General features: G+C 67.2%; 50 protein-coding genes and 2 tRNA genes (2 of these 52 cut by a window edge). 33 read left to right on the forward strand and 19 right to left on the reverse strand.

Translation table 11 applies throughout. The features are described 5' to 3' along the window. The 7 genes from EU513_RS12255 to trxA all read left to right on the forward strand — a co-directional run. A protein-coding gene (locus EU513_RS12255; RefSeq protein ID WP_129626344.1) for an NUDIX hydrolase crosses the window boundary here: on the forward strand, positions 1–3 show its 3' end. 477 nt of this gene lie to the left of the window's left edge; the window shows 3 of its 480 coding nt (coding positions 478–480); its start codon lies off the left edge, out of view; the stop codon is at positions 1–3. Positions 4–31: 28 nt separating this feature from the next. After that, positions 32–2,512 (forward strand): DUF6049 family protein, encoded by a 2,481-nt coding sequence (locus tag EU513_RS12260; RefSeq protein ID WP_255407464.1) that lies wholly within the window; start codon positions 32–34, stop codon positions 2,510–2,512. Next, the gene (gene murJ, locus EU513_RS12265; protein ID WP_129626347.1) at positions 2,502–6,341 is read left to right on the forward strand and encodes a murein biosynthesis integral membrane protein MurJ; all 3,840 of its coding nucleotides are present in this window, start codon (positions 2,502–2,504) and stop codon (positions 6,339–6,341) included. Before EU513_RS12260 ends, murJ begins: the two co-directional genes overlap by 11 nt. Further along, positions 6,338–6,898: an RNA polymerase sigma factor SigM gene (gene sigM, locus EU513_RS12270; protein ID WP_129626349.1), complete on the forward strand. Its 561-nt coding sequence runs from the start codon at positions 6,338–6,340 to the stop codon at positions 6,896–6,898. The genes murJ and sigM overlap by 4 nt, the downstream gene beginning before the upstream one ends. A gap of 398 nt (positions 6,899–7,296) precedes the next feature. After that, positions 7,297–8,439 carry a hypothetical protein gene (locus tag EU513_RS12275; protein WP_129626351.1) on the forward strand — a complete coding sequence of 381 codons (1,143 nt, stop codon included), beginning with the start codon at positions 7,297–7,299 and terminating at the stop codon, positions 8,437–8,439. 105 nt (positions 8,440–8,544) lie between these two features. Further along, positions 8,545–9,489: a thioredoxin-disulfide reductase gene (trxB, locus tag EU513_RS12280; RefSeq protein ID WP_129626353.1), complete on the forward strand. Its 945-nt coding sequence runs from the start codon at positions 8,545–8,547 to the stop codon at positions 9,487–9,489. Positions 9,490–9,549: 60 nt separating this feature from the next. Beyond that, on the forward strand, positions 9,550–9,873 hold the full coding sequence (trxA, locus tag EU513_RS12285; RefSeq protein ID WP_129626355.1) for a thioredoxin: 324 nt from the start codon (positions 9,550–9,552) through the stop codon (positions 9,871–9,873). A gap of 86 nt (positions 9,874–9,959) precedes the next feature. Here trxA and EU513_RS12290 read toward each other — a convergent pair whose 3' ends face one another. The 8 genes from EU513_RS12290 to rpmH form a co-directional block, all read right to left on the reverse strand. Further along, positions 9,960–10,973 carry a ParB/RepB/Spo0J family partition protein gene (locus tag EU513_RS12290; protein WP_129626357.1) on the reverse strand — a complete coding sequence of 338 codons (1,014 nt, stop codon included), beginning with the start codon at positions 10,971–10,973 and terminating at the stop codon, positions 9,960–9,962. A 260-nt stretch (positions 10,974–11,233) separates the two neighbouring features. Then, positions 11,234–12,388 carry a ParA family protein gene (locus EU513_RS12295; protein ID WP_129626359.1) on the reverse strand — a complete coding sequence of 385 codons (1,155 nt, stop codon included), beginning with the start codon at positions 12,386–12,388 and terminating at the stop codon, positions 11,234–11,236. Between the two features lies 1 nt (position 12,389). Further along, positions 12,390–13,127, reverse strand: a complete 738-nt coding sequence (gene rsmG / locus EU513_RS12300; protein ID WP_240796040.1) for a 16S rRNA (guanine(527)-N(7))-methyltransferase RsmG — start codon at positions 13,125–13,127, stop codon at positions 12,390–12,392. Between the two features lie 5 nt (positions 13,128–13,132). Further along, positions 13,133–13,633: a R3H domain-containing nucleic acid-binding protein gene (locus EU513_RS12305; protein WP_129626361.1), complete on the reverse strand. Its 501-nt coding sequence runs from the start codon at positions 13,631–13,633 to the stop codon at positions 13,133–13,135. Between the two features lie 96 nt (positions 13,634–13,729). Then, positions 13,730–14,758, reverse strand: a complete 1,029-nt coding sequence (gene yidC / locus EU513_RS12310) for a membrane protein insertase YidC (RefSeq protein WP_129626363.1) — start codon at positions 14,756–14,758, stop codon at positions 13,730–13,732. A 22-nt stretch (positions 14,759–14,780) separates the two neighbouring features. Beyond that, positions 14,781–15,041, reverse strand: a complete 261-nt coding sequence (yidD, locus tag EU513_RS12315; protein WP_129626365.1) for a membrane protein insertion efficiency factor YidD — start codon at positions 15,039–15,041, stop codon at positions 14,781–14,783. Next, the gene (rnpA, locus tag EU513_RS12320) at positions 15,038–15,412 is read right to left on the reverse strand and encodes a ribonuclease P protein component (protein ID WP_129626367.1); all 375 of its coding nucleotides are present in this window, start codon (positions 15,410–15,412) and stop codon (positions 15,038–15,040) included. Before rnpA ends, yidD begins: the two co-directional genes overlap by 4 nt. A gap of 52 nt (positions 15,413–15,464) precedes the next feature. Further along, entirely contained in the window at positions 15,465–15,602 is a 138-nt protein-coding gene (gene rpmH, locus EU513_RS12325; protein ID WP_129626369.1) for a 50S ribosomal protein L34, read from the reverse strand. A 490-nt stretch (positions 15,603–16,092) separates the two neighbouring features. Here rpmH and dnaA point away from each other — a divergent pair, with 490 nt between their 5' ends. The 4 genes from dnaA (at position 16,093) to recF (ending at position 21,996) form a co-directional block, all read left to right on the forward strand. Then, positions 16,093–17,544 carry a chromosomal replication initiator protein DnaA gene (gene dnaA / locus EU513_RS12330; protein ID WP_205744772.1) on the forward strand — a complete coding sequence of 484 codons (1,452 nt, stop codon included), beginning with the start codon at positions 16,093–16,095 and terminating at the stop codon, positions 17,542–17,544. A gap of 799 nt (positions 17,545–18,343) precedes the next feature. Further along, positions 18,344–19,474, forward strand: coding sequence for a DNA polymerase III subunit beta (dnaN, locus tag EU513_RS12335; protein WP_129626371.1), 1,131 nt, complete (start codon positions 18,344–18,346; stop codon positions 19,472–19,474). Positions 19,475–19,539: 65 nt separating this feature from the next. Next, a complete protein-coding gene (gene gnd / locus EU513_RS12340; RefSeq protein ID WP_129626373.1) occupies positions 19,540–20,535 on the forward strand; it encodes a phosphogluconate dehydrogenase (NAD(+)-dependent, decarboxylating) in 996 nt (331 codons plus the stop codon). A gap of 216 nt (positions 20,536–20,751) precedes the next feature. Beyond that, positions 20,752–21,996 carry a DNA replication/repair protein RecF gene (gene recF / locus EU513_RS12345; protein WP_129626375.1) on the forward strand — a complete coding sequence of 415 codons (1,245 nt, stop codon included), beginning with the start codon at positions 20,752–20,754 and terminating at the stop codon, positions 21,994–21,996. Here the strand turns inward: recF and EU513_RS12350 are convergent. Beyond that, positions 21,901–22,464: a hypothetical protein gene (locus tag EU513_RS12350; RefSeq protein WP_129626377.1), complete on the reverse strand. Its 564-nt coding sequence runs from the start codon at positions 22,462–22,464 to the stop codon at positions 21,901–21,903. The genes recF and EU513_RS12350 overlap by 96 nt on opposite strands. Before the next feature lie 2 nt (positions 22,465–22,466). After that, complete coding sequence (locus EU513_RS12355) at positions 22,467–22,850, reverse strand: hypothetical protein (RefSeq protein WP_129626379.1); 384 nt, start codon at positions 22,848–22,850, stop codon at positions 22,467–22,469. 83 nt (positions 22,851–22,933) lie between these two features. Here EU513_RS12355 and EU513_RS12360 point away from each other — a divergent pair, with 83 nt between their 5' ends. Further along, the gene (locus tag EU513_RS12360) at positions 22,934–23,482 is read left to right on the forward strand and encodes a DUF721 domain-containing protein (protein ID WP_129626381.1); all 549 of its coding nucleotides are present in this window, start codon (positions 22,934–22,936) and stop codon (positions 23,480–23,482) included. Positions 23,483–23,574: 92 nt separating this feature from the next. Beyond that, positions 23,575–24,357 carry a hypothetical protein gene (locus EU513_RS12365; protein WP_129626383.1) on the forward strand — a complete coding sequence of 261 codons (783 nt, stop codon included), beginning with the start codon at positions 23,575–23,577 and terminating at the stop codon, positions 24,355–24,357. Between the two features lie 163 nt (positions 24,358–24,520). On the opposite strand, the gene EU513_RS12370 is transcribed toward EU513_RS12365, so the two are convergent. Both EU513_RS12370 and EU513_RS12375 read right to left on the reverse strand, forming a co-directional pair. Further along, positions 24,521–24,949 carry a heme-binding protein gene (locus tag EU513_RS12370; RefSeq protein WP_129626385.1) on the reverse strand — a complete coding sequence of 143 codons (429 nt, stop codon included), beginning with the start codon at positions 24,947–24,949 and terminating at the stop codon, positions 24,521–24,523. Continuing rightward, the gene (locus EU513_RS12375) at positions 24,946–27,123 is read right to left on the reverse strand and encodes a malate synthase G (protein ID WP_129626387.1); all 2,178 of its coding nucleotides are present in this window, start codon (positions 27,121–27,123) and stop codon (positions 24,946–24,948) included. Before EU513_RS12375 ends, EU513_RS12370 begins: the two co-directional genes overlap by 4 nt. A gap of 612 nt (positions 27,124–27,735) precedes the next feature. Here EU513_RS12375 and gyrB point away from each other — a divergent pair. The 7 genes from gyrB (at position 27,736) to EU513_RS12405 (ending at position 35,256) form a co-directional block, all read left to right on the forward strand. Next, a complete protein-coding gene (gene gyrB, locus EU513_RS12380; protein ID WP_305037036.1) occupies positions 27,736–29,784 on the forward strand; it encodes a DNA topoisomerase (ATP-hydrolyzing) subunit B in 2,049 nt (682 codons plus the stop codon). A 120-nt stretch (positions 29,785–29,904) separates the two neighbouring features. After that, positions 29,905–32,571, forward strand: coding sequence for a DNA gyrase subunit A (gene gyrA / locus EU513_RS12385; protein WP_129626389.1), 2,667 nt, complete (start codon positions 29,905–29,907; stop codon positions 32,569–32,571). Continuing rightward, positions 32,568–33,119 (forward strand): DUF3566 domain-containing protein, encoded by a 552-nt coding sequence (locus EU513_RS12390; RefSeq protein ID WP_240796041.1) that lies wholly within the window; start codon positions 32,568–32,570, stop codon positions 33,117–33,119. Before gyrA ends, EU513_RS12390 begins: the two co-directional genes overlap by 4 nt. Before the next feature lie 80 nt (positions 33,120–33,199). After that, a tRNA-Ile gene (locus EU513_RS12395) sits at positions 33,200–33,276 on the forward strand. 27 nt (positions 33,277–33,303) lie between these two features. Next, entirely contained in the window at positions 33,304–33,456 is a 153-nt protein-coding gene (locus EU513_RS15960) for a DLW-39 family protein (protein ID WP_168990271.1), read from the forward strand. Between the two features lie 43 nt (positions 33,457–33,499). Next, positions 33,500–33,572 (forward strand) — tRNA-Ala (locus EU513_RS12400). A 364-nt stretch (positions 33,573–33,936) separates the two neighbouring features. Next, positions 33,937–35,256 carry a hypothetical protein gene (locus tag EU513_RS12405; RefSeq protein ID WP_129626391.1) on the forward strand — a complete coding sequence of 440 codons (1,320 nt, stop codon included), beginning with the start codon at positions 33,937–33,939 and terminating at the stop codon, positions 35,254–35,256. Between the two features lie 79 nt (positions 35,257–35,335). On the opposite strand, the gene nagB is transcribed toward EU513_RS12405, so the two are convergent. Then, positions 35,336–36,124: a glucosamine-6-phosphate deaminase gene (gene nagB, locus EU513_RS12410; protein WP_129626393.1), complete on the reverse strand. Its 789-nt coding sequence runs from the start codon at positions 36,122–36,124 to the stop codon at positions 35,336–35,338. Between the two features lie 3 nt (positions 36,125–36,127). After that, on the reverse strand, positions 36,128–36,832 hold the full coding sequence (locus EU513_RS12415) for a FadR/GntR family transcriptional regulator (protein WP_129626395.1): 705 nt from the start codon (positions 36,830–36,832) through the stop codon (positions 36,128–36,130). Between the two features lie 132 nt (positions 36,833–36,964). On the opposite strand from EU513_RS12415, the gene EU513_RS12420 reads away from it, so the two are divergent. The 10 genes from EU513_RS12420 (at position 36,965) to ilvA (ending at position 49,817) form a co-directional block, all read left to right on the forward strand. Next, positions 36,965–38,575, forward strand: a complete 1,611-nt coding sequence (locus EU513_RS12420) for an ABC transporter substrate-binding protein (protein ID WP_129626397.1) — start codon at positions 36,965–36,967, stop codon at positions 38,573–38,575. A 58-nt stretch (positions 38,576–38,633) separates the two neighbouring features. Further along, positions 38,634–39,599 (forward strand): ABC transporter permease, encoded by a 966-nt coding sequence (locus tag EU513_RS12425; RefSeq protein ID WP_129626399.1) that lies wholly within the window; start codon positions 38,634–38,636, stop codon positions 39,597–39,599. A gap of 1 nt (position 39,600) precedes the next feature. Next, entirely contained in the window at positions 39,601–41,550 is a 1,950-nt protein-coding gene (locus EU513_RS12430; RefSeq protein ID WP_129626401.1) for a dipeptide/oligopeptide/nickel ABC transporter permease/ATP-binding protein, read from the forward strand. Continuing rightward, positions 41,547–42,413, forward strand: a complete 867-nt coding sequence (locus EU513_RS12435) for an ABC transporter ATP-binding protein (RefSeq protein WP_129626403.1) — start codon at positions 41,547–41,549, stop codon at positions 42,411–42,413. The genes EU513_RS12430 and EU513_RS12435 overlap by 4 nt, the downstream gene beginning before the upstream one ends. Beyond that, positions 42,410–43,339, forward strand: coding sequence for a dihydrodipicolinate synthase family protein (locus tag EU513_RS12440; protein WP_129626405.1), 930 nt, complete (start codon positions 42,410–42,412; stop codon positions 43,337–43,339). The genes EU513_RS12435 and EU513_RS12440 overlap by 4 nt, the downstream gene beginning before the upstream one ends. Further along, on the forward strand, positions 43,339–44,256 hold the full coding sequence (locus EU513_RS12445) for an ROK family protein (RefSeq protein WP_129626407.1): 918 nt from the start codon (positions 43,339–43,341) through the stop codon (positions 44,254–44,256). The genes EU513_RS12440 and EU513_RS12445 overlap by 1 nt, the downstream gene beginning before the upstream one ends. Further along, positions 44,253–44,930, forward strand: coding sequence for an N-acetylmannosamine-6-phosphate 2-epimerase (locus EU513_RS12450; protein ID WP_129626409.1), 678 nt, complete (start codon positions 44,253–44,255; stop codon positions 44,928–44,930). The genes EU513_RS12445 and EU513_RS12450 overlap by 4 nt, the downstream gene beginning before the upstream one ends. 81 nt (positions 44,931–45,011) lie before the next feature. Then, the gene (locus tag EU513_RS12455) at positions 45,012–47,519 is read left to right on the forward strand and encodes an exo-alpha-sialidase (protein ID WP_240796042.1); all 2,508 of its coding nucleotides are present in this window, start codon (positions 45,012–45,014) and stop codon (positions 47,517–47,519) included. A gap of 77 nt (positions 47,520–47,596) precedes the next feature. Beyond that, the gene (locus tag EU513_RS12460; protein ID WP_129626411.1) at positions 47,597–48,439 is read left to right on the forward strand and encodes an Fpg/Nei family DNA glycosylase; all 843 of its coding nucleotides are present in this window, start codon (positions 47,597–47,599) and stop codon (positions 48,437–48,439) included. Positions 48,440–48,572: 133 nt separating this feature from the next. After that, complete coding sequence (gene ilvA, locus EU513_RS12465; RefSeq protein WP_129626413.1) at positions 48,573–49,817, forward strand: threonine ammonia-lyase IlvA; 1,245 nt, start codon at positions 48,573–48,575, stop codon at positions 49,815–49,817. Positions 49,818–49,957: 140 nt separating this feature from the next. Here ilvA and EU513_RS12470 read toward each other — a convergent pair whose 3' ends face one another. The 4 genes from EU513_RS12470 to EU513_RS12485 all read right to left on the reverse strand — a co-directional run bounded on the left by EU513_RS12470 (position 49,958) and on the right by EU513_RS12485 (position 54,279). Next, entirely contained in the window at positions 49,958–51,112 is a 1,155-nt protein-coding gene (locus tag EU513_RS12470) for an alpha/beta hydrolase-fold protein (RefSeq protein WP_129626415.1), read from the reverse strand. Then, entirely contained in the window at positions 51,081–52,046 is a 966-nt protein-coding gene (locus EU513_RS12475) for a hypothetical protein (RefSeq protein WP_129626417.1), read from the reverse strand. The genes EU513_RS12470 and EU513_RS12475 overlap by 32 nt, the downstream gene beginning before the upstream one ends. A gap of 85 nt (positions 52,047–52,131) precedes the next feature. Continuing rightward, the gene (locus EU513_RS12480; protein ID WP_129626419.1) at positions 52,132–53,346 is read right to left on the reverse strand and encodes an acetyl-CoA carboxylase biotin carboxylase subunit family protein; all 1,215 of its coding nucleotides are present in this window, start codon (positions 53,344–53,346) and stop codon (positions 52,132–52,134) included. 120 nt (positions 53,347–53,466) lie between these two features. Further along, a complete protein-coding gene (locus EU513_RS12485) occupies positions 53,467–54,279 on the reverse strand; it encodes a hypothetical protein (protein ID WP_129626421.1) in 813 nt (270 codons plus the stop codon). A gap of 229 nt (positions 54,280–54,508) precedes the next feature. On the opposite strand from EU513_RS12485, the gene EU513_RS12490 reads away from it, so the two are divergent. The 3 genes from EU513_RS12490 to EU513_RS12500 all read left to right on the forward strand — a co-directional run bounded on the left by EU513_RS12490 (position 54,509) and on the right by EU513_RS12500 (position 57,154). After that, positions 54,509–55,699, forward strand: a complete 1,191-nt coding sequence (locus EU513_RS12490) for a MarP family serine protease (protein ID WP_129626423.1) — start codon at positions 54,509–54,511, stop codon at positions 55,697–55,699. A gap of 82 nt (positions 55,700–55,781) precedes the next feature. Beyond that, the gene (locus EU513_RS12495; RefSeq protein WP_129626425.1) at positions 55,782–56,297 is read left to right on the forward strand and encodes a peptidylprolyl isomerase; all 516 of its coding nucleotides are present in this window, start codon (positions 55,782–55,784) and stop codon (positions 56,295–56,297) included. Positions 56,298–56,365: 68 nt separating this feature from the next. Then, positions 56,366–57,154 carry a rhomboid family intramembrane serine protease gene (locus EU513_RS12500; RefSeq protein ID WP_239702756.1) on the forward strand — a complete coding sequence of 263 codons (789 nt, stop codon included), beginning with the start codon at positions 56,366–56,368 and terminating at the stop codon, positions 57,152–57,154. Between the two features lie 77 nt (positions 57,155–57,231). On the opposite strand, the gene EU513_RS12505 is transcribed toward EU513_RS12500, so the two are convergent. Continuing rightward, on the reverse strand, positions 57,232–57,671 hold the 3' portion of the coding sequence (locus EU513_RS12505) for a DUF881 domain-containing protein (RefSeq protein ID WP_129626429.1). The gene runs 286 nt beyond the window's last position; the window shows 440 of its 726 coding nt (coding positions 287–726); the start codon falls outside the window, past its right edge; it ends in the stop codon at positions 57,232–57,234.

The raw sequence follows: 57,671 nt of genomic DNA on the forward strand, positions 1-57,671 counted from the left end.
TGACCGGCCGATCGACCCGCGATCGGAGACCGTGCACCCCTCCTCGTTCCCGCGACGGGCACGGACGTTGTCCCTGCTCGTCATGTGTCTTGTGGTGCTCGGCGCGCTGTCCGTCCCGCCGACGCTCGCGGCCACGAAACCTGCGACGGCGGCGGCCCAGACCGAGATCCGCATCGGACTCGATCCGACCGCCGTGCCAATCGTCACCGGGGACGACGGTGTCGACGTCGTCGGGTCGATCAGCAACGACTCCGACACCGCGATCGACGACGGCACCGTGCACGTGGCTCTGTCCGGAGCGCTGCTCGACACACCAGGGGCCGTCTCGACATGGGAGGCCGGACGCTCCCAGGCAAAACCCGAGACGGTGGCCAGCGTGTCGGTGGGCGCGATCGCACCGGGCGCCGTCCGTCACTTCCGGGTGAAGGTTGCGGCGGCACGCATCCCGTGGAAGTACCAGTTGGCAGCACTGCCGATGACCCTACGGCTGACCGAGGGCCGCACGGTCACCTCCGCGTCCACCCGTTCCTTCACCCGCACCACCCTGCAGATGCAGCGCGGCGCAGTCGATTCCCCGCTGAACATCGGCTGGGTGATCCCGCTGACCCTGCCCGCCGATCCCGCGCTGTTCGGCCCGAGCGGACCGGATCGTGACCAGGCCTGGGCCCGCGCGATCGGGCCGGGCTCCAGGATCGATCAGCTGATCACCGGGCTGGCCGACCAACCGGTCACCTGGCTCATCGACCCGATCCTGCTCGACCCACCGGCCGCAGCCGACGACAACGTCCCGGCCGGCACCATCGACGACCCGGCCACGTCCACCGACACCTCGGTGGGATCCGACCAGGCCCGGCGTGATGACGCATCCCCCACGCCCTCCGCCACTGCTTCCAGTACGCCGTCCGCCGGCCCGTCGACCACACCGTCCGCCACCTCGTCGCCCACCTCGTCGCCCGCTGTGTCGGCGGACCCGAGCCCGTCCACGAGTGCCTCTGCGACGGCGTCGAGCGGCGAACCGGATCCGAGCGAGTCCACACCGACCTCGGACCCGACCGACCCGCCGCCGGCGGACCCCATCCCGTCCAACACCGTCGAGACCCTCACCGCCGAGCTGCTGACCAAGCTGCGTGGCCTGCCGTCGGACCAGACGATCTGGTGGAGCGGCTACGACGACCCGGACGTGCTGACCTTGCTCCAGCGCGATCCCGCTTTGCTGCAACGGGATCTGCGTCGTCCGCTGCCCCCCGCCCTGCGGGCACTGAGCACGCAGCGCGCTGTGTGGCCCCAGGGTGAGGTCGGCGCCGGCGACGTGCGCCGGATCGCCGGCGCATGGACGTCGGCCGGACAGGCGACCCCGATCGTGGTGCTGCCGCGTCGGGCCGCGGCGGACCCGAGCGCACCGGTCACGGGCAGCGTCCGGAAGGTGGCGGGAACCGGAGGCGTCGTGCTGTACCACGAGGACCTCAGCGCCACAGTGAGCTCGGCCGGCGGCGACCCTGGACTGCGGGCGGCGAAGTTCCTTGCGTCGTCGATCGCGATCTACCAGCAGGCGCCCGGCAGCGACCGGAGCCTTACCGTCGCCGTCCCGAGGCAGGGCACGACGTCCCCGGCGGCGATCAAGGCGACGATCGGGGCGATCCGCAGTTCGGCATGGATCTTCGACCTGGCCGGTGGTGCCATGAACGGCACGGATCCCAAGGCCCGCCCGACCGCACTGCTTCCTGCACCGGCGAGAGGGCCCGCTTACCCACCCGTGGCTGCGAGTGCCCTCAGCCCGGAGTTGATCGACCGCCTGGGGCGTCAGCGCCGGCGAGTCAACACCCTCGGCACCATCCTGGTCGACTCCGGTGATGTGGTCGACGCCCGTCATCGTGCCCTCGATGTCATCGGCTCGACACGGTGGCGCGGCCACCCGGGCGCCCTGCAGATCGTCAGCCGCACCCAGTCCGATTCGCTGCGAGCGATCTCGGGCAAGGTCAGCGTCAACCCCTCGACGGTGAACTTCTTCGCCGATTCAGGACGCCTGGCGATCACGATCGTGAACGATCTCAATCGCGACGTGCACGACGTCGTCCTACGACTCCAACCCCGCAAGTACCTGCTGCGCATCGGCAGTCAGCCCGCGCCGCTGGACCTGCCGGCAAACTCCCGGATCGCCGTCCGCAGCGAGGTAGAGGCGATCTCGCCCGGACGCGTCCAGGTCGACGCCCAATTGACGAACGCCGACGGTGCACCGATAGGCAACGCGAACGAGGTGACCCAACTCGAGATCAACGTGCGCCCGACGTCCACCTGGATCTACTGGGTGCTGGGTATCGTGGGCGGGCTGGTGCTGATCTTCGGCCTGTGGCGCAGCCTGCGCCAGGGCCCGCGACGCACCACGCTCGATCCGACCAGCACCAAGGCGACCCCGCCGGACGCGATCGTCGCGACCGCGCCGAGTCGCATCGGGCAGCTGGACCCCGACGACGAGTCCCCGACCACGAAGGCATCACCACCCGATGAGCGCTGAGGCATCCAGACCGTCCGTTCTGCGTTCGAGCGCGGTGATGGCCGCGGGGACGATGGTCTCCAGAGTTCTGGGTCTGGTCCGCACGATCCTCCTGGCCGGCGTCCTCGGCGCGACCACGCCGGTCGGTAACGCCTTCGCGACCGCGAACACGCTGCCGAACATGATCTACATCCTGCTCGCGGGCGGGGTGCTCAACGCCGTGCTCGTGCCGCAGATGGCGCGGGCGCTCAAGCACGACGACGGCGGCCAGGGTTACACCGACAAGCTGCTCACGTTGGCGATGTCGATCCTGCTCGTGGTGACGATCGTCTTCACGGTCTCAGCCCCGCTGGCGTACTTCGTCATGGACTTCTCGGGCGCCACACCGACGACGCTCGGTATCGCGTTCGCCTACATCTGCATTCCGCAGATCATGTTCTACGGGATCTACACGCTGCTGGGCGAGAACCTCAACGCGCGCGGCCGGTTCGGTGCGTTCATGTGGTCGCCGGTGCTGGCGAACGTCGTCGCGATCGCGGGCCTGGTCTGGTTCTGGTTGGGCACGCACCCGGACGAGGTCGCCGACCCCGAGCGGTGGACCTGGAAGATGATCGCGGTCCTGGCGGGTAGCGCCACGCTCGGCATCGTGGCCCAGGCGCTCGTGCTGATCATCCCGCTGCGCCGTGCCGGGTACACCTTCCGACCCAACTTCCACTTCCGCGGTGTCGGGCTGCGCACGGCCTCGACCATCGCGATCTGGGCGTTCGCCGCGGTCATCGTCCAACAGTTCGGTCTGATCGTCAGCACGAACGTGCTCAACGCCGTGCCGGAGGGGTTCGGCGGAACCCTGGCCCAGCAGACGGCCTTCCTGCTGTTCATGCTGCCGCACTCGATCGTGACGATCAGCCTGGTCACCGCGCTGTACACGCGGTTGTCCCACGCGGCCGCGGAAGGACGCACGACGGCGGTCAAGGACGACCTCGACACCGGGCTGCGACTGTCGTCGCTGGCCAGCATCGCGGTCACCGTCGGCTCGCTGGTGTTGGTGCGTCCGCTCACCGAGGCTGTCTGGGGTCCGGTCGACGGCGGCGCGATCGGCACCATGACCATCGCGATGATGCTGGGTCTGGTGCCGTTCACCGTGTGCGTGCTGGTGCAGCGCGTGTTCTACGCCTACGAGGACGCGAAGACGCCGTTCTGGATGCAGCTCGGCTGCACCGCGGTAGCCGTGGTGCTGACCATGTTCGCGCTCCTACTGCCGAACGCCTGGATGGGCCCGGGCGTCGCGTTCGCGCAATCGGTCAGCTACCTGGTGCAGGCGGTGATGGGCTGGTTCCTGCTGCAGCGCCGCATCGGACACATCCCGATCACCGGGGCCGTACGCACCTACCTGCGTCTGACGGTCGCCGCGATCGTGGCGGCGTTGGTGGCCGCGATCGCCCGTTTCGGTATCGAGTCGGTGCTGGGCGACGGACGCACCGGCAACATGGTCACCGTCCTGGTCGGCGGCGGGCTGTTCCTGCTGGTCTACATGACCCTCGGCCGCCGGTTCGGAGTGAGCGAGATCAACCAGCTGCTCGACCCGGTGCTGTCCCGAATCCCCGGCCGCGCACGACCCGCCTCCACACCCGCCTCCACACCCGCCGCCACACCGGCCGAACCGCAGTCCGGTACGCCCGAGCAGAACGAACAGACAGAACAGCTGCTGGACGAGGCCGCGACCGGTGAAACGGTCGCTGAGGCGGCCATTCCACCGGAACGGCGCTACTTCACCCCTGACGCCGACTCGACGCAGACCGTCCCCGTGGGCGGCCAGGACTACTCGGGTTCGGCCCGTCCGCTCGACCTGCGGATGCCGTTGCCGCGGGTGACTGCCCGCGTCGACCGGCCGAACTCCGACGATCACACTCCGAGCCACACCCGCAACGGCTCTCCGGAGAACCCACGGTCCGCGGCGGACGCGCCGACGAACCTTAGGATGGGCCAGGCTGCGGCAGGGGAGACGCCGACAGGTGCTCACGAGACGGCTGCGACCAACCGGTCCACGAATGAGGGAGAACACGTGCAGGGCATCGAGTCCGGCCAGGAACTGGCCGGCCGCTACCTCGTGCGTCAGGCCTTCGCGTCCACCGATCTGAAGCAGGTCTGGACCGCGACGGACCAGACGCTGAGCCGCGACGTCACGGTCACTGTGTTCGACGCGAACGGCGAACACGCTGCCGCAGCACTCGACTCCGCGCGCCGCGCAGCCGCCGTGGAGGACCGCCACCTGCCGCGAGTTCTCGACGTCGGCACCCAGGACGACATCTCCTACGTCGTGTCCGAAGCGCTCGGTGGTTCGGAATCGATCGCGTCGATGCTCCAGTTCGAGCCGCTGCCGGCCGAGGAGGCACGCCGCATGGTCGGCGAGGCAGCGACCGGTCTGCACGTTGCCGCCGGTCGCGGTCTGCACCACCTCGCGCTCACACCGCACGAGATCGTCCGCGGACGCGACGGTTCGGTCTACGTGCTCGGTACCGCCACCGAGTCCGCGCTCGCCGGTGCGGATGACGTGCCGTCGGCCGACGCGTCCCGCCAGGACACCGTCGGGCTCGTCCAGGTGTTGTACGCGGCCCTGACGGGTAAGTGGCCGGGCGAGGACGAGGTTCGCGGAGTGCCGTCGGCGGCCCGAAACTCCGACGGCGACGTCGCGCCGGCGACCTCGCTACGCCGCAACGTCCCCAAGGACATGAATTCCCTGTGCCTCGCGGTGCTCGGCGACGACGCGGGTCCGCGGACGCCGGGCGAACTCGCCGCACAACTGGCGCCGTGGTCGTCGGAGATCGTGCGCGACGAACCCCAGGAAAAAAGCGTCGCGGCAAAACCCGACAACACCGACGAACTGTCCAAGGCCGGTGCCGGCAAGACCGGCGCCGGCAAGACGGGCGCCGCCGGTGCGGCCGGTGCGGTTGCGCTGGGTGCGAGCGCCGCCACGGGTCGCCCGTCCTCGGTGGCAGGTGGCTCCGACCACAACGGCATCGACGACAGCAGCGACGACACCGCGCACTTCACCCCCGCGCCGACCGACCCGGACGCGACCCACACGTTCGACGCAACGGCGATGGCCGACCGGCGCCGTGAGGACGACGACTACGACCCGTCGTTCAGTGAACTCGACCCGCCGCTGCCGATGCTCAACACCGGCCACGACGACCCCGACCACGACACCAGCAAGCTGGCTCTGGCGATCGTCGCGGCGTTCCTGGTGGCTGCGCTGGTGCTCGGCATCATCGGTATCAGAGGCCTGTTCACCGGTGGTGGGGACGACGCCGACAGTGCCTCACAGCGTCCGGGCGTCACCACGTCCGCGCCGTCCGGATCCGGCACGTCCGGCGCTGCGTCACCCTCGACTCCGTCGACTCCCCGTGGTCAGAAGCTTCCCGTTCAGTCGGTCACCAGCTTCGACCCGCAGGGCGATGGTGACGAGCGCAACGAACTGGCGAGGAACGTCCTCGACGGCAACGTCGACACGGTGTGGATGTCCCAGGTCTACGGCCGCGCCGACTACCAGGGCGGGCGCAAGAAGGGCGCCGGACTGCTGCTCGACCTGGGCAAGCCGACACAGGTCGGATCGGTGAAGATCCACACCGTCAACAACCCGTCGACCATCCAGGTCTTCGTGACCGACCGGAAGGATTCCGTCGAGGGGCTGCAGCCGTTCGGTGAGATGACGGACAAGGTCGGCGAGTACACGGTCACGGGAAAGACCCCGGTGACCGGCCGGTACGTCATCCTTTGGGTGACCAAACTGGCCGCCGGCAACCTTGGTGGTTTCCGGGAGCGCATCGCAGAGGTGGAGGTTCTTTCGTGACGCACCTGGAGGATCTGGCGCAGCGGACGGACCGTGACCTGCTCGCGGCCCACTGTGCCGGTGACGCAGACGCCTTCGGCGAGCTGTTCAAGCGGCACAAGGACCGCATGTGGGCTGTCGCCGTACGCACCTGCCGCGACCCGGAACTGGCGGCGGACGCCGTCCAGGACGGCTTCATCTCCGCCTTCCGGCGGGCCGACTCCTTCCGCGGCGACGCGCAGGTGACCACCTGGCTGCACCGGATCATCGTCAACGCCTGCCTCGACCGGTTGCGCCGGGTGAAGCCGACCTCCGAACTGCCGGAGTACGAGCTCGCCGACCGCCGCGACGAGCACTCCAGCACGGTCGTCCGACTGGACGTCCAGGAAGCTCTGGGCAAGATCCCGGAGGCGCAACGGCTGGCGCTCACGCTCGTCGACATGCAGGGCATGTCGGTCGCCGAGGCTGCCGAGGTGCTCGAGGTCGCCGAGGGCACGATCAAGTCACGCTGTGCGCGCGGACGTGCCGCACTGGCCGAACTGCTGGTCGACAAGCACGGCGAGGGTTACGTCCGCTGACCGGTCTGACCTGCGCAGTAGCCCTCCGGCTCGCCTTCGTGGCCACCAGCAAGCGGTCGCCGGACGGGGTGAAGGTGACCAGGTCCGGCAGTGCCCCGACCGTCACATCGCGCACCTCGGGCAGGTAGGAAACGTCGAAGAAGGCGATCGTGAAGACTTGGTGATCGGCGTTACGGGAACCATTGCCGGCTTGACGCATCGGAGTTGACGGCCCCGGGCGGATCGTCGCGGGCGGGCCGATGACATCGGACGACAAAAAAGTTGAACCCGCACGGAACCGAACCGGAACCTGGGAACGTCGGACCACCTGACAGGCCTGGAGCACACCCTTGTGCTGCAGTCACTCGGACCGGTGAACGCGCCGGGACGACGGACATCACGGAAGGAACGACGTGAGCATGAAGCCACCTCAGGGGCTTGACGCTGCGTTCGAGGACGACCCGCACGGCGTCCGCGAACTGCTGCGCGGCCTGCCTGCTCCCGGCCCGATGCCCGCCGACGTGTCCGACCGTATTCGTGACGCGCTCGCCCAGGAGCGCACTCCTGCCGATGGCGAGTTGCATGGCGTCGACATCGACCACTACGGCGCACCGTCCGATGACGAGCGCGTCCGTGAACTGCTGCGCGAGTTGCCCGACCCCGGCCCCATGCCCGCAGGCGTCACCAACAGCATCCTCGCCGCGTTCGCCGCGCAGCGATCGGGCCACCGGTCGACCGACGACAGCACGGACGAGAACGCCGATCCCAGTGGAATCCGCGACCTGCTGCGTGAACTGCCCGACCCGGGTCCGATGCCGAATGCGGTGTCCAAGCGCATCGAGTTCGCACTGGCCGACGAGCGCGCGACTGCGCACGACGCCGACCCGACCGGAATGCGCGATCTGCTGCGCGAGTTGCCCGACCCCGGGCCCATGCCGAGTTCGGTCGCCGACCGCGTCGAGGCTGCGCTGGCCCATGAAGCCGGCCGACGCGACGAGCGCCCGGACAACGTGACCCCGCTGCGCAGCCGTACCGGTGGTTCCCGGGCGGCGTCCACACCGCCGGCGACTCGACGCACCGGCATGCTGCGGCTGGTCGGTGGCGCGGCTGCGGCCGCTGTCGCGGGTGTGATCGCCTTCGGTGCCTTCCAGTCGATGGACAACGACGCTCCGCCCACCCAGGCTGTGCCCACCAAGTCGGTCGACGGCACCAACGTCGCCGACAAGGTGCACGTCACCAGTTCGGAGAAGAACTACACCGCGGCGTCGTTCCGGACCGACGCGGCCGCGCTCGCCAAGGCGGACGTCGGGCCCGGCCTGGCGCCCGCGGACGCGAACAAGCTGGGGTCGGTGGCGACCAAGGACGGCGCGCTCAGCTGCGCGTCCGCCATCGGCAAGGGAGTGCTGGACGAGTCCTCTCGCATCACCATCGACATCGCCCGGTACGAGAGCAAGCCGGCCCTGGTCGTCGTCGTCACCAAGGACGGAAAGTCGACCGGTTGGGTACTCAACCGCAACTGCGATTCCAACCAGGCGCCGGTCGCCGGTCCCACCCAGGTCTGACCTGCTCGCGGGTGCTCACCCGGTGATCGGTGGGGGAATGATTCCCGCCTACCATCGGTTGAGCACATCGCCGTCTTCAGCCGATCCGACAGGGGCATTTCTTCCGTGAGCAACGACCTGGTGCGCAACCTCATCATCGTCGGATCAGGGCCCGCCGGTTACACCGCCGCGGTCTACGCCGCCCGCGCCAACCTCGAACCCCTCGTCTTCGAGGGTTCGGTGACGGCCGGCGGCGCCCTGATGAACACCACAGAGGTCGAGAACTTCCCGGGATTCCGCGACGGGATCATGGGCCCGGACCTGATGGAACAGATGCGCGCGCAGGCCGAGCGCTTCGGCGCCGAACTCGTGCGTGACGACGTCACCGCCATGGAACTCACCGGTGACATCAAGACCGTCACCGACGGTGAGGGCAACGTCCACAAGGCACACGCGGTGATCCTCGCAATGGGGTCGGCCTACCGAGAGCTCGGGCTCGAGGACGAGAAGCGCCTGTCCGGCCACGGCGTCTCCTGGTGCGCCACCTGCGACGGTGCGTTCTTCCGTGACAAGGACATCGCAGTGGTCGGCGGTGGCGACTCCGCAGTCGAGGAAGCGACCTTCCTGACCCGCTTCGGCAAGTCGGTGACGATGATCCACCGTCGCGACGAACTGCGCGCGTCCAAGATCATGGCCGAGCGAGCTCTGTCCAACGAGAAGATCCGGTTCGCGTGGAACAGCGAGGTCGTCGGCATCACCGGCGACTCCAAGGTCGAGAAGCTCGCCCTGCGCGACACCGTCACCGGCGACACCAGTGAACTCGAGGTGAGCGGCCTGTTCGTCGCCATCGGGCACATCCCGCGTAGCGAGTTGGTCGTCGGACAGGTCGAAACCGACGGCGAGGGCTACGTGTTGGTGCAGGGCCGTTCCACCCATACGAACATCCCCGGCGTCTTCGCGTGCGGCGACCTGGTCGACCACACCTATCGTCAGGCGATCACCGCCGCCGGTTCCGGTTGTGCCGCCTCGCTGGACGCAGAGCGTTACCTCGCCGACACAGTCGGCCACTGATCTTCCCAATTCCATTCATCCACAATTGTTTTCACTGACCAACTGATTGGAGATTCACCCATGGGTGCTATCAAGCAGACCTCGGACGCGACCTTCGACGCGGACGTGCTGAAGAACGACAAGCCGGTTCTCGTCGACTTCTGGGCGCCGTGGTGCGGCCCGTGCCGCCAGGTTGCCCCGATTCTGGAGGAGATCGCCAAGGACCACGACGGTATCCAGATCGTGAAGCTGAACACCGACGAGAACCCGAAGGTGTCGGCGAAGTACGGCATCACCGGCATCCCGACGATGAATGTGTACGTCAACGGTGAGGTCGTGAAGACCCTCGTCGGCGCGCTGCCGAAGCCGAAGCTCGTCAAGGAACTCGGCGACTACCTCGGCTGAACTCGACCAACCGAACACTGGAGGCCGCTGAATCCCCCTGGGGGACAGCGGCCTTCGGCGTTTCTCGGGACGAACTGGACGGACGCTCAGTCGGTCTTGACGCCCAGTGCGTCCAGGATGCGGTGCAGGTCGTCCGCTCCGGCGAACTCGACGGTGAGCTTGCCCCGGGAGCGGCCCGAAGTGATGGTCACCCGCGTGTCCAGCTTGTCCGCAAGTCCCGAAGCGATGTCGTCATACTCCGGCACATCCTTACGCGTCGACGATGCACGCTTGGCCTTCTCCTGCTGGCCACCGAGCGACACGATCTCCTCGGTGCTACGCACAGACAGGCCTTCGGCGACGATGCGCTGGGCCAGACGCTCCATGGCCGCAGCATCCGGCAGCGCGAGCAGTGCCCGGGCGTGTCCGGCGGAGAGCACACCGGCCGCGACTCGTCGGGCGACGAGCGGGGGCAGCTTCAACAAGCGGATGGTGTTCGAGATCTGCGGACGGGAACGGCCGATTCGACTGGCGAGCTCGTCGTGGGTGCAGGAGAAGTCGTCCAACAACTGCTGGTACGCGGCCGCCTCTTCCAACGGATTGAGTTGGCTGCGGTGCAAGTTCTCCAACAGCGCGTCGCGCAGCAGATCGTCGTCGCCGGTGCTGCGAATGATCGCCGGCACCGTCTCCTTACCGGCTGCCTTCGAAGCACGCAGTCGGCGCTCACCCATGATCAGTTCATGGGTGATCGAACCCTCGGGTTCGGCGAGCGGACGCACCACGATCGGCTGGAGCACACCGATCTCACGGATGCTGTGGGTCAGTTCGGCCAGGTCGTCCTCGTCGAACACCTCACGCGGCTGGCGCGGGTTGGGACGAACCGCCGCGACGGGTACCTCGGCAAAACTGGCGCCGGGCACCTGCTGGAGGCCGTCCGATCGTTCTTCAGGAGCCGGTCTCTCGGCGGTTCTTTCTTCGGACGAGTGGTTCGACGCATGGTTTCCCGTGAAACCAGAGCCGTAGAACACGTCACTCGGCCGAGCCGGCGCCGGACTTCCGTCGCTGGTGGGGATGAGGGCTCCGAGCCCTCGACCTAGTCCGCGCTGCCGCTTGTCACTCATGAGGAGCAAGTTTACGCGGCGTCGTCGACGGCGCTCCTCCGGCCCGTTCCACGTGAAACCGGACCACGAGCAAGGGCGCCGCGACAGGAACGCAGCACTTTCGCCGCACGATTGCGCCGGACACCGGCGCGTCCTCGCTGCGTACACGCTATCTGTGCGAACCCTTGCGATGTCTGTCGGAGGGATCAGCTGGGTGTCAGATTCTCAGTTGTCGGCGCTACAGAACTGTCCTGTTTCACGTAAGAACAAGCAGCGGTTGGTCAGGCGGGTGCGACTCCGGCCTGAGCGAGTTCGGTGGCAGCCTCGAGGTAGGACAGGGCGCCGGTCGAAGCGGGGTCGTAGGTGATGACCGTCTGTCCGAAGCTGGGGGCCTCGGAGATACGGACCGAGCGGGGGATGCGCGTCTTGAGCACCTGCTCCGGGAAGTGCTCGCGCACCTCGGCCGCCACCTGGGCGGACAGTCGGGTCCGTGCGTCGTACATCGTCATCAGGATCGTGCTGACCGTCAGCGCCGGATTGAGGTGTTTACGAATCAGCTCGATGTTGTTGAGCAGCTGTGACAGACCCTCCAGCGCGTAGTACTCGCACTGAATCGGAATGAACACCTCGGTCGCCGCCACGAACGCGTTCACCGTCAGCAGACCCAAACTGGGAGGACAGTCGATGAGCACGTAGTCGAATCGCTGCTCGTCGGACATCGACTCCAAGTGACGAGCAATGGCAGTCTTCAGTCTGCTCTCCCGTGCGACCAAGGAGACGAGTTCGATCTCCGCGCCGGCGAGATCGATCGTCGCCGGTGCACACCACAGGTTCGCGACATCGGGGCACGGCTGGATCACGGATGCCAATTCGTCGCCCTCCACGACCACGTCGTAGATGCTCGGCACTTCAGCGTGGTGATCGATACCGAGCGCGGTGGAGGCATTGCCCTGCGGGTCGATGTCGATGACCAGTACCTGCAGACCCTTCTGCGCGAGGCCGGCGGCGATGTTGACCGTGGTCGTTGTCTTGCCGACGCCACCCTTCTGGTTCGCCACCGTCATGATCCGGGTCGATGCGGGACGGGGGACGTCTGTTGCCAGGACCTTCTGCCGCCTGACCGACTGGTCGGCCATCGCGGCGAGGATGGGGGAGTCGGCGGCCTCGTCCGTCACCGGAGTCTCAGGCACCTCGGGGACGGACGTGGAGTCGTCCGATGAGAGGGCCGCGCGGGTCGGCTCGACCGATTCGGACGGATCCTCGGAGGCCTGCTCGTCCGCCAACGGCGTTTCACGTGGAACGTCGTGCGTCGGCGCAGCGGAAGGAACGTGGTGGACGTCGTTGGTGACGACGGGCGCCTGCCACCCGGTCGGTGTCGGTGAAGCGGGAGCAGTCGATCCCTGCCATCCGGTCGGGGTCTGCCTCTGCACCGTCATCTCACTTCCGCCTGTTCTGTCGGTCGGGACCTCGCTTGGCCGACTGCTTGCCCGCCCGGGACTTCCTGGACGGGGCCGGCCGTCGCTCCAGGCGGTGGGGTACTCGAACACTGACGATCGAGGTCGCTGGGTCGACCACCGCAGCTCCGCAGGTCAGCACCTCGACATCCGAGCCTCCCATGGACTCGATCTGCGAGCGTGCCTCGTCGATCTCCTCCTGGGCTGAGCTGCCTTTGAGTGCGAGCATCCGACCACCTGAGCGCAGCAGCGGTAGGGACCACTGGGACAAGGTCTCCAGTCGGGCGACAGCACGGGAGGTCACGACGTCGACTTCCAGGTCGGTGCACTGCTCGGCTCGCGACCGGACGATGGTGACATTGTCCAGGCGCAGATCAGAGCGCACAGCGTCCAGCCAGTTCACGCGGCGCAGCATCGGTTCGACGAGCGTCACCTGCAGATCCGGTCGCGCGATCGCGATGACCAACCCCGGCAACCCGGCACCCGAGCCGACGTCGGCCACGTGAGCGTCGGGCTCGATGAGTTCCTGCACGCCCACACAATTGAGTACGTGCCGCTCCCACAGACGCGGTACCTCGCGTGGACCGATCAGTCCGTGCGATACGCCGGTGTCAGCCAGATGCTCGGCGAACCGCTGCATGAGCGCGAAACGATCGCCGAGGTACGCAGCCGCAGTGGCCGGCGCCTCGGGGAGGGGTTCAACCTCGCGATCGGGTTTCACGTGAATCAGGCGGGGAGCACCACGACGTAGCGACGCGGCTCGGCACCCTCGGACTCCGAGGACAGGCCCTCGGCCAGCACGGCATCGTGCACCACCTTGCGCTCGAAGGCGCTCATCGGATCGAGTGACTGCTTCTCTCCGGAGTCCTTCGCCTTCGCCACCGCATCCTTGGCGAGTGAGACCAGTTCCTCACGCTTCTGTGCGCGGTAGCCCGCGATGTCCAACATCAGCCGGCTGCGGTTGCCGGTCTCGGCCTGGACCGCGAGGCGAGCCAGTTCCTGCAGCGCGTCGAGCACCTTGCCGTCACTGCCGACCAGGCGACGCGGCACGCGTCCCTCCTCGGAGTCGACGATCGAGACCATCGCGCGGTCGCCGTCGACGTCGACGTCGATGTCGCCGTCCAGGTCGGCGATGTCGAGAAGGTTCTCCAGGAAGTCGGCGGCGATCTCGCCCTCACGCTCCAGGATCTCGGCGGGGTTGTCCGTCTGGGTCTTCTGGTCACTCATGGTCAGCTCGCATTCTGCCGGTGATCATCGTTGATCACTCGCTCCAACATCAGGAATGAGGGCGGACGCCGACGCGCCCACCGGGGGTCGATCGGGTCAGCGCTTTCGGCGCTTCTGGTTCTTGCCACGTTTGTTGCTGGCCGGCTGCACACGCTGGCCGCTCTTCTTCGCAGCCGACGATCCGGCGCCGGTCTTGGTCAGCGACACCTTCTCGCCGTCCGGTTCCACCGCATCGTCATCGTCGTCCGGGGAGGAGTTGAGGCCCGGGATCGACAGCTTCTTGATCTCCTTGCCCTTGGCGCGGCGACGCGCCTCGAGGGCCTTCTCGGCGTCCGAACCAGGGGTGGGCATGCGGCGGATCACGTAGAACTGCTGGCCCATCGTCCACAGGTTGGTGACCACCCAGTAGATGAGGACACCGATGGGGAAGTTCACACCGGTGATAGCGAAGAACACCGGCATGATGTACATGATGTATTTCTGCTGCTTGGCCATCGGGTTGTCGAGGGCCGCAGCAGGCATGTTGCGCCGCATCAGCTGGTGCTGGGTGATGAACACCGACACCGACATCAGGATGATCATCACGACCGTGAGGATCTTCACCGACAGCTGGTCCGACCCGAGGAAGGTCGAGCTCAGGGACGCGCCGAACAACGTCGACGTCTCTGCCTGGCTGGCGAGGTCCTTGGTCAGCAGACCGATCGGCTCACGCTTGCCGGCCGCCATCTCGTCCAGGTTGTTCAGCACGCGGAACAACGCGAAGAAGAACGGCGACTGCAGCAGGATCGGCATACAGGAGCTGAACGGGTTGGTGCCCGTGCGCTTGTAGAGCTCCATCGTCTCTTCCGTCATCTTCTGACGGGACTCCGGATCCTTCTTGCCCTTGTACTTCTTCTGGATCTTCTGCAGTTCGGGCTGGATCAGCTGCATCCGGCGCGAGCTCTTGATCTGCTTGACGAACAGCGGAATCAGCAGGATTCGCAGCACGACCACGAGACCGGCGATGGACAGCGCCCAGGTCCAGCCGGACTCCGCCCGCATTCCGATGGCGGTGAACAGGTTGTGGAAGCTCACCATGACGAAGGCGACGAACCATTCGAGCGGGAAGAGCAGAGTGTCGAGCATGATGTCCTTCAGTCAGCGGATGTCATGAAGTATGCGGTACGCCCTTGGCGGGCTTTTCGGGCACGTGATCGACCCCACCGGGGTTCCACGGGTTACAACGACCGAGCCGGCGAATCGTCAACCAGCTGCCCTTGATCGGTCCGAATCGCTGCAGTGCCACCAAGCCGTACTCCGAACAGGTCGGGGTGAACCGGCAGGTCGGCGGCAGCATCGGCGAAATCAGCTTGCGGTAGATCTGTACCAACCCAATGAGTGGTGCGGCGAGGATCTTGTTGAAGTTCATCGCACACCGGCCAGGACTCGCGGCAGCAGGCGGTCGAGTTCAGCGCCGAGTTCGGCGCTCGTCGCCGTCGCGGCACCCGATTGAGCACGGACCACGACCAGTGACCCGGCAGGCAGCCGGTCCAGTCGAGCGTTCATCAGATGGCGCAGCCGACGCTGCGTGCGGTGCCGCACCACCGAGTTACCGACCGCTTTGGACACGACGAAGCCGACACGGCACGGGACCGTGTCGGCAACATCGGTGTTGAGTGGGGTCTCAGGCATCCGCAGGTGCACGACCAGCAGCTTGCTACCGGCGCGTCCGCTGGTCCGTGACCGCAGGACAGCTGCGAAGTCGGCGCTGGAGCGCATCCGGTGCGCGGCCGGCAGCACGATCAGGCGGCCGATACGAGCCGGGCCGGCGAACAGCCGAGGCTGATGTGGCTCAGGCCGACAGCTTCTCGCGGCCCTTGCGGCGGCGCGAGGCGAGGATCGAGCGGCCGGCGCGGGTGCGCATGCGCAGGCGGAAGCCGTGGGTCTTGGACCGGCGGCGGGTGTTCGGCTGGAAGGTGCGCTTGCTCACGTCATTACTCCGTCACATGGGTCGGGCCGGGGCCCGTCGTACTGGCTTGTGGTGTGCCGTTCCGTCGCACACTGACCGCGGTCAGCCACCGCCGAAACTGCGGTGTGGGGACGACACAAAAGGTCAGTCGACAACTTTACGGCCCGCCCGGTGCGCCGGTCAAACCGAGCGAGCGGGACGGGTTGCGCCGGTCCAGAATCAGCGCCGAACGAACCATCGGAGCATCTCGCGACACGTCGACAAAACCGACACGCCGTGAACTTCCCGCGAATCTTCCGGAGCGGGTTGCAGGGTGCCGGTCCGAGTTGTTAGCGTCGGCGCTTCCGGCCCAGGTCACGGTTTACTCACACTCTGTGTATAACTCTGTGGATAATCGTCGTACCATGGCTGCCGGCCGAGATCCGGTCACCGATGTTCCGCCTGTGCAAGCAGCGAAGAAGCCCAGGTTTCGGCACGTCACGAGACACCTGAATCGAAGGGGAGTCCGGCCTTGACCGAACCTGATGTCGACCTGGCCCACGTATGGCACGCCACACTGCTGGGACTGGAAGATTCAGGAATTCCGGCTCGCGATCGCGCCTTTCTTCGCATCGCCCGTCTGGTCGGCATCGTCGGTGAGACCGCGCTGCTGGCGGTTCCGTACGACCACACGAAGGTCTTCGTCGAACAGACGCTGAACGACCCCGTCTGCGAGGCGATGGGGGCCGAACTCGGCCACCCGGTGCGCCTTGCCGTGACCGTCGACACCTCGCTCGCGACCCTCGAGCCCGAGGACGAACCGGACGGCCCGAGCCTGGTCGAGCCGGAGCAGGACGACGAGCACATCGGTCAGACCGAACTCCAGGTCTCCACCTCCACGCCCCGCCAGAACGTCACCGTCAACCAGTTGGACGACGCCCGCCTGAACCCCCGCTACACCTTCGAGACGTTCGTGGTCGGGCACGGCAACCGGTTCGCGTGCGCCGCCGCGCAGGCGGTTGCCGAAACGCCGGCACGGTCGTACAACCCGTTGTTCGTCTACGGGTCCTCCGGTCTGGGCAAGACGCACCTGCTGCACGCGATCGGCAACTACGTCCGCAGCTACTACCCGCAGCTTCGGGTGTTGTACGTGAACTCCGAGGAGTTCACCAACGACTTCATCAACTCGATCCGTGACGAGGCGGGCCGCTCCTTCCAGAAGCGGTACCGCGACAACGTCGACGTCCTGCTGATCGACGACGTGCAGTTCCTGCAGGGCAAGGAGTCGACGCAGGAGGAGTTCTTCCACACCTTCAACGCGTTGCACAACAGCCAGAAGCAGATCGTGCTGTCCAGCGACCAGCCGCCCAAGAAGCTCAACGGGCTGGAGGACCGGCTGCGGTCACGTTTCGAGTGGGGCCTGACCACCGACGTCACCCCGCCCGATCTGGAGACCCGTATCGCCATCCTGCGCCGCAAGGCCGACGCGGAGAAGATGCAGTTGCCGGCCGATGTGCTGACGTTGATCGCCGACAAGGTGGCGACCAACATCCGTGAGCTCGAGGGCGCGCTGATCCGGGTGACCGCGTACGCGTCGGTCTCCAAACAGCCGGTCACGGTCGAGAGCGCCTCGCAGGTGTTGAAGGACCTCATGGTCGGCAACGCCGCCGGTCAGATCACGATGTCGCTCATCATGGACAAGACCGCGGAGTTCTTCGACGTCACGATCGACGACCTGTGCGGCTCCTCCCGCTCGCGCACGCTCGCGAACGCTCGCCAGATCGCGATGTACCTGTGTCGCGAGCTCACCGACGAGACGCTGCCGGCGATCGGCCGGTATTTCGGCGGACGCGACCACACCACCGTGCTCTACGCCGACCGGAAGATCCGTCAGCTGATCGGCACCAAGCCGCACCTGTTCGACCAGATCACCGAGCTGACGTCCCACATCCGTCGCGCCGCGAACGAGCTCGGACGCCGCTGAACCGCAGCCCAGGGCAACACCCGAACCGCGCTCGCATCCGGTCACCGGGGTTCTTTCCCGAGTTGTGCACACAGTTATCCCCAGGTGGGGGTACCCGTGGGTCACCATGGCCATCAGTCGCGGAGTTCTCGGTTCCCACCCGCGTCGGGGCGGCGAAAATCCCGAAACGGTGCGGATCATCGTCCGCAGCGCAGAACAATGAACGGCCGCACAACAGGACGCGTCCGACGTGCCATATCCGAGCAACCACTCACCGCGTCATCAACACCCTGTGGAGAATCGGATCCGCTCAGCCGGCACTCAGCCGCATGGATAGAACTGCGTTGTTCCACACCCGACCTGTGGATAACCAGGTGAAACTGTGGAAATCGGCCCGGGTTATCCACAGAATCGGCAGTCCCGGTGTGGAGCCGAAATCGTCGTCCACAGCCGATGGTGGTTCATCGACGAAGTTTCCACACGACTACCAACACCCCGACAGAGCCGCTGACCTGCACAAACGGGCTTCATCCCCAGGTTTCACAGGTGCTACTACTACGACCAACCTTCTACCAACCATCGATCCGTGCTCCGCGAACTGCGATCGGCTGTGCACAAACGACAGGTCCGGGATGCGATCAGCGCAGATCCGAAGTCATCCCGCAGTGGTGTCCGCACGAGCCGGAAGGGCTAGTCTCGGCCTGCGACGATGTGACTACCATCGGCGCACAGTTTGTGTGGTGCCTGGCTCGGTTCGAGCCATCGACGAGATCGCCCGAACCCGGATACCCGGGCACCCAACCCCGATCGAAGGAATGACGTGAAGCTGCAGGTCGAACGCGACGTCCTGGCCGAAGCCGTTACCTGGGCCGTCCGTGGCCTGTCCCCGCGTCCGCCGGTGCCGGTGCTGTCCGGTGTGCTGCTGGAAGCGACGCAGGACGGCCTGACCCTGTCGGCGTTCGACTACGAGGTGTCCGCGAAGGTCACCGTGGCGGCGTCCGTCGACGAGCCCGGCACCGTGCTCGTGCCCGGCAAGCTGCTCGGCGACATCTCGCGCTCGTTCAAGAACAAGCCGGTCACGCTCACCGCCGACGGCAACAAGGTCGAAGTGGTGTGTGGCACGAGCCGGTTCGCGCTTCCGCAGATGCCGGTCGCCGACTACCCGACGTTGCCGACCTCGCCCGAGCCCTCCGGCACGATCGCCGGTGACGTGTTCACCAGCGCCGTGTCGCAGGTCGCAATCGCGGCCGACCGCTCCGACACGCTGCCGATCCTCACCGGCGTCCGGATGGAGATCGAGGGTGAGAAGGTCACGCTGCTGGCCACCGACCGCTACCGCCTCGCGATGCGCGAGTTCACCTGGCAGCCGGCCGCCACCGACGCCTCGCACGTCGCACTCATCCCGGCCCGCACGCTGCACGACACCGCCCGCGCACTCGGAGCCTCCGGCTCGGTCAACCTCGCGCTCGGCACTGCCGCCGGTGGCGAGGGGCTGGTCGGGTTCGAGGCCGGTCAGCGCCAGACCACCACCCGGCTGCTGGACGGTGAGTACCCGAAGGTCACCTCGATCTTCCCCACCAGCGTCGATACCAGCGCCGTCATCAAGACCAGTGAACTGGCCGAGGCGGTCAAGCGCGTCTCGCTGGTCGCCGAGCGCAACACTCCGGTGCGCCTGCGCTTCAGCGAGGCACAATTGGTCATCGAGGCAGGTCAGGGCGACGACGCCCAGGCCAGCGAGGCCGTCGAGGCCACGCTCACCGGCCCGGACATCGAGATCGCGTTCAACCCGCAGTTCCTGCTCGACGGCCTCGGCGCCGTCGGCACCGACTTCGTCCGCCTGTCGTTCACCCAGCCCAGCCGTCCGGCCGTGATGTCGGGCCAGGCCGAGCAGGACGGCGAGGCCGATGAGAGCTTCCGCTACGTGCTGATGCCGGTCCGCTTCGCCAGCTGACCCAGCCGCACGACGCACCGCACCAAACCGACCACGACGTCGACCACAAGCAAGGAGCCAAGAACATGCAGATGGGTCTCATCGGTCTGGGCAAGATGGGCGGCAACATGCGTGACCGCCTCAAGGCCGCCGGTCACGACATCGTCGGGTACGACCGCAACCCCGACATCAGCGACGCCACGGATCTTCGTGACCTCGTCTCCAAGCTGGACGCCCCGCGCGCCGTCTGGGTGATGGTGCCGGCCGGTGACCCGACCCGCGACACGATCAAGTCGCTGGCCGAGCTGTTGGACGAGGGCGACATCATCGTCGACGGCGGCAACTCCAAGTTCACCGACGACCAGGCGAACGCCGACATGCTCAAGGAGCACGGCGTCGAGTTCGTCGACTGCGGCGTCTCCGGTGGTATCTGGGGCAAGGACAACGGCTACGGCCTGATGTGCGGCGGCGCGGAGAAGAACGTCGAGCGCCTCATGCCGATCTTCGACGCGCTGCGCCCCGAGGGTCCCCGCGAGGAAGGTTTCGTGCACGCCGGCGAGGTCGGCGCGGGCCACTACGCGAAGATGGTCCACAACGGCATCGAGTACGGCATGATGCACGCCTACGCCGAAGGCTTCGAACTGCTCGAGGCCAAGGACATCGTCAAGGACGTCGAGGGCTGCTTCCGCGCCTGGAGCCGCGGCACCGTCGTGCGCTCCTGGTTGCTCGACCTCATGGTCAAGGCGCTGGAGGAGACCCCGCACCTCGAGGGCATCAGCGAGTACTCCACCGACTCCGGTGAAGGACGCTGGACGCTGGAGGAGGCCATCAACCTCGCGGTCCCGATGCCCGTCCTGGCTTCTGCACTGTTCGCGCGCTTCACCTCGCGTCAGGAGAACTCCCCGCAGATGCAGGCGATCGCCGCGTTGCGCGGACAGTTCGGCGGTCACGAGGTCATGCAGTTCGGCGACGAGCCGTACCGCAAGGCCGCCAAGGAGGGCCAGGCCGAGGTCAGCCCCGCCGCGGAGAAGAAGGACACGTCCGGCGAGGCGACCCCCGGCGCGAAGAAGTCGGACAACTGAACGACGCCGCTGCGAAGCAGCGCTGTTGATCCTGTGGCTGGTTGAGCCCTACGGATGAGGAACGAATCCGTAGGTGCCGAAACCGGGTTCGCTCGACGGGAGCACTCGCCCGACGCCGGTCGAACAACGCAGACGCATGGGCGACCGATCGAGTACTCGGCGCCCGCTGCTTCGTCGTGATCGTCCAGGCGACCCGCCCGCGATTACTCTGACGCAGTGCATGTACGCCATCTGTCCCTGATCGACTTCCGGTCCTATCCGGAAGCCGAGGTGGCGTTGGCACCCGGCATCACGACATTCGTCGGACTCAACGGCCAGGGCAAGACGAACCTGGTCGAGGCGGTCGGCTACCTGGCGACGCTCGGCTCGCACCGTGTCTCCAACGACGCGCCACTGGTCCGGGCCGGCGCGGAGAAGGCGTACATCCGGGCGGCGGTCGTTCGTGAGACCCACGAGCAGCAACTCGAACTCGAGATCAACCCGGGACGGGCCAACCGGGCCCGTCTGGGTCGGGCGGCGTCCACGCGTCCGCGCGACATCCTGGGAACGATCCGGACGGTGCTGTTCGCGCCGGAGGATCTGGCGTTGGTGAAGGGTGACCCGTCGACCCGCCGTCAGTTCCTGGATGATCTGCTGGTTGCCCGTCAGCCGAAGTGGGCGGGCGCGCGCAGCGATTACGAGAAGATCCTCAAGCAACGCAATGCGCTGCTGAAGGCGGCGCGCACCGGCCAGGACCGCGGCGCACTCGACGCGACCCTCCCGGTCTGGGACGAACACCTCGCCACGGTCGGCGCCAACCTCACGTACGCGCGTCTGCGCCTGCTGCGCGACCTGCGTCCGTTCATCGCGGACGCGTACGACGAGGTCAGCGCCGGGCAGGGCGATGCGCGGTTGACCTACCGCAGTTCGTTGCACGTGAAACTGTCCGATGAACTGGGGTCGGGTGAGGTGCCGCCGGTCGAGGAGATTGCGGCCGGCATGCACGAGACGTTCGGTCAGATGCGTCGTGCCGAGGTCGAGCGTGGAGTCACGCTCGTGGGCCCGCACCGCGACGAGGTGGTGCTCGGTCTGGGAGACCTGCCCGCGAAGGGGTACGCCTCGCACGGCGAGTCCTGGTCGTTCGCGCTCGGTATGCGGCTGGCCGCGTTCCAGTTGTTGCGCACCGATCTCGGCACCGACCCGGTGCTGGTGCTCGACGACGTCTTCGCCGAGTTGGACGCCGGCCGCCGGGCCCGGCTGGCGGCGATGGTCGGCGACGCCGAACAGGTGCTGATCACCGCGGCTGTCGCGGACGACGTCCCGAAAGCCTTGAGCGGCAAGCGGTTCGACGTCGTGAGGGGCAAGGTCTCGGCTGCGGACAGGAGCTCAGAAGGGCAGACCGGGCCGGTCGTCGGGAACGATGAGGATGCCGGCGATGCGATCCCACCCGTCCCAGGCGACGCGTCCGTGCCAGGAGCCTGATTCACACTCCAGGGTCGTCGCGACGACGACGCCCCCTGCGAGTTCGGTACCAGTGTCGGCGGGCGTCCGGACCGCAAGGTCCCGGCAGCGCACCAGCGGGCCGTCGGCTCGTTCAACCGCGGCCCAGGTCGCTTCCATGTCGCGCACCGCGAGGACGGCGGCCGCGACCGGCGTCATCCTTTCGACCAGCGACGCGGCCCGACCGTTCGCCAGGTCGGTGAACACCGCTTCGGTGGCGGCGATGAGTGGTTGCACAGCCCGCACCGGAGCTGCGCCGGTGTGTGGGTCGGGCCGCCCGAAGCGTTTGAAGACCGCCTGGCGCGACATCCCGAGTACCTGCCCGATCGCCTGCCAGGAGGCACCGTCCGCCCGGGCCGCGGCAACCGCCTCGTCCAGTGCGATCCGCGCGTGGTTGAGACGTTGGTCGGCCACCAGGACCCGGTCAAGCGACCGGTCGGCATCTGGCACGGTCAGGAACGGTCCTTCCCGGTGGAAGCCGAGGCGGCCGGCAGGAGGACGCCGGCGATGATGAATCCGACAGCCCAGAAGGAGTTCTCGCCGGTGAGTGCTCCGACGATCGATCCGGCGACCACGCCGAGCAGACCGGCGATCGCGTAGGACCTCGGTTCCACGATGCCGCGCCGCTCCTTGTGGCCATAGCTGCCGGCGAGGAGCATCCCCCACAGCGCGAGCGCCAGGATCGCCCCGATCAGTGGGTAGGCCCACCACATGTCACCGTCGCCGCCGTTGATCACGAACATCGCGATGCCGGTGACCGCTGCGATCGCAGTGCCGACCAGCAGGTTGGGGACGGTGGGATTCGTCGTAACAGTCTTCTCGCCTCGTGCCGTCATGACTTCCACTGTGCGCGTCCACCGTCCAAGTGTCAACCCTTGGTTGACATGGCCCGATCGGGGGACGGTCGTACGCTGGGCAGGTGACCGAGGCGAGCGATGCGCAGCAGGAGGACGTCACCGGCGACGAGCCGGACGACGTCGACTGGCGTGACGCGGCCCGCGAGGCGCTGGCCCGCGCCCGTCGATCGGCACGGGAGAAGGGGTTGCGTCCGGGGCAGCAGCCGGTGCGTCGGCGTCCGTTCGGCGAAGCCGCGCGCACCAAGGACGACGGCCGTGACCCGTCCGCACTGGGTGACCAGATGGAGCGGATGCTGTCCGAGCGCGGGTGGAAGGTCGACGTCGCGGCAGGTTCGGTACTCGCGAAGTGGCCCGAGATCGTCGGCGACGAAGTGGCCGCGCACGCGCAGGCGACCGGGTTCGAGGACGGCGTGCTGACCGTCCGCGCCGACTCCACCGCCTGGCGCACCCAACTCGGTTACATGACCTCGACCATCCTGGGCCGTATCGAGGAGACGATCGGTCCGAACATCGTCACCGAGCTGCGTTTCCTGGGCCCGTCCGCGCCGTCCTGGAGCAAGGGGCCGCGCAAGGTGCACGGCGGACGTGGCCCTCGCGACACATATGGCTGATCGGGCCTTGGTGGGTAGACTCGAAAGGATGTAGCCCCGGGGAACGCCGGCTCCAGCAGTCGGCGAATCGAGGAGAAAGCAGGACCGCGATCGTGACCGACCCGAACGACGCCAACAGCCGACCGGACGACACCTTCGACAAGTTCTTCCGCCCGCGCCGCGACGACAGCTTCGATGACGGCTCGAATGACGGACGCGGCTACGACGACGCCACCGACCCCGGCGTCCCGTCCGCGCCGTACGCCGATCAACGCACTCAGCAGGCTCCGGCGGCGGGCGCACAGTATTACCAGCAGCCTGACCAGGGTTCGGGTTACCTCGAGCAACCGCCCGCTGCGCAGCAGGGACCCGGTCGCAAGGCAGCCTTGTTGCTGCCACTCATGATCCTGCTGGCCTCGCTCGGCGTTCTGTCCTTCGTCGGCTACCTGTTGCTGGTCAACAACGACAAGAGCGACGCGTCCGGAAACCAGAATTCTGCACCTGCCGCCACCAGCAGCACCCCGGAAGGTACGGGCGCCCCGACGACCGACCGGCCGAGTTCACCAAGCACGGACCCGCGTACGAGTTCGCAACCCAGCAGCCCGACGTCCAGCCCCAGCACGCCGATCGCCCTTCCGGCCGGCAGCGACACCGGTTGTGGCGATGCCGCCTTCTCCACCAGCCCCGGGGTCACCTGTGCCTTCGCTTCCGGAGTGGCATCGCAGGCCCGCGCCATCCAGGCCGGCAGTTCGCAACAGATCGGCGCCAGTTCGTCCGCCACCGGCAAGCAGTACGTCTTCGACTGTAACCATCCGGACGGCTCCTTCATCACCTGTGTGGGCACCTCCAAGCCCGACGACGGACGCCGTCCGACGGTCTACGTCGTGCCTGGCTGAGAGCGCCTCCCGGCACCCCAGGTCGAGGTACCGGCGAAAAAGATGCTGGCGACGGCCAAGGAGGAGCGGTGGAAGACCGCGACCAGACAGCCCGACAGCCCGACCGCCCAGATCACCCAGGCGCCGGGCACGGTCGCGGCGCCCAAGCCCAATCACCCCGGGGTCACCCCGGGTCGGGAGTGAGGTCGACCGCCTCGATGCCGGCGACGGCGACGGCCTCGTCACGGTCCGAGGTGTCACCCGAGACGCCGACGGCGCCGAGGACGCGCCCGTCGGCATCGCGGACCAGCACCCCGCCGGGGACGGGCACCAGCGAGCCGCCGATCGCCGACGTGACGGCGGCGATGAAGTAGGGCTGCTGCTCGGCCCGCTCCATCAGCGCCCGCGAGCCCATGCCCAGGGACAGCGCCCCGTGCGCCTTGCCAAGGGCGACCTCGAAGCGCTTGTTTGACGACCCGTCCTCACGCTCGACGGCGACGACGTGGCCGCCCGCGTCGATGACGACGACCGTCATGGGCTTGCAGTCCAGGTCGCGGGCGTACTTGCGACCCTGCGTGATGATCGTCCGGGCGGTCTCGAGGTCGATGTTCATCGGGTGCTCCTGGTGGTGGCCTTGTGGGCGAGACGGTGGCGGTGGAGGATCGGCTCGGTGTATCCGCTGGGCTGGCTGCCGCCCGCGAGCAACAGTTCGCGCGCCGCGAGGAAGGCGGCCCCGTCGAACGCTGGTGCCATCGGCTGGTAGGTCGGGTCGCCCTCGTTCTGAGTGTCGACGACGCGGGCCATTCGCCGCAAGGACTCGTCGACCTCCTCGGTGGTGACGACGCCGTGGAGGAGCCAGTTGGCGACGTGCTGCGAGGAGATGCGGCAGGTGGCGCGATCCTCCATGAGCGGAGTGCCGCTGAGATCGGGGACCTTGGAGCACCCGACGCCGGCGTCGATCCAACGCACGACGTAGCCCAGCGTGCTCTGGACGTTGTTGTCCAGCTCGGCGCGACGCTCTTGCTCCGACCACGACGCCGGGTCGCCCAGCGGGATCGTGAGCAGATCAGTCCTGCTTGCCGGCTCACGGCGGGCGACCCGCTGCTGAACCTCGAAGACGTCGGTCTCGTGGTAGTGGATCGCGTGCAGCGTGGCGGCCGTCGGTGACGGTACCCAGGCGCAGGTGGCGCCGGCGCGCGGGTGCTCGCCCTTCTTGGCGAGCATGTCTGCCATGTTGTCCGGCGCCGCCCACATGCCCTTGCCGATCTGGGCCCGCCCCCGCAGACCGCAGGCGATGCCGACGTCGACGTTGTTCGCCTCGTAGGCGCGGATCCACGCCTCGTTACGCATGTCGTTCTTGCGCACCATCGGCCCGGCGTGCATGGAGGTGTGGATCTCGTCGCCGGTCCGGTCGAGGAATCCGGTATTGATGAAGACCACGCGATCCCGGGCGGCTGCGATGCACGCCTTGAGGTTCAGCGTCGTGCGCCGCTCCTCGTCCATGATCCCGACCTTGATCGTCTGCGGGGGGAGCCCGAGAGTCTGCTCCACCCGAGTGAAGAGCTCGCAGGTGAAGGCGACCTCGTCCGGGCCGTGCATCTTCGGCTTGACGGCGTACATGGAGCCGGTGCGGGAATTGCGCAGCCGGGTGTTGCCGCGCAGGTCGTGGGCGCTGCCGAGAGCCGTGACGAGCGCGTCGAGGATCCCCTCGGGGACCGCGTTGCCGTCCCGGTCCAGCACCGCGTCCGTGGTCATTAGGTGACCGACCTGCCGGATGAACAGCAGGGCGCGGCCGTGCAGGGTGACCGACTCGCCCGACGGGGACACGCAGGAGCGGTCCGGGCTCATCTCTCGGACGAACCTCGCCCCGTCCTTCGCGACCTCGGCCTGCAGCGTGCCCTGCATCAGCCCGAGCCAGTTGCGGTAGCCGACCACCTTGTCGCCGGCGTCGACGGCGGCAACGGAGTCCTCGAGGTCCATGATCGTGGAGACGGCCGCCTCCAGCACCACGTCCTTGACGCCCGCGGCGTCCTGCGAACCGATCGGGTGGTCTCGGTCGATGAGGATCTCGACGTGCAGCCCGTGGTGGACCAGGACCACCGCGTCCACCGTCTCCGGCGCACCGCGGTAGCCGACGAGCTGGCCCGGGGACGCCAGCCGCAGCGTCTGGTCCCCGACCTGGACGACCAGGCCGTCCGGGTCGACGGCGTACCCCGTGGCGTCCGCGTGCGAGCCACCCTCGAGGGGAAAGTGCTCATCGAGCAGCGCGCGGCCGCGGGCGATGACCTCGGCGCCGCGAGCAGGGTTGTACGACGACGACCCGCGCGCCAGCTCGCCCTCGTCGGGGATCACGTCGGTCCCGTACAGGGCGTCGTAGAGCGAGCCCCACCGGGCATTGGCGGCGTTCGCCGCGAACCTGGCGTTCAGGAGTGGGACCACCAGCTGCGGGCCGGCCTGGCCGGTGATCTCGGTGTCGACGCCCGAGGTGGTGACCTGGACGTCGGCGGGCTCGTCGGCCAGGTACCCGATCTCGCGCAGGAAGGAGGTGTACACCTGCGGGTCGGGCACGCCCGGACGCGACCGGTGGAACTCGTCGATCTGCGCCTGCAGCTCGTCGCGGCGCGCGAGGAGAGCGCGGTTGCGAGGGGTGAGGTCGTGGATGAGCGCGTCCGCGCCCGACCAGAATGCCGACGGCTCGACGCCGGAGCCCGGCAGTGCCTCCTCGGTGATGAAGCGGTGCAGCGGCTCCGCGACGCTCAGCCCACCGACTTGTACCCTTCCCTGCATCCCAGCCTCATTCCGTATCGTGGAATCAATGTTCGCACTACGGAAGATATGGTCCTTCGGTCGGCGCTGTCAACGGCCGGGCCGCAGATCGCCCTACAGCCTCGGCGATCGTGGGCCGTGACTCGGCACCGAGCTCGGTGTCGCCGTCGTCGCGGTCAGCGGCTGCTCCGGACCAGGCGGTCAGGACTCCACGGGCTGAAGGGCAGGGCTGCCCTAGGTGCCGGGCGGCATCGGGAGGTCGAGCGACGTGGTGCCGGACACCACGTTGACGACGATGGGCTCGGCGGCGACACCCCACCGCTACACCCTGGATTGTGAAGAGCCGGTTTGCTTCAACGACCACCGATCGAGCACCGATCGCACAGAACTCGCCCAGAGCGTTCTGAACCCCCGGTCGACGTATCGGGAGTTGGAGACGGTCCTGAAAACGGCTTCTGGGTGCCCTGCAGCGCGTCAGAGGGTGTCCTGGGGATGGCGACAAGGTAGACTTTCCAAGGTTTGGGTCAGGTCTATTCGAGGAGCACTGTGACCGACAGTTCGCAGCAGGGCAATGGCAAGCAGGACGATCCGGAGGACCTTCCGCAGAACACGGTCGAAGAGGCTGTCATCCACGTGGGGCCCGACGGCGAAGTCGTCTACGACGCGTCCGCGATCCAGGTGCTCGAGGGGCTGGAGGCTGTCCGCAAACGTCCGGGCATGTACATCGGCTCGACCGGTGCGCGTGGCCTGCACCACCTGGTCTGGGAGATCGTCGACAACGCGGTCGACGAGGCGCTCGCCGGGCACAACGACCGCGTGCTGGTCACCCTGCGTGAGGACGGCGGTGTCGAGGTCACCGACCACGGACGCGGTATCCCCACCGGCATGAACGAGCAGTACGGCATCAGCACCGTCGAGCTCGTGCTCACTCAGTTGCACGCGGGCGGCAAGTTCGGCGGCGGTGGATACAAGGTCTCCGGTGGCCTGCACGGTGTGGGTTCCTCGGTTGTCAACGCGCTGTCGTCCCGGCTCGATGTGCAGGTGCGCCAGAACGGCCGCGTCTTCGAGATGTCGTTCACCAAGGGTGAGCCCGACGCGCCGCTGGCCGACGTCCGCGCGATGGAGAAGGACGAACCGTCCGGCACCACGCTCACCTTTTGGGCGAGCGAGGAGATCTTCGACACCACCGACTACGACTTCGAGACGATTCGTTCCCGCTTCCAGCAGACGGCCTTCCTGAACAAGGGGCTGACGATCTCGCTCACCGACGCCCGGGTGCAGGCCGACGCCGCGGACGACGAGGGTCTGGACGACCTGAAGGAGATCGGCGAGGAGGCGTCCGACGCCCCCGAGGAACAGGCCTCCGCCAAGGACAAGAAGCGCACGGTCACCTACCGCTACGACAACGGTCTGCTCGACTACGTCAAGCACCTCAACAGCTCCAAGCGCAACGAGCCGGTCAACGACGAGATCATCGCGTTCGAGACCGAGGACACCTCGCGCATGCTGTCGGTCGAGATCGCGATGCAGTGGACGACCTCGTTCAGCGAGTCGGTGCACACCTACGCCAACGCGGTGAACACCCACGAGGGCGGCACCCACGAGGAAGGCTTCCGCGCGGCGATGACCAAGCTGGTCAACGACTTCGCCCGCGACCAGAAGCTGCTCAAGGAGAAGGACGACAACCTCACCGGTGACGACATCCGTGAGGGTCTGACCGCGGTCATCTCGGTGAAGCTCGGCGAGCCGCAGTTCGAGGGTCAGACCAAGACCAAGCTCGGCAACTCCGAGGTCAAGGGCTTCGTCCAGGCCGCGGTGCGCGACGAGTTCGGGCATTGGCTGCAGGCGCACCCCAACGACGGCAGGAACATCGTCCGCAAGGCGATCCAGGCGTCCGCCGCCCGGATGGCTGCCCGCAAGGCGCGTGAGGCCACCCGCCGTAAGGGCCTGCTGGAGTCCGGTGGTCTGCCGGGCAAACTCAAGGACTGTCAGAGCAACGACCCCACGATCTCCGAGGTCTACATCGTGGAGGGCGACTCCGCCGGCGGCTCGGCGGTGCAGGGGCGCAACCCCTACAACCAGGCGATCCTGCCTATCCGCGGCAAGATCCTCAACGTCGAGAAGGCCCGCATCGACAAGGTGCTGGCCAACAACGAGGTGCAGGCGTTGATCTCCGGCTTCGGCACCGGAATCGGCGAGGACTTCGACATCAGCAAGGCGCGCTACCACAAGATCGTGCTGATGGCCGATGCCGACGTCGACGGCATGCACATCCGCACCCTGCTGCTGACCCTGCTGTTCCGGTTCATGCGTCCGCTGATCGAGGCCGGCTACGTCTACCTCGCTCAGCCGCCGTTGTACCGCATCAAGTGGAGCAACCACGAGCACCAGTTCGTGTTCTCCGACAAGGAGCGCGACGCTGCGGTGCGCGAGGGCCTGTCGCAGGGCTGGCGGATGCCGAAGGACAACGGGGTGCAGCGCTACAAGGGTCTCGGCGAGATGAACTACCAGGAACTCTGGGAGACCACCATGGACCCCGACCACCGCACCCTGCTGCAGGTCACGCTCGACGACGCCGCCGCGGCCGACGAGATCTTCTCGATCCTGATGGGCGAGGACGTCGAGAGCCGGCGCGGGTTCATCCAGCGCAACGCCAAGGACGTCCGCTTCCTCGACATCTGAGTTCATGCACTCCGGTTTCGCCCCGGACCAGCGAGAACTGACCAACTCCGCAGGTGCCGAAACCAAGGTGACGCGCCACGCAAACCTCAACGCATTTCGCTTCTCTGACATGGGAATTCAATGACTGACAATGACGGCACCGGCAACAACACGATGGACGAGAACGGCGTCGTGACCGGCAACCGGGTCGACCCCGTCGACCTGAACACCGAGATGCAGCGCAGCTACATCGAGTACGCGATGAGCGTGATCGTCAGCCGCGCGCTGCCCGACGTCCGCGACGGCCTGAAGCCGGTGCACCGCCGGATCATCTACGCGATGTACGACGGGGGTTACCGCCCCGACCGCGGTTACAACAAGTGTTCGCGCGTGGTCGGTGACGTGATGGGTCAGTACCACCCGCACGGTGACTCGGCGATCTACGACGCGATGGTGCGCCTGGTCCAGCCGTGGTCGCTTCGCTACCCGCTGATCGACGGCCAGGGCAACTTCGGTTCGCCGGGCAACGACGGTGCGGCCGCCCCGCGATACACCGAGTGCAAGATGGCGCCGCTGGCGATGGAACTGGTGCGCGACATCGACCAGGACACCGTCGATTTCGAGCCCAACTACGACGGCAAGACGCTGCAGCCGACCGTGCTGCCCGCGCGCTTCCCGAACCTGCTGGTCAACGGCTCGGCCGGTATCGCGGTCGGTATGGCCACCCAGATCCCGCCGCACAACCTGCGTGAGGTCGCCGCCGGTGCCCAGTGGTTGCTCGACAACCCCGAGGCCGACCGCGAGGAACTGCTGGAGAAGCTGCTCGAGATCATCCCCGGCCCCGATTTCCCGACCGGCGCGCTGATCCTGGGCAAGAAGGGCATCGAGGACGCCTACCGCACCGGCCGCGGGTCGATCACCATGCGCGCGGTCGTCAACGTCGAGGAGATCCAGGGCCGTCAATGCCTGGTGATCACCGAACTGCCCTACCAGGTCAACCCCGACGCCCTCGCCGAGAAGATCGCGCTGCTGGTCAAGGAAGGCAAGATCGCCGGCATCGCCGACCTGCGCGACGAGACCTCCGGCCGTACCGGTCAGCGCCTGGTCGTCGTCCTCAAGCGCGACGCGGTGGCGAAGGTGGTGCTCAACAACCTCTACAAGCACACCCAGCTGCAGCAGAACTTCGGCGCCAACATGCTCGCCCTGGTCGACGGGGTGCCGCGCACGCTGCCGATCTCGGCGTTCATCCGGCACTGGGTCGACCACCAGATCGACGTCATCGTCCGCCGTACCAAGTGGCGTCTGGCGCGTGCCGAGGAGCGCATCCACATTCTGCGTGGTCTGCTCAAGGCGCTCGACATGCTGGACGAGGTCATCGCCCTCATCCGGCGCTCGGCGTCGGCCGATGCCGCACGCAGTGGCTTGATCGAGTTGCTCGATGTCGACGAGATCCAGGCCAACGCGATCCTGGCGATGCAGTTGCGTCAGCTGGCCGCACTGGAGCGTCAGCGCATCATCGACGAGCACGACGAGTTGCAGACCAAGATCGACGACTACAACGACATCCTGGCCAAGCCGGAGCGCCAGCGGCAGATCGTCAGTGACGAACTTGCCGACATCGTCGGCAAGTACGGCGACGACCGCCGTACCCAGATCGTCCCCTTCGACGGCGACATGTCGATGGAAGATCTGATCCCGGCCGAGGACGTCGTCGTCACCATCACCCGGGGTGGTTACGCCAAGCGGACGAAGGTCAGCGAGTACCGTGCGCAGCGTCGCGGCGGCAAGGGAGTGCGCGGGGCCACCCTGCGCGGCGACGACGTCGTCAGTCACTTCTTCATCACCAGCACGCACAACTGGCTGCTGTTCTTCACCAACAAGGGCCGGGTCTACCGGATCAAGGCGTACGAGTTGCCCGAGGGCAGCCGCGACTCCAAGGGCCAGCACGTGGCGAACATGCTCGCGTTCCAGCCCGACGAGAAGATCGCCGGCGTGATGGCGCTGACCAACTACGAGGCGTCCGACTACCTCGTGCTGGCCACCCGTCGCGGACTGGTCAAGAAGACCCGCCTCACCGAGTACGACTCCCCGCGTTCGGGTGGTCTGATCGCGGTCAACCTGCGAGACGGCGACGAACTCGTCGGCGCGGGCCTGTGCTCGTCCAGGGACGACATCCTGCTGGTCTCGCGCAAGGGTCAGTCGGTCCGCTTCCACGCGACCGACGAGACGATCCGTCCGATGGGACGCTCCACGTCCGGAGTCACGGGCATGAAGTTCCGCGCGGGCGACGAACTGCTGTCGATCTCGGTCGTCGACGAGGGCACCGATCCCGACTTGTTCGTGGTCTTCGTCAACGGTCTCGCCAAGCGCACCGCGGCGTCGGAGTACCCGGTCAAGGGACGCGCGACGCTCGGTGTGAAGGTCGCCAACATCTCCGAGCGCGGCGGTGAACTCGTCGGCGCACTCACCGTCGAGGAGGGCGACGAGGTGCTCGTCGTCATGGAGAAGGGCAAGATCGTCCGCTCGCGCGCGGACGAGGTGCGCCGCACCGGCCGCTCCACGCAGGGGGTGCAGTTCGCGACTCCCGACAAGGGTGATGCGATTGTTGCCGTGGCGCGCAACGCCGAGAGTGACGTTGTCGCCGAGGAAGTTGTAGGTTCGACCGAGTCGCCGGAGGAAGAAGCTCTGGTCGACGGGACGACGCAGGACCTCACGGTCGCACCGGCGGACGAGCCCGCGGACGAGGCCATGAATGACGTGGCCGACGACGCAACACCTGAGACCGACGGAACTGGAGACCAGGAGTGAGCACCCCCACCGGCGGTCGCCGGACCACCCCGGCCGACGCGGCGAAGAGGTTGCCGGCCGGCTCGCGCAGCGAACAGCGCGGCACCGGTCAGCGACGCCCGGTTGCGGCCGGTCAGCGCCCCGCGCAACGGCCGGGTCAGCGTCCTGCTGCAACCGGTCGTCCGGCGCAGCGGCCGGGTCGTGCGACTCCCCGGCGCGTCCGCCTTACGGTCTCGCGGATCGACCCGTTCTCGGTGTTCAAGATCAGCTTCCTGCTGTCGGTCGCGATCGGTATCGCCACCGTCGTGATGGTCGGCGTGCTGTGGACGGTGTTGGCCGGCATGGGTGTCTTCGACAACCTCAACGAGTTGCTGCGCACCCTCGACAGCGAGGGGTCGAACTTCGATTTGATGGACTACATCGGCTTCGGCAAGGTGCTGTCTCTGTCAGTATTGATCGGGGTGATCGACGTCATCTTGATGACGGCGATCGCGACACTGATGGCGTTCTTGTACAACATCTGTGCCTCCCTTGTCGGTGGTTTGCAGCTCACGCTGACGGACGACTAGGCACCGTTTTGGAGCCCTGTGCACGCATGGGGTAACCTCATTCGGCGTTGCCCTAACGGGCAACTCGTCGAATGGCGGACGGGCCTATAGCTCAGTCGGTTAGAGCGCTTCCCTGATAAGGAAGAGGTCACAGGTTCAAGTCCTGTTAGGCCCACCACCGTTCGAACAACTCAAGGAGAGACCCATGAGGAAAGCACTGATGGTCATCGCAACTGCCGGCGCAGCCGCGTTCGCGAGCCAGAAGTACAAGCAGGGCAAGGTCGGCAAGGACATGTGGTCCAAGGCTTCCGACAAGCCCGGCGAGAAGAGCTTCGACGCCACTGGCACCGCCAGCTGACGTCCTGGGTCACGCGGGTTTTCGGACGCGGGTGGCCCACCCTGGGGGTATGGCGCAATTGGTAGCGCACCTGCTTTGCAAGCAGGGGGTTAGGGGTTCGAGTCCCCTTACCTCCACATATTGATTGTTCGAGTCGCTCCGTCAGTTCGCTGGCGGAGCGACTCACTTCGTTCGTCACTCGCCTGCGACCTTGACTGCGCGACGTTTCACACAGTCCGCTTTTCGTGGTGTGCGTGATCGTGTCGGTGGCCCATCGCTCAGTGGTCATGGGAGCCTCATCCTCGCTGAGTCAGATTGCTGGCGGAGCGGCTCACTTCGTTCGTCCGCTCGCCAGCGACCTTGACTCGAGTAACCGTGTCGTCGCCTGAAGCTCTCTGTCCGCGCGACCTTCTTGACTGAGTCAGTCGTTCAACTGCGATCGCAGTGACGGGTTTTCCGCAACCGCTTGACCGGGTGCTGAGACGGCCTCATGCTCCAGGTATGCCTCGCACACTCCTCACGGTCGCAGCAGCCTGCGCGCTTGCGTTCTCCGTCTCCGTTCCGATGACGCACGCGTCAGCCGACGCCCAGACCAACGAGGGTCGGTTCCACAAGACCGCCGCCACCCGGCTGATCGACACCCGCCTGTCCTCCGGTCCGGTCGCCAAGGGCGGATCGCTGCGTGTCCCGGTCGCTGGGACATCGGGTGTTCCGGCGGTCGGTGTGAAGGCTGCCGTCGTCAACATCACCGCCATCGACACCTCGGCCACCGGCTGGATCACCGCGTACGCCACCGGACAGGCAAAGCCGTGGACGTCCGCGGTCAACTTCGAGCGGGGCTGGACCGGAGCGACGACGGCAACCGTCCCGGTCGGTTCGGACGGATCGATCACGCTGTCACTCGGGAACGCGTCCGCGAATGTCGCCGTCGACCTGATCGGTTACTACTCCACTGCGGCCGACACCACCGAGCTCGGTTCACTGGCGCTGATCGCCGACGGGTTCCGCTTGAGCGATACCCGGCAGACCACCGGTCCGGTACCTGGCGGGGCGACGATGGTTCAGACCTTCCGGTGGGACAACCCGATCGCCAAGCCGACCTCCGTGGCGGTGAACCTCACCGCCGTGAAGCCGGAGGCGTACGGCTGGCTCACCGCCTATTCGGGCGCCACCGTTCCCAAGACGTCGTCGGTCAACTTCACCAACGGACGGACGGTGGCCAACTACACGATCGTCCCGGTCACCGACCTGGGCGGGGGCACCTACGGGTTCTCGGTGCACAACGGTTCGGCCGGCGCGACCGACGTGGTGGTCGATCTGCTCGCGGCCTACTACGACAACCCGAACGGCCTGGGCTTCGTGTACAACAACGTGGCTCCGCGCCGCATCATCGACACTCGCGTCGGTATCGGTGCACCGAAGGCTCCGATCGGTCCTGACTCGGTCCTGGTCACTGCGCCGCCGGCCGACCTGTACGGACAGTTCACCCTCGGGTTCACCGGCACGATCACCGGGGTCAAGCCCACCGCCAACACGTACATCACGCAGTACAGCGGGATGAACGCCGACCCCGGCACCAGCAACCTCAACCTCGTTGCCGGGCAGAACCAGTCGAACGGTTTCGGCACGACGTCCCGGATCGACGACCAGAACAAGCGGTACCTCAGCCTCTACAACCAGAGTGGTTCGGTCGACGTGGTCGAAGACGTCACCGGTCGCTTCGACGCCAGCCCCGAGTTGATCGCCAACTGGCCGAACTTGCCCGGTCTGACCCAGCCGGCCAAGGGATTCTCGGCTCCAGCACCGCGCATCGTGCGTTGACCCTTCTGCGAGGGCACGCTGAATGCATCAGGGAACTCCGTGGGCGGAGTTCCCTGATGCATTTCCCGTTCCGTCGTGCTCAGCGCCAGCGCTGCCAGTCCGGCTTGTGGTCCCAGGCGTTGCGGTATTCCTGCGCCCCGGCCAGGCCCGCTGACGCGTGCTCGTCCAACACGACCGTCGCGTGCTGGTGGAACTGCAGCACCGAGCCCGGGCAGCGCGCGGTCACCGGCCCTTCGACGACGCCCGCGACCGCGTCCACCTTGTGCTGACCTTGCGCGACCAGCACGACCTCGCGGGCGTCCATGATCGTGCCGAGGCCCTGCGTGATGCAGTGGGTGGGTACCTGGTCGAGGCGCTCGAAGAAACGCGCGTTGTCGGCCCGGGTGCTGGTCGCGAGGGTCTTGATCCGGGTGCGGGACGACAGCGACGAACCCGGCTCGTTGAACCCGATGTGTCCGTTCGCACCGACCCCGAGGATCTGCACGTCCACGCCGCCGACCGCTGCGATCGCCTGCTCGTACGCGCGGCACGCAGTAGGGACGTCGGACGCATTGCCGTCGGGCAGGTGCACCCGGGCGGGGTCGAGCCCGAGCGGCTGAGTCACGGTGCGGTCGATTACGGATGCGTACGACTCCGGGTGCTCGACCGGCAGCCCGACGTACTCGTCCAGCGCGAACGCGGTCGCCCGCGACAGGTCCAGCGATCCTTCGCGCACCAAGCGGGCGAGGTGGTCGTAGAGCGCCAGCGGCGACGAACCCGTGGCGACTCCGATCACCACCTCGGGCCCGACGTCTCGGCAGACGCGGGCGACCTTGGACGCGGCGAGCGCGCCGACTGCCTCCGCGTCCGGACAGATCACGACCTCCATGCCTCAGGCCTCGACCGTCGCGTAGGTTTTGTCGATCACGCGCAGCAGCGGTGCGTAGTGCGCGACCACGGCTGCCCGGTATCCCTCGAGATCGCCGGCTGCCGCACGGTCGAGCAGTTCGACGTGTGCGTTCGCGGTGTCGTGCATGTCGCGGGAGGTCGGTAGACCGAGTTTGGGGGAGATCGTCGCGTGGATCTCCCACAACGCCCCGACTATCTGGGCGAACAGGTCATTGTTCTGCAGCCCGGCGAGACCCTCGTGAAAGGCGCGGTCGGCGTCGGCGAAGCTCTTGCCCTGCTGAACGCGTTCGCGCATCTGTGCGGTCAGCGCACGGAGTTCCGAACTGTCCTGTCCGGCAAGGCTTTCCACCACGTGGTCGGCCATTGCGAGGTCGAGTGTGGTGCGCAGTTCGACCACTTCGCGCAGCGTCCGGTAGTCATCGCCGGACGACATCACTCCGCGAAACACCATTCCTTCGACCAGCGGGCGCAGCGAGACCTCGCCGACGAATGTCCCGCGGCCGTGTTTGACGGCGAGGATGTCGAGCGCGACGAGCGTGCGCACCGCTTCCCGGACGCTGGAGCGGGAGATTCCGAGCAACTCGACGAGTTCGTTCTCGGTCGGCATCGGCTCACCCGGCCGCAGGCCGCGCTCCAGAATCAGCTCTTTGATGGCCGTCGTCGCGGTGACCGGTTCGGAACGTCGCATGCGTCGATCGTCCTTCGTCAGGCGGGCGCGATGGCGAGATGCTCGCGACCCGGGGGTTGGCAAATGAATGTGACCTGGCTTACTGTACCGGATATCAGACATCCGACATCAGACAAATCTTGGAGCACATACATGGCCACCTCGCCTTCCGCGGCCCACACGCGCCGCAGCTTCCTCGGACTGGTCGGCGCCATGGGTGCCGCAGCCGCGTTGACCGGGTCTCTCGCCGCGTGCGGCACGAAGCCCTCGGAGCGTTCGACCCAGGCAGACTCCTCGGCGAAGGAAACCGGCACGATCACCGCAGGTATCTCCTACGAGCTCGGCACCAACGGGTTCGACCCGATGACCACGACCGCTGCTCTCACCGTCGCCGCCAACTGGCACACCATGGAGGGCCTCACCGAGATCAGCCCGGTGGGCAAGCGCGAGGTCTTCGCGGCGCTCGGCAGCGCCCTGCCGAAGAAGGTGGACGACAAGACCTACGAGGTCACCCTGCGCGACGGTGCGAAGTTCCACGACGGCAGCGACGTCACCACCGACGACGTCGTCTACAGCTTCGAGCGCGTGCTCGACCCGAAGAACGAGTCGCTCTACGCGACCTTCATCGCGTTCGTCGACAAGGTCAGCAAGAAGGACGCCAAGACCGTCACGATCAAACTGAAGTACCCGTTCACGCTCGTCGCCGAGCGCATCGCGGTCGTCAAGATCGTGCCGAAGGCAGCCGTCAGCAAGGACGCGAAGGCGTTCGACGCCAAGCCGATCGGCACCGGTCCGTACAAGATGACCGACAACTCCTCTACCTCCAAGCAGATCGTCTTCGAACGCTTCGACGGTTACACCGGTCAGCACCCGGCCAAGGCCGCCAAGATGGTCTGGAAGATCATGCCGGACGATTCGACGCGTCAGAACGCGCTGTCCTCCAAGTCGATCCAGGCGATGGACCTCGTCCCCGACCTGTCGGTGAAGACGTTGCAGAAGAGTGCCTCCGTCGAGTCGGTGCAGGGCTTCTCGCTGCTGTTCGCGATGTTCAACTGCGGTTCCAAGCCGTTCGACGACGTCCGCAACCGCCAGGGCATCCTGTACGCGATCGACATGAAGAAGGTCGTCGACACCGCCTACCTCGGCAACGCGACACCGGCCACCTCGTTCGTCCAGGAGAGCCACCCGGCCTACAAGAAGGCCAAGGTCGTGTACACGCACAACCAGGCCAAGGCGAAGGAGATCTTCGGTCAGACCGGCTTGAATAAGGTGCGCCTGCTGTGCAGCGACCACGCCTGGGTGAAGAAGGCGACGCCGATCATCAAGCAGTCGCTGGAGGCAGCGGGTCTGCAGGTCGAGTTCAGCCAGAAGAAGTCCTCGGACGTCTACAACACCATCGACGGGAAGCCGGACGCGTACGACATCGTCATCGCGCCAGGTGACCCCTCGGTGTTCGGCGCGGACGCCGACCTGCTGATGCGCTGGTGGTACGCCGCCGACACCTGGGCCGACCAGCGCATGCACTGGAAGGGTCAGGACTCCTACAAGAAGGTGCAGACCCTGCTGGACGACGCGGCCAAGCTCGACGGCGACGCACAGAAGAAGAAGTGGGGCGAACTCTTCGACCTCATCTCCGAGACCGTGCCGCTGTACCCGCTGTTCCACCGCAAGGCGACCACGGCCTGGGACAAGGACTCGCTGCCCGGCTTCGCGCCGATCTCGCTGACCGGCCTGTCCTTCGTGGACGTCGGCTCGTCGAAGTGACCACGCCGGTGTCCGGCGCCTGCATCAGGTGCCGGACACCGTCCCCAAGGAGCTTTCTGTGACCACCCTTCTGCGCCTGATCGGACGCCGCCTGCTGGTCTTCCCGATCATGGTGATCGGCGTGACGCTGCTGGTCTTCGTCGTCATGTCGTTCTCGCCGGCCGACCCGGCCCGCCTGGCCCTCGGTGAGTCCGCCTCGCCCGAGGCGTTGGAGAACTACCGCGAGGCGAACGGGTTGAACGACCCGTTGTTCCAGCGCTACTTCGAGTTCCTCGGCGGACTGCTGCACGGCGACCTCGGCACGAGCGCCGGCAACGTGCCGGTGACCGAGTTCATCAAGTCCGCCTTCCCGATCACGCTGCAGCTGACTTTCCTGGGCCTGGCCATCGCGGTCGTCCTCGCGCTGGTGTTCGGCGTGATCGCGGCACTGTTCCGTGACCGCTGGCCCGACCAGGTGATCCGGGTGCTGTCGATCGCAGGTCTGGCCACGCCGTCCTTCTGGTTGGCGATCATGCTCATCCAGTGGCTGTCCACGGTGCCCGGTGGTGCCGGGCTCTACCCGGCGGTGGTCTCGGAATGGGTGCCGTTCTCGACCGATCCGGGCATCTGGTTCAACAACATCACGCTTCCCGCCGTGGCGCTCGCGGTGCCGGTCGCCGGATCACTGATCCGCGTCGTCCGCACCTCGATGGTGGAGGAACTCGACAAGGATTACGTGCGCACCGCGATCGGTGCCGGCATTCCCAAGCGAGTCGTCGTCTCACGCAACGTGCTGCGCAACGCCCTTGTCACACCGATCACCGTGCTCGGTCTGCGCGTCGGTTACCTGATGGGTGGCGCGGTCATCATCGAGATCATCTTCAACATCCAGGCGATGGGTCAGCTGATCCTCGACGGAGTCACGCGCAACGACGTGTTCCTCGTGCAGGGCGTGACCCTCACCGTCGCCATCGCGTTCATCGTCGTGAACATCCTCGTGGACGTGCTCTACGTCCTGGTCAACCCCCGCATCAGGAGCATCTGACATGCGCCGCGAACTCACCGAACGCCTGTCCCGCCCGGGACTGCGCCTGGGCGACCTACGCCCGAGCTCCAAGATCGGACTCGGCATCGTCGGGATGGTGCTCCTGCTGGCGATCTTCGCCCCGCTGATCACTCGGTTCGGACCGCTGGAGAGCAACACCCCAGCGATCGGCCCCGGCGGCGAACACTGGTTCGGTACGGACGCCATCGGTCGCGACATCTTCGCCCGCGTCGCCTACGGTGCACGCGCCTCGTTGATCATCGGGCTGGCCGCGACGGCGGTCGCGCTGGCCGCCGCCGCCGTCCTCGGATCCATCGCCGCGACGTCCGGCAAGTGGGTCTCGGAGATCCTCATGCGGGTGCTCGACATCATCATGAGCTTCCCCGGCATCGCACTCGCCGCTGTGTTCGTCGCGGTCTGGGGTTCCTCGACGCCGGTCCTGATCCTTGCGATCGCTTTCCTCTACACCCCGCAGCTGACCCGGGTCGTCCGGGCGAACATCCTCGCCCAGTTCGGCGAGGACTACGTGGCCGCCTCGCGGGTCATGGGTTCGGCCACCCCGCGAATCCTGATCAAGCACGTTGCGCGCAACTGCCTTGCGCCGATCCTGGTGTTCGCGACCGTCCTGGTCGCCGACGCGATCGTCTTCGAGGCGTCGCTGTCGTTCATCAACGCGGGGGTCAAACCGCCGGAACCGTCCTGGGGCAATGTGCTCGCCGACGGCAAGCAACTGCTGCTCACCGGCGGTTGGTGGGCGACCTTCTTCCCCGGCTTGATGATCTTGATCACCGTGCTGGCGCTCAACGTCCTGTCCGAAGGCATGACGGACGCGATGGTGTCGCCGAAGACGCGCAAGGTGAAGTTGCGAGATGAGGTGCAGGGCGCGGGCGCGCCGGCCCCGGCGCTCGCGTCCGCCGTCACCGCGACGGTTGCACTGGAGGATCGGCTGGCACAGCTGAACGCGGTGGAGTCCGCGCGCACCGACCGACTGGTCACAACCGGTGACGCCGAGCCAGTCCTCGAGGTCAAGAACCTGTGCATCCGTTTCCCGGAGCAGCACGGTGACATCGATGTGGTCGACAACGTGTCCTTCTCGGTGCGGCCTGGGGAGACGATGGGCCTGGTCGGAGAGTCCGGCTGCGGCAAGTCGATCACCTCGATGGCGATCATGGGCCTGCTGCCCAAGAATGCGCAGCTGTCCGGCGAGATCCTCTACCAGGGCCGCGATCTGCTCACGCTGGACCCCAAGCAGCACAACGCTCTACGCGGACACGAGATCGCGATGATCTACCAGGATGCGCTGAGCTCCCTCAACCCGTCGATGCTGATCAGTGCCCAGTTGAAGCAGCTGACCAAGCGCGGCGGCAAGCGCAGTGCCCGCGAACTGCTCGAACTCGTCGGCCTCGACCCCGAGCGCACGCTGAAGAGTTACCCGCACGAGTTGTCTGGGGGCCAGCGGCAGCGCGTCCTGATCGCGATGGCGCTCACCCGCAACCCCAAGTTGGTGATCGCCGACGAGCCGACCACGGCGCTCGACGTGACCGTGCAGCAACAGGTCGTCTCCCTGCTCAACCGGCTTCGTGAGGAACTCGGCTTCGCGATGGTGTTCGTCTCGCATGACCTCGCGCTGGTGGCGCAGATGGCCCACCGCATCACCGTGATGTACGCCGGGCAGGTCGTCGAGTCCGGCACGACGCGTGAGTTGCTGACCGATCCGCGCCATGAGTACACCCGTGGGCTGCTCGGTGCCGTGCTGTCCATCGAGTCCGGCACCGGACGGCTGCACCAAGTGCCCGGCGTCGTCCCGTCGCCGAGGGAATTCGTGCCCGGTGACCGATTCGCGCCGCGATCCTCCACCCCGGACGTCGGTGTGGACGAACGTCCGCCGATGCAGACCGTGCCCGGTACCGACCACCAGTGGGCCGGCTTCGATGCGGAGGTTGCTCGATGAGTACCCAGGCTCTGACCGATGACCGGAACGACAGCACCCCGGTGATGCAACTGCGCGGCGTTCACGTCGTGCACAAGACCCGGACCGGCGGCCTGTTCCGCCCGGGCACCGTACGCGCCGTCGACGGGGTCGACTTCGAGGTGCACCGTGGGGAGACGGTCGGTGTCGTCGGTGAATCGGGAAGTGGCAAGTCCACCCTCGCCCGGGTGTTGGTCGGGTTGCAGAAGCCGACCGACGGAGAGGTGCTGTTCGAAGGCGAACCGCTGCGCTACGACGCGTCCACTCGTCGCCGGCTCGGACGCACGGTGTCGGTGGTCTTCCAGGACCCTGCGACGGCTCTCAACCCGCGCATGCCGGTGCGCGATCAGTTGCTCGACCCCCTGAACGTGCACCGCATCGGCCGTCCGGCCGAGCGGGAGAAGCGGGTCCGTGAGCTGCTGGACCTGGTCGGACTGCCCGCGTCCGCGCTGGATGTGATGCCCCGGCAGATCTCCGGCGGCCAGCGACAGCGCGTCGCGATCGCGCGGGCGCTCGCGCTCGAACCCGCGATCATCGTCGCCGACGAACCCACCTCCGCTCTGGACGTGTCGGTGCGCGCCCAGGTGCTGAACCTGCTCACCGACCTCAAAGAAGCACTCGGCCTGGGACTGGTGTTCATCAGCCACGACATCTCGACCGTGCGTTACGTGTCCGACCGGATCGCGGTGATGAACCGCGGCTCGATCGTGGAGACCGGATCGGCCGAGCAGGTCTTCTTCTCACCGAAGCAGGACTACACCCGCGAACTCCTGCGTGCCACACCCACGCTGCTGAAACCCGCTGCGACACAAGCAGCTTCGACTTCAACCCAAGGGGACTCATGAATCTGCTCCACGGCATCGTGCCGCCGCTGCTCACACCGATGCACGCGGACGGAAGGGTCGACCACGACAGCCTCGATCGGCTCGTCGACCACCTGATCGACGCGGGTGTGCACGGCATCTTCGCGCTCGGCTCGTCCGGCCAGGTCGCGTACTTGACCGACGCGGAGCGTGACCTCGTGCTGTCGCGCGTCGTTCAGCGGGTTGCCGGACGCGTTCCTGTCGTCGCCGGGGTGCCTGACTTCACTGCTCGTCGCATGGCCGAACATGCCCGCCGCGCAAGCGAACTCGGTATTGACGCCGTCGTCGCCACCGCTCCGCTGTACGCGCTTCAGGACGCCGGCGAGATCGCCGAAAGTTTCCGCATGCTGGCGGCAGCATCCGACGCGCCTGTCATCGCCTACGACGTCCCGGTTCGCGTGCACACCAAACTCGGTGGCGATCTGCTGGTTCAGCTCGGCCGCGAAGGTGTGATCAACGGCGTCAAGGATTCCTCCGGTGACGACATCGGCTTCCGACGCCTGGTCGCTGCCAATCGCGCGGCGGGTTGCCCGCTCGACCTGCTCACCGGTCATGAGGTCATGGTCGACGGCATGTTGTTGCTCGGCGCAGACGGAGCCGTGCCGGGCCTGGCCAATGTCGACCCGGCCGCGTACGTCCGTCTGTGGGACGCCGCCGTCGCCGGTGACTGGGTCGCTGCGAGCAAGGAGCAGGAGCGGATCAACCGGCTGTTCGACATCGCGTTCACCCCTGCAGGTTGGGGCGGCGATGCCGGTGGCATCGGCGCGTTCAAGGCCGCAGTCGCACGCCTCGGCATCATCGAGTCCGGCACCATGCCCGCCCCGCTGCGACCGCTGGGTGCGGACGCGATCGGTGCGATCGACGGCATCCTCGCCGAGGTCGGACTGCTGGACCACGCCACCGCCTGATGACAGGTCAGCATCCCGTGCTTGTCGGCATCGACCTCGGCGGCACCAAAACCGTTGCAGCCGTAGTCACTTCTTCGGGTGTCGAGGAATCTGTATCGACTCCGACGCCCGCGCCGGACGGACCGGACGCGGTGTTGGACACCGTGGCCGAACTGGTGCGACGGGTAGCGGGTGAGCGCCCCGTGGCCGCAGTCGGGGTGGGCTCGGCCGGGGTCGTGGACTCGTCCCGGGGATTGATCGTCTCCTCCACGGACGCCTTCACCGGGTGGGCGGGGACGAACGTGGCCGGCGGTCTGTCGGACCGGCTCGGTTCAGTACCGGTGGTGGTGCTCAACGACGTCGACGCCCATGCGATGGGCGAGGCGAGCGAGGGGGCCGCGCGGGGGCACGAGAGCTTTCTGATGGTCACGGTCGGCACCGGTGTCGGAGGGTCGCTCGTGTTCGACGGTAAACCGCGTCGCGGACGGCACCACGTCGCAGGTGAGATCGCGCACGCACCGACCCCCGGCGCGGAAGGTCTGCGCTGTACCTGTGGCCGAACCGGTCACCTCGAGGCGGTCGCGGCCGGGCCGGCGATCGTGCGCAGGTACCGGTCGCTCGGCGGGTCGGCCGACGACGCCTTGGCTGTTTTCGCTGCAGCCTCCGCGGGGGATGCACTCGCCGGTCGCGTGGTCCGGGACGCCGCATCCGCCCTCGGACGCGCGGTGGCGGCGGTCGTGACGGTCGTCGATCCCGACGTCGTCCTAGTGGGTGGCGGCGTGGCACAGGCAGGTTCGCTGTGGTGGGCGCCGTTCGAGGAGTCACTGCGCAGTGAACTGATCGACGTACTTTCCGAACTGCCGGTCCTGCCCGCAACGCTCGGCCCGCAGGCAGCCATCATCGGTGCCGCACGTCGGGCCGCTTTGGAGATGCGATGAACGCCGTCCTGGAATCTCTGCGCAGCGGACTCGTCGTCTCGTGTCAGGCCTACCCCGGCGAACCGATGCTCGACCCGCGGACGATGACTCAGGTGGCCCGATCTGCGCAGATCGGCGGCGCCGTCGGCATCCGGGCGAAGGGTCTGGCCGATCTGCGCAGCATGCGTCCGGTGCTCGACGTGCCGCTCATCGGTCTCGTCAAGGTCGGCGACGAAGGCGTCTACATCACGCCGACCCTGCAGGATGCACGCGAGGTCGCCGACACCGGTTGCGAGATGGTGGCCGTCGACGGCACCCGGCGGCCGCGGCCGGACGGACTGACCCTCGCGGAAGTCGTTGCCGGACTGTCGCACTCGCACCCGGATCTGCTTGTCATGGCCGACTGTGGGAGCGCCGACGACGCTCGGGCAGCACAGGACGCCGGCGTCCACCTGCTCGGCACGACGCTCGCCGGCTACACCGGCGAGCGCCCCAAGACCGACGGCCCGGACTGGGAGCTGGTCGAACAGATCGCCTCTTTCGCCGACGTTCCCCTCGCCGTCGAAGGACGCATCCACACCCCTGCTCAAGCCGCTCGAGCCATCGATGCGGGAGCCCACACCGTCGTGGTCGGCACCGCCATCACACACCCGGCCAGCATCACCCGCTGGTTCGCCGAGTCCCTACGTTCGTAGGGCCCGGGTCACGCGTCGTCGACGTGTGTTCCGGGCGGGAGACGCCGTCGCCCGCACACCCCCTGAAGAAGGAGACCGCCCGTGCACCGTCCGTCCCGAACACTCGCCATGGTGGCCGCGTTGTCGATCACCGGTCTGGTGGCAATCCCGGCCGCATCAGCCACTCCGACCGATCCGCCCGGCACGTTCACGGAGCAGAACCTCGCCGCCGATCGCACGTCGGCGGAGCTCTTCTACCGCATTCCGGCGCTCGCGCACCTTGGCGACGGCGTCGTCCTCGCGTCCTGGGACGCTCGACCCGGCAGCGCTACGGACGCGCCCAACCCGAACTCGATCATCCAGCGACGCAGCACGGACAACGGTCGCACGTGGGGCCCGGTCACCACGATCGCGCAGGGATTCGCCGGCTCCGCGACCGAGGGCAAATACGGTTACAGCGACCCGAGCTATGTGGTCGACCGACAGACCGGCACCGTGTTCGCGTTCTTCGTCCATTCCAAGGACCAGGGCTTCGGTGGTAGTCGCTACGGCTCGGACGACGCCGACCGGAACGTGATCAGCTCGGTGGTTTCCTCTTCCTCCGACGGCGGGCTCACCTGGAGCGCACCCCGCTCGATCACGGCGGTGGTCAAGCCCGGGTCGGCGACCAACCCGCAGCCGGGGGATGTCCGGACCAACTTCGCGGCCTCCGGGGAAGGCATCCAACTGCGGTACGGCGCTCACGCGGGACGGTTGGTCCAGCAGTACTCCGGCATGGTCCGGCAGACCGACGGCAGCGAGGCCTTCCAGGCGTACAGCGTCTACTCCGACGACCACGGCGCCACCTGGAAGCGTGGCGCGTTCGTCGGAACCGGCATGGACGAGAACAAGGTCGTCGAACTGTCGGACGGGACCGTGCTGCTCAACTCCCGTGACAGTGGCGGTTCCAAGTGGCGCAAGGTCGCCCGCTCCACGGACGGCGGTACCACCTGGGGGCCGGTGACCCTCGATCGCAACCTGCCCGACCCCACGAACAACGCCTCCATCACGCGCCTGTTTCCGCAGGCCGCGCAAGGCAGCCCGGCCGCCAAGAAGTTGCTGTTCACCAACTCGAACAGTCAGACGGCGCGTGAGAACGTCTCGGCCCGGGTGTCGTGCGACGACGGACACACCTGGCCCGGACTGCGGCAGATCAAGCCCGGCTTCGGCGCGTACTCCACCGCAACGCGCCTGGCCGAAGGCAAGATCGGGGTCTTCTACGAGGCGTCGTACACCAACGACATGCGCTTCGCACAGTTCGACGACGCCTGGCTCAACTACGTCTGTGCACCACTCACCGTGGCGCAGTCCACGCAGCTCACGCCGGGTTCGCCCACGAAGATTTCAGTGACAGTGACGAACCAGGAACAGGCTCCCTTGAGCGGTTCGGTCGACGTCCAGGTGCCCAGCGGCTGGACATCGCAACCCGCGGCTATCACCGACCTGGCACCTGGCGCAAGCACGACCCTCGAAGTGACCGTGACCGCCCCGTCCGCAGCCTCCGGGGCGCACGCGATGCAGACCGTCTTCACCATGGCGGACGGGCGACAGTCCCAGACCACGCTGCGGGCCACCCTCCCGGGGGTCATGGGCGCAACGATCACCGGGGCTCGTGCGGATGTCGGCCGAAACCTCGCGACGAATCCCTACCGGACGGACGAGCAGGTGCCGTACTCGTTCCGGGTCACGAACAACTCGGCGTTCACGGTCACGGTGACTCCTACGGCCGGTCCGTTCGTTCCTTTCCTGCCACCAGGTCCTGGAAACTGCCGTTGGGGAAATCTGCCCGCCGGCGGCTCCTACAACTGCACCACACCCAGTCACACCGTGACAGCGGACGAACTCGCCCAGGGTTTCTTCACCGCCGACACGATCTGGCAACTCACCGCATCCGGTCAGTCGCCCCGCACCGTCGAGGTCAAGGGCGGCGAGGTGGATCTGGTGCAGCGGCGGCCGGCCCTGACCGTCACTTCCGCGGCAGCGTGGCAGGACACGGACGGTGATCGCTACGCGTCCGCCGGGGACGTCGTGGAGGTCACCGACACGATCCGTAACACCGGAAACGTGACCCTGACCGAGGCGGGTGGTTCGGATGAGCTCGCGGCCGGGAAGCAGACGACACGGACCCGTCGGTACACCCTGATCGACGATGACGTTCGGGCCGGAGAGGTTGTCGTCGGTGCGGCACCCGTGACGGCACGCAACGGTTCCCGATTGGTCGAGGCACCCGGTGCCCCGGTGCGGATGTCGTTGTCGGTCAAGCCTGGTCGACCATCGATGTCCCCTGCGGACCCGGGCAAGCAGCGCGGTGAATCACCGGTGCACCTGGGCGTGGGGCGTGGTCAGGCCCGCGGATCGACGATCAATATCTCGGGTACGCCGTACGGCCAGTGGTACTACGTCAGCACCGAGCGCGGGCACTCGGGCGACTGGTACTTTCCGACGCTCGACGGGCGTCTCAAGGTCACCCTGCCGAGCGATCAGCCCTTCGGTGCCGACCGGATCGTCGTGCAGGATCCAGCCGGTACTGTCATCGGATTCGCGCCCATCGTGGTGACGCCCCGAGGATGACCCACCGCCCCGAACGCCGAGCTTGCAGCCTGGTCGCGAGCTCGGCGTCCGAGGTGTCGGCCGGATAGGTTGGTGCGGTGCCTGAAGGACATGTGACCCACCGGATCTCCGGGATCCTGAACGACCGGTTCGCCGGTCACCCGGTGCGCTCGACCTCGCCCCAGGGACGCTTCGACGGTGCCGCCGATCTCGACGGACGCGTCTTCGAGCGGGCCGAGGCCTTCGGCAAACACATGTTCGTCGGGTTCGAACACGTCGAGGAGAAGGTCAACATCCACCTCGGCCTGCTCGGCAAGTTCTTCTTCGCTTCGCAAGTTGATCCGCCCGAGACCGGGGCCATCAGGTGGCGGCTGTCCACTGACCACGAACCGTTCACAATGGACCTGCGCGGTCCCAACGTCTGTCAGTTGCGTTCTCCGGCAGAGGTTTCCAAGATCACGGATGCTCTCGGCCCCGATCCGCTTCGGCTCGACGCCGACCCGGAGAAGGCCTGGGCCCGCATTCACCGATCGTCGTCGCCGATCGCAGTGCTCTGCATGGATCAGAAGATCTTCGCCGGCGTCGGCAACATCTACCGGGCCGAGGCGCTCTACCGGCACGGCATCGACCCCTTCATGGCCGGCAAGTTCCTGCGCCGCGCGGAGTTCGACGCGATCTGGGACGATTTCGTGGCGCTGATGCCGCTCGGTGTCCGCGACGGACGCATCGACACCGTCTACCCGGAGCACACGCCGGAGGCGATGGGTCGCCCCCCTCGGGTCGACAAGCACGGTGGCGAGGTCTACGTCTACCGCCGCGAAGGTCTGCCCTGCCTGGTCTGTGGGACGCCGGTGTCGCGCAAGGAGGTCGGCGCCCGCAACCTGTTCTGGTGTCGCATCTGCCAGCCACGTTCGCGTCGCCGCACCGTCCGCCCCGCCTGAGCCCGCGAACCTACTACTTTTCACCGAGCCCACGAGGTCTGCCTCGTCGGTTCGCGCAGAAGTAGGAGGTTTGCGGCGTTCAGTCTGCGGGATGCTCGTCCGCCATACGGGATGATCGGCGTACGCTTTTCGCATGTCCGCGCCGTCCGTGACCCGCTCCGACGTCGAGGTTGCGCGCGAGCGTCTCGACGAGGTCGTCGTCCGCACGCCGTTGCAGTACTGCGAACGCTGGTCGACTGCGCTCGGCGCCACCGTGCTGCTCAAGCGTGAAGACCAGCAGCCCGTCCGCTCGTACAAGATCCGTGGCGCGCTCAACGTGATCAGCCAACTCAGCGAGACCGAGCGTGCCGCCGGTGTCGTCGCTGCCAGCGCCGGCAACCACGCGCAAGGTGTGGCCCTCGCCTGCGCCGATCTCGGCGTCCACGCCCGCATCTACCTGCCGACCAACACCCCTCGCCAGAAGCGCGACCGCGTCGCCGCGTTCGGCAAGGGTTTCGTCGAACTCGTCGTCGGCGGGGAGTCGTACGACGATGCTGCGGCCGCTGCCAAGCTGGACGCCGAGCGCACCGGTGCGACCCTCGTCCCCGCGTTCGACAACCCGCAGGTCGTCGCCGGTCAGGGCACCGTGATCGCCGAGGTCGTCGACGAGCTCAAGGGCGCGCCGGACGTCGTCCTCGTCCCCGTCGGTGGCGGCGGTCTGCTGGCCGGAACTATTGCCGCACTGGGTGATTCACCGACCAGGATCATCGGGGTCGAGCCCGCAGGAGCCGCCAGTCTGGTCGCCGCGCTGGCAGCCGGGGCGCCCGTCACGTTGGATGAGTTGGATGCGTTCGCCGACGGCACCGCCGTCCGTCGTATCGGCGATGTTACGTTCCCGATCATCGCGGCCGCGTCGCCCGAGGTCGTCACGGTCGACGAGGGTGCCCTGTGCGTGGAGATGCTCGCGCTCTACCAGACCGAGGGGATCATCGCCGAGCCGTCAGGTGCGCTTGCTTCGGCCGCTCTGGCGCAGCTGGAGGTCGAACCCGGCCAGACCGTCGTTGTCGTCGTCTCCGGTGGCAACAACGACGTCTCCCGCTATGCCGACGTGGTCGAACGCGCGCTGGTGTACGAAGGCCGCAAGCACTACTTCATGGTCGAGTTCTCCCAGGAACCCGGAGCGCTGCGCCGGTTCCTGGACGACGTCCTCGGCCCGGACGACGACATCTCGCTCTTCGAGTACGTCAAGCGCAACAACCGCGAGTTCGGACCGGCGCTCGTCGGCATCGAGCTCGGTTCGGCCGAGGACTACGAACCGTTGCTGAAGCGCATGGATGCTTCCCCGCTGCGCATCGAGCACCTCCCACCCGACAGCCCCCTGTTCGGCTTCGTTCTCTGAGCCCAGCACATCTCGCGATGGCTCCGGCGCCGGCGCGGGTGGACCGTCGCCGCTGGTTGAGCCGCGAGGATGAGCTTGCGATTCCTCGCGTGCCGAAACCAAGGTGACCGTTCACGAGCACCCAGCCCACCCGTGCAGTTCTACTCGTAGAAGTACTGCGCCGATCCGGGGTAGATCCAGCTCAGACCCTCACGCAAGCGGTCGCGCCAGTCCTCCCACGAGTGACCGTCGCGTGCTTCGGAGTAGCGCACGTCCATCCCGGTGCCGCGGAACACGTCGACCATCGACCGGTTCGGCACGATCAGCGGCTCGTAGATGCCGCAGGACTGATACATCCGGTCGACGACGCGGCGCGGTTTGGCACGGTACCGGTTCATGAACCGCACCACCGGGTCGAACGCAGGCCCGCCGCCGTGCTCGTTGCCGATGTCGGTGAACACGAACGAACCCGACTGCACCAGAAGGGAACCGAAGAAGTCGGGGTAGCGGTACGCGGTCGACAGACTGGCAATGCCGCCGAACGAGGCACCCATCAGGCAGCGTCCGGCCGGCGTGCCGAGCAACGGCAGTTCACTCTCCAGTCGGGGGATGAGCTCGGAGTGCAGGAAGCGCGCGTGTTGCGCACTGTTGGCGTACTCGCGCGTCCGATCGCCGGGGTTGGTGAACGCCACGATCGTCTCGGCCATGTCGCGGCGGTGGATCAAGTTGTCGAGCACGTTCTTCATCGCGGCAAACTCCAGGAAGTCGTCGCCGTCATGCACGACCAGCAGGGGGTAACGGTGCGTGGTGCTGAATCGCGCGGGCAGGTAGACGCGGCAATGGGATTCGCGACGCAGCGCACCGCTGGCCTGGCTCAGTTCGAGCAGCTCTCCCGGACGTGAGTCGGGATCGAACCGAGCCCACTCCGGCTCGGTGTAACCGGTCGCCTGGCACACCGACGACGAGCCCACCGGACTGTGCGCGAGTTTGGGATTCAGCGGGTCGTTGAACCGTTCGTAGTGCTCTGCGCGACGTACCTCTATCTGATACTCCACCCGAGACCCGGCCGGCAACTCCATGATCGTGAACCACAGGCTGGTGTTGCCCAGGCGCTTCATCGGCACGCGGTCGGGCTGCCCGACGATGCGGTGGCACACCCACACCTCGTCCACGCCGTCGTCTTCGCCGCCACGGAAGAGGAAGGTGCACTTCGGTCCCTCGACGATCGGCACCTGGTGACGCTGCAGGAACCGGTCGATCCGGCTCTCGTCCAACGGCTTTCGCTCACGCAGTCGGTTGATTGCCAGCTTGCGCATCGTCACCTCCCACAACCTGCATCGGACGCATGATGCCGGCATCGTCGATCACCGGGGTGTCGGCCGGGAGGGTGCCGTCCGAACCGATCACGACGCGCGCGCCGGGGTCGAGCGGGATGCACGTGTTGGGCACGAACCGGCGGGCCAGCAGCCCCAGGTTCTGCTTGTCGTTCGTCCGCAACCGCTGCTTCGCCGACGGGAACACCGTCACCTCGGGCAGCAGACCGAGGCCGTGGTCGAAGACCTCCGAGCAGCCAGGTCCGCGCACCGCGTGCTCGTCGAAGAGCACGACCCGTGAGGTGAGTGCCATCGCGCCGGCCGACCACGCGATGATCGGAAGCCTGTGTAAGCCAACGGCATTCACGTTGAACAGGTGCAGCGCGTCCAGTAGTTCGACGATGTGTCCGCCGGTGATCACGACGGCCGCGGCGTCCGACATCAACTCGGCGACCTCGGCGCGGTGTTCGGCGACTGACGGCCGCTCGTGCGGCGGGAAGTCGCTGTAGAAGCGTCCCTGGATCTCCGCGACGCGGCGGATGTGCTGCTTGTCCATGCCGCGCAACACGTTGACCGCGTCCTCGACGGCGAGTTCACGCAGCGCTGCCGAACCGGAGGTCCGGTGTCGTAGTTCGTCCAGGAACTGCACGATGTGCGAGAGCCCGAGCTGGTAGTTCTCCTGCAGTTCGAGCAGTTGCGAGCGCCGGGCACGGTGCGCGGCGGCGTACTCCGGGTCGGACCCGAACACCTGCTGCATCCGGTGCCACAGGTGCAGGTTCCGCGACCGTCCGCCCAGGTGCCGGTCGAGCTCGGAGTCGTCCTTCTCCCGCTCCTGCCACCCGGCGGTCACGGTCGCGAACGGACCGCCCAGGCCGAGCGAGGACACGAGCTTGTCCAGGGATGGCCGCCGCTGCGGCCCCAACAGAACGACGGTCATCGCGCAGCACACCCCGAGAATCCGCGTGAGTTGGTGCCCTTCGCCATGCCCGGCGAAGGGCACGAACTCACGCCGATTTCAGCGGTCACTGAGCGCGCACCTGGACGATGCGTCCGATGTCGTCGAGCACATCGCGTAACGTGTCGAAGTCCCTGTGCCGCAGGCGCATCCACGCGTTGGCCATGTAGCCGGCTTCGATCGGCTGGGTGCCCTGGCCGATCGGCAGGTGCTCGTCGATGAGCAGCGATCCGTACTTGCTGCGCACCTCGTCCAGACCGTCGATGTGGGTGATCACGCCGTCCCGGTCGGGGCGCAGGGCGATGATGCCGGACGCGTACTGCCGGCTCGGCACGTGCCACACGCGTCCGTGCACGATGGCATCGGCCCAGGCGCGGAAGATGTCGATGTCGTTGCCCGCCGAGTACAGATCCCAGCAACCGACGCCCGGGGGACGCGCGCCGATCTCGCTGAACCGCAAGCCTTTCGGGCTGACGAAGTACTCCATGTGGGTCGCGGACGTCTCGATGCCGAGGGCGGCGTTGACCCGCTCGCCGAGGTCGCGCAGGTCGGCGTAGAGACCACCCTCGTCGACCCTGTTCGTCGAGATGTACTGCGGGCTGATCCAGCGGGTGCGCATCGCCTCGAGCACGCCGGGGTAGTAGTGGCAGGCGAAGTCGAGCTTGATCTCGCCGCCGACGCTGACGGTGTCGTAGAACCCCTCGTGCCCCTCGATGAACTCCTCGACCGCGACCGACGGCATGTCACCGAGCGCGTCGAGCACCGCCGCGAGCTCGGTGTCGTTGCTGACCTTGTGCGTGCCCGCCGCGCCTGCCCCATCCCGCGGTTTGATGATGATCGGGTAGCCGTTCTCGGCGGCGAACGTCCGGACCTCGTCGGCGCTGGATGCACCGGTCGACGCAGCCGTCGGCACCCCCGCCTTGCGCAACGCGTCCTTCATCGCCGGCTTGTCGCGGCACAGGTAGGTGGTGTGGACGCTGGTGCCCGGGATGCCGTGACGTTCCCGGACGACCGCGGCCGGCAGCGTGTGGGACTCGATCGTCGCCTCGAGCGCGTCGACCCAGGCCAGGCTCTGGAAATGTGAGACCCCGGCTGACAACTGGTCGACGTCGGTGACCGAACCGACCTGGTAGTAGTGGTCGATCCAGCCCTGCAGCTCTTCGTCGAGCCACTCCCAGGGCGTCTCGCCGACGGCGAAGACGGTCGCTCCGACAGCCTTGAGGGCGCGCGGGAACTCGCGCTGGTTGCGCGGGAAGTTGGGTTCGACGAAGACGACGTTCACGCGTCCGAGCCTAGCCAGCTACCGTGCGGTCGGGCCGGTGCGGGCACGACGAAGCCCCCGGGCGAACCGGGGGCTTCGATCGGTGGGGCCGGTGCCGGCTCGCTACCGACAGTGCCTACGTCAGTGACGGGAGATGCCGTCGGTCTCGGACGAGACCGGGTTCACCTTGTCGGTGTCGGCAGCAGCGGCCTGGGTGGCGCGCACCGTGGCCTGCGCCTGGCGACGCTCCTGCTTCTTCTTGTTGTTGTCGTAGATCAGGAATCCGCCGGCGGCCACGCCCGCGAGACCCAGCACGATCAGGACGGTGCCCTTCTTCTTGCGCTTCTTCGCAGCGGCCGGGACGACCTTGTCGACGACGTCCTGCGCCTGCGGCGGGAGGGCGAGGTAGGCCTGGGTGGCCTGGTCGCCTGCGCGGTGGCCGGCCTGCTGCGCGGTGGCGGCAGCGGTCGCGATCGCGGTCTGGATGCGCGGCATCCACTCGTCCGAGAACAGCGAGTGCGCCTGATCACGGGTCAGCCCCGCGAACTCCTGGAGCTTCTCGCCCTTGTTGTCGGCGTGAGCGGCGTCCAGCGCAGCAGCCTTGGCGGCCTCGAACTTGGGCGCAGCAGCCTTCTTGGCGTCCTTGATCTTCGGCGCAGCAGCCTTGCGCGCGTCCTTGTAGGTGGACGCGGCCGTGGCGGCAGCGGTCGCAGCGAGCGGCGCTGCGGCTTCCTTGGCGCTGTGCAGTTTGGGCGCAGCGGCGTCGCGGGCGGCCTCGACGCGCGGGGCGACAGCCTCCTTCGCGGCTTCGACCTTCGGTGAGTTCGCGGCGGCCTCGTTGGCCTTGTCGAGCGCAGCGGTCAGGGCAAGGGACGCGGCGGACTTGAAGTCACGGACGCCGTCCTTGGCCTTGTCGGCCGCCTTGTCGGCGGGCGAGGGGTTGATCCTCAACACGTGTGTCTCCTTTTCCCATGAGGGTCGGGCCCTCGGTCTTCCCATGAGGGTCGGGCCCTCGGACTGTTTTCCACCCTAACGAGCCGAGCGGGCCGATAGGTCGGCGCCGGTTGACGAAGTACGTCACATCGGCGGCTGTCTCGTCGGCGGAACCGCCGCGGTGCGCCCGGCGTTCGACAGAGAACGGGTGTTCGGCCCACCCACCCCCGGCAGGCCGAAGGTGAGTGACATGACCGCAGGAACCCTGGACGTCTTCCTGGTGATCATGCTGTCCTGCTACGCCTTCGTCGGCTGGCAGCGCGGCGGCATCACCGGCATTCTCGGGCTCGTCGGCCTCATCCTCGGCGGGATGATCGGCTTCCTGCTGGCTCCGCATATCGTCTCTCTGGCGACGCTCACACCCACGCACCAGGCGCTCACCAGCGCCTTGATAATCATCGTCGCGGCGCTCGTCGGCCAGGTCTCGGTGGCGACGATCGGCGAAAGACTGCGCTCGCGGCAGCGCGTCCGTGCAGTGCGCGTCGCTGATTCGATCGCGGGTGCGATGGTCGCCGTCGTCTCGGTGGCGGTCGGCGTCTGGTTGGTCGCCGGCGCTGCCCGCACCCTGGTCCCCGAGCGTGCCTCGAATGCCATCGCCGATTCACAGGTGCTCTCCGGTCTGGACGCAGCGATGCCCTCCGGCGCCGATCGGTGGTCGGCGTCCCTGCGCAACGAACTCGACCGCTCCGGGTTCCCCAGGGTGTTCGAGCAAGCCGTCGAACCCGACGTCCCGGACGCCCCGGCAGACCCCGGTGTCGCCCGCACCGACGCGGTCGAGCGCGCGTCCCGGTCGATCGTGAAGATCGCCACGGCGCCCACCGAATGCGGCGGGCAGTACGGCGGGTCAGGGTGGGTCCAAGCACCCGGACGCGTGGTCACGAACGCACACGTGGTGGCCGGCTCCGGGCCGGTCACCGTCCAGGTGCGCGGCGAAGGCGAGCGGTTGCGGGGGACCGTCGTGATGTTCGACCCGCGGGCCGACCTGGCGGTGCTGGACGTGCCCGATCTGAAGGCGCCGGCCCTGCCGATGACGTCCACGCCGCTGCGCCCGAACACCGACGCGGTCATCGCCGGCTATCCCGGCGGCGGCCCCTACCGGGTGATCTCGGCGAAGGTGAGCACGCCGCTGCAGGCCCGCGGCCACGACATCTACGGTCAGCCCGGCGTCGACCGGTCGGTGTACGCCGTCAACGCGCCCGTCCGTCCGGGCAACAGCGGCGGACCGATGCTCACCGCCGACGGACGCGTGGCCGGCACCGTGTTCGCTCGTGCGAAGAGCACCGGCGACACCGGGTACGTCCTCACCAACCAGATGCTCACCTCGCGCCTGGGGTCGGTGGGTTCGTCCTCCGTTCCGACCGGCGCATGCGCGATTCGATGAGTGCGCGGCGGCGAGCGGGGGCACCGAAGATCACCCGCAGGCGACCGAACACGACGATCGCTCAGAACCTAGACTCGACCGCATGAATGCAACGCTGCACACCAACCACGGCGACATCAACGTCACGCTCTTCGAGAACGACGCGCCGAACACGGTCAAGAACTTCGTCGGCCTCGCCCAGGGCTCGCTCGACTACAACGACGACGCGGGTCGCAAGAACCCTGAGCCGTTCTACGACGGACTCACCTTCCACCGCATCATCCCCGGCTTCATGATCCAGGGCGGCTGCCCGCTGGGCTCCGGCGTCGGTGGCCCCGGTTACACCTTCGACGACGAGATCTCGCCCGACCGCAACTTCAACTCGCCCTACATCCTCGCGATGGCCAACGCGGGCAAGCGCGGCGGCAAGGGCACCAACGGGTCGCAGTTCTTCATCACCGTCGCCCCCACCACCTGGCTGCAGGGCAAGCACACGATCTTCGGTGAGGTCGCCGACCAGGAAGGCCGCGACGTCGTCGACAAGATCGCCGCCGTCCGCACCGGCGCCCAGGACCGTCCGGTCGAGGACGTCGTCATCGAGAAGGTCACCGTCAACTGACGGGCCGCATGACACAACAAGGCACCACACAGCCCACCTGCCCCCGTCATCCGGGGCAGGTGGCTTACGTGCGCTGTCAGCGCTGCGAACGTCCGACCTGCGCCGAGTGCCAACGCCCGGCACAGGTCGGCGTCCAGTGCGTCGACTGCGTCAAGCAGGTCGCGAAGGCGAACCCGCGCGCGGTCAGCCGTCCCACCGACGGCAAGCCCATCGTCAGTTACGCGCTGATCGGACTCTGCTCGCTGATCTGGCTCGGACAGTTGGTGTCCGAGCGGGTCACCGACGAGATGTTCTTCGCGCCGGTGCTCGGTGCGTCCGAACCGTGGCGCTTCATCACCGCAGCGTTCGTGCACGCCTCGCCGTCGCCGATGCACCTGCTGTTCAACATGTACGCGCTCTGGCTCACCGGGCAGTACCTCGAACCCATCCTGGGACGCGCCCGCTTCCTGGCGCTGTTCCTGATCTCAGCGTTCGGCGGGTCGGTCGGCTTCGAGGTGCTCGCCGCCCTCGACATCCCGCGTGCGGACGCGTGGTTCCAGGGCACCGTCGGCGCGTCCGGTGGAGTGTTCGGACTCTTCCTCGGCGTCGTCGTGCTCAATCTCCGGCTCAAGCGCGACATCACGCCGATGCTGATCGTCCTCGGCCTCAACGCCGTGTTGTCGTTCCTGGTCTCCGGCATCGCCTGGCAGGCCCACCTGGGCGGCGCGATCACCGGCGCCGCCTGCGCCGCAGTGCTGAACCTGCGCGACCGCAAGCTGCACTGGCCCGGCCTCGCCGCGATCGTCGTGGCGCTCGCCGCCCTCGCCTGGCTGGCCACCAAGTGGGTCCCGGCCGCCTGGGTCAACCCCATCGTCTGACCACCATCTCGCGAACCTACTGCGCACACCCAGTGGGCTCGACCGAGAAGGAGTAGGTTCGCGGGCTCGGAAGCCGGCTACTTCTTGGTGGTCTTCGCGTAGCGCAACTCGGTGGTGCCCTCGAAGGGCGGGAACGTTTTGTTCGAGCCGTTCTCCACCTCGTACTTCACCCCGACGCGGTCGACGAAGTCGCGGTAGTTCGCGACGTCCGGGTCGTCCTTGAGCGCCTTGCGCAGCTGCGCCTGGTCGCCCATCGCGGTGATCTTGAACGGCGGCGAGTAGACGCGTCCCTGCAGGATCAAGGTATTGCCGACGCAGCGGACGGCCGAGGTGCTGATCACCCGCTGGTCCATCAGCATCATCGCCTTCGCGCCGCCACGCCACAGCGCGTTGACGACCGCCTGGACGTCCTGCTGGTGCACGACCATCCAGTTCAGGTTGGAGCCCTCGGGCAAGGTGGCCGGGTCACGCTTGGAGTCGTCGAGCGTGACGGTGACGGTGTCGCCGGTGATCGCGG

The organism is Yimella sp. RIT 621, from assembly GCF_004146205.1.
In the GTDB taxonomy this organism is placed as follows: Bacteria; Actinomycetota; Actinomycetes; order Actinomycetales; family Dermatophilaceae; genus Yimella; species Yimella lutea.

What these genes read in the sequence shown, in the direction of transcription:
- murJ (WP_129626347.1), top strand. Translation starts at nt 2,502, where the DNA reads ATGAGCGCTGAGGCATCCAGACCGTCCGTTCTGCGTTCGAGCGCGGTG.
- EU513_RS12275 (WP_129626351.1), top strand. Translation starts at nt 7,297, where the DNA reads ATGAAGCCACCTCAGGGGCTTGACGCTGCGTTCGAGGACGACCCGCAC.
- trxA (WP_129626355.1), top strand. Translation starts at nt 9,550, where the DNA reads ATGGGTGCTATCAAGCAGACCTCGGACGCGACCTTCGACGCGGACGTG.
- EU513_RS12290 (WP_129626357.1), bottom strand. Translation starts at nt 10,973, where the DNA reads ATGAGTGACAAGCGGCAGCGCGGACTAGGTCGAGGGCTCGGAGCCCTC.
- EU513_RS12295 (WP_129626359.1), bottom strand. Translation starts at nt 12,388, where the DNA reads ATGACGGTGCAGAGGCAGACCCCGACCGGATGGCAGGGATCGACTGCT.
- EU513_RS12305 (WP_129626361.1), bottom strand. Translation starts at nt 13,633, where the DNA reads ATGAGTGACCAGAAGACCCAGACGGACAACCCCGCCGAGATCCTGGAG.
- yidC (WP_129626363.1), bottom strand. Translation starts at nt 14,758, where the DNA reads ATGCTCGACACTCTGCTCTTCCCGCTCGAATGGTTCGTCGCCTTCGTC.
- yidD (WP_129626365.1), bottom strand. Translation starts at nt 15,041, where the DNA reads ATGAACTTCAACAAGATCCTCGCCGCACCACTCATTGGGTTGGTACAG.
- gnd (WP_129626373.1), top strand. Translation starts at nt 19,540, where the DNA reads ATGCAGATGGGTCTCATCGGTCTGGGCAAGATGGGCGGCAACATGCGT.
- EU513_RS12355 (WP_129626379.1), bottom strand. Translation starts at nt 22,850, where the DNA reads ATGACGGCACGAGGCGAGAAGACTGTTACGACGAATCCCACCGTCCCC.
- EU513_RS12370 (WP_129626385.1), bottom strand. Translation starts at nt 24,949, where the DNA reads ATGAACATCGACCTCGAGACCGCCCGGACGATCATCACGCAGGGTCGC.
- EU513_RS12375 (WP_129626387.1), bottom strand. Translation starts at nt 27,123, where the DNA reads ATGCAGGGAAGGGTACAAGTCGGTGGGCTGAGCGTCGCGGAGCCGCTG.
- gyrA (WP_129626389.1), top strand. Translation starts at nt 29,905, where the DNA reads ATGACTGACAATGACGGCACCGGCAACAACACGATGGACGAGAACGGC.
- EU513_RS15960 (WP_168990271.1), top strand. Translation starts at nt 33,304, where the DNA reads ATGAGGAAAGCACTGATGGTCATCGCAACTGCCGGCGCAGCCGCGTTC.
- EU513_RS12405 (WP_129626391.1), top strand. Translation starts at nt 33,937, where the DNA reads ATGCCTCGCACACTCCTCACGGTCGCAGCAGCCTGCGCGCTTGCGTTC.
- nagB (WP_129626393.1), bottom strand. Translation starts at nt 36,124, where the DNA reads ATGGAGGTCGTGATCTGTCCGGACGCGGAGGCAGTCGGCGCGCTCGCC.
- EU513_RS12415 (WP_129626395.1), bottom strand. Translation starts at nt 36,832, where the DNA reads ATGCGACGTTCCGAACCGGTCACCGCGACGACGGCCATCAAAGAGCTG.
- EU513_RS12420 (WP_129626397.1), top strand. Translation starts at nt 36,965, where the DNA reads ATGGCCACCTCGCCTTCCGCGGCCCACACGCGCCGCAGCTTCCTCGGA.
- EU513_RS12430 (WP_129626401.1), top strand. Translation starts at nt 39,601, where the DNA reads ATGCGCCGCGAACTCACCGAACGCCTGTCCCGCCCGGGACTGCGCCTG.
- EU513_RS12435 (WP_129626403.1), top strand. Translation starts at nt 41,547, where the DNA reads ATGAGTACCCAGGCTCTGACCGATGACCGGAACGACAGCACCCCGGTG.
- EU513_RS12440 (WP_129626405.1), top strand. Translation starts at nt 42,410, where the DNA reads ATGAATCTGCTCCACGGCATCGTGCCGCCGCTGCTCACACCGATGCAC.
- EU513_RS12445 (WP_129626407.1), top strand. Translation starts at nt 43,339, where the DNA reads ATGACAGGTCAGCATCCCGTGCTTGTCGGCATCGACCTCGGCGGCACC.
- EU513_RS12450 (WP_129626409.1), top strand. Translation starts at nt 44,253, where the DNA reads ATGAACGCCGTCCTGGAATCTCTGCGCAGCGGACTCGTCGTCTCGTGT.
- ilvA (WP_129626413.1), top strand. Translation starts at nt 48,573, where the DNA reads ATGTCCGCGCCGTCCGTGACCCGCTCCGACGTCGAGGTTGCGCGCGAG.
- EU513_RS12470 (WP_129626415.1), bottom strand. Translation starts at nt 51,112, where the DNA reads ATGCGCAAGCTGGCAATCAACCGACTGCGTGAGCGAAAGCCGTTGGAC.
- EU513_RS12475 (WP_129626417.1), bottom strand. Translation starts at nt 52,046, where the DNA reads ATGACCGTCGTTCTGTTGGGGCCGCAGCGGCGGCCATCCCTGGACAAG.
- EU513_RS12490 (WP_129626423.1), top strand. Translation starts at nt 54,509, where the DNA reads ATGACCGCAGGAACCCTGGACGTCTTCCTGGTGATCATGCTGTCCTGC.
- EU513_RS12495 (WP_129626425.1), top strand. Translation starts at nt 55,782, where the DNA reads ATGAATGCAACGCTGCACACCAACCACGGCGACATCAACGTCACGCTC.